The following is a 54669-nucleotide window of genomic DNA, read 5'->3' on the forward strand; positions in this document are numbered from 1 at the left end:
GCGACCTTCTCCAACGGCAAGAAGTACGACGCCGAGGTGGTGGGCCGCGCCCAGGGCTACGACGTGGCCGTACTCAGGCTCAAGAACGCCTCGGACGCGAAGCTGAACCCGCTGCCGCTCGGCGACTCGGAGAAGAAGGTCGCGGTCGGCGACGCCACGATCGCGATCGGCGCGCCCTTCGGCCTGGCCGGCACGGTCACGACGGGCATCATCAGCGCCAAGAACCGCCCCGTCGCCTCAGGTGACGGCGGCAGCAGCAACGCCTCGTACATGAGCGCCCTCCAGACGGATGCCTCGATCAACCCGGGTAACTCCGGCGGCCCGCTCCTCAACGCCGAGGGCGCGGTCATCGGCATCAACTCCGCCATTCAGTCGGCGGGCAACGGGCTCGGCGGCGAGGCGCAGCAGTCCGGCAGCATCGGCCTCGGCTTCGCCATCCCGATCAACCAGGCGAAGCGCGTCGCCGAGACCCTGATCAGGACCAGCGAGCCGGTCTACCCGGTGATCGGCGTCCAGGTGGACATGCGCGAACAGGGGGAGGGCGCCCGTATCTCCCAGACCGGGAACGGCGGCTCCGAGGCGGTCACCCCGGGCGGGCCGGCCGACAAGGCGGGCCTGAAGCCCGGTGACGTCATCACCAAGCTCGACGACACGGTCATCGACAGCGGCCCGACCCTGATCAGCACGATCTGGACCCACCAGCCGGGCGACCAGGTCAAGCTCACGTACGAGCGCGACGGCAAGACGTCAACGGTGGACGTCACCCTGGGCTCCCGCAAGGGCGACAGCTAACCGCTGGGCTGACCCTGTGTCGCCCCAGGTGGGCGACGCGGGGGGCCCGATGGCGACCTCGGTGATCGGGCAGGTGTGGAGCGACTCAAGGGCCTTCTCGGCGGTCTTGCGGTCTTGCGGTCTTGCGGTCGGCGGTGGAGCTGGTGGCGGTGTAGATCAAGCGGACCTGCTGGTAGACGTGCCAGGTGACCTCGACCTCGCTGTTCGGGTCGCCGAGCGGGAGCCACTGGTCCAGTCGTGTGCGTTGCCGGTCGGTGAGGTGCTCAATTCCGGTGAGCAGAGTGCGGCGGATCATCCGGTAGAGCGGGTCGCCCTTGTGCCCACGACGTCCGAGTGTGGCCGGCTGGACACGGCGTCGGACCTCGTCGAGTGCGTTGCCCCCGAGCTTGACGACGTGGAAGGCATCGAGCACCGCGACCGCGTCGGGCAGCTCGTCACGGATCGCGTTGCGGTACCCGCGGAACGGGTCCAGCGCGGCGCATTCGACCGACACGGTGACCTCGGCCCCTTGCTCCTTGAGCCAGTCGGCGTAGCCCGTGCCGGACCTGCCCTGCACGGCATCGAGCAGCCGCGCACAGAGACGCCGGTCGGGGCCGCGGGTGAGGTCGACCATCACCGTGACGGCCTTGTCCGCGGAGGAGATCCTGCTCGGGCGCCAGATGTGCTCGTCCACCCCGATGGCATGCACCCCCGATGGCCTTCACCCCCGATGCGCGCTTCTTGATGTCGATCGAGGTCTCGGCGTGCTTCTTGACCACGTTCCAGCAGGTGTGCCAGTTCACCCGAGCCGCCGCGCGATCGCCGACACCGTGGTGTCGTCGAGCCGCAGCAGACCGCAGCAGCGCGCGGATCCGACCGCCCGCTCCACCGCCAGGCTGGTGAGCTTGGCCCGCGGCGGCGCGAAGTCGTGCTCCTCGGTCCAGATCCCTCGACGACACGAGGGTTCGGGGCAGCGCCAGATCCGCTTGCGCCACCGCACCCCGCACTGGCGTGCCGAAGGACGGGACGTCGTGCAGGGCCTGGACGTGCCGGCCGTGGCCGACCGCGACCACCCCGCAGTCCGGACAGCCGGTCAGATCGGCGTCGGACTCGACGTCCAGCACCACCAGACCCCGTCCACCGCCAACGTCGGGATCGCGGGTGAGGCCGAGGACGAGGCTCATCCACGAGAGCCAAAAGAATGCGGACGGCGATGTCGAGAACCCGTGGCCGGCTCCGTCCCCGGGTGAACGCGACCACAATGGGTCGCACCAGCACCGAGGAGAAACACGATGGCCAAGTACTTGCTGCTGAAGCACTACCGCGGAGCCCCGGCTGCGGTGAACGACGTGCCCATGGACCAGTGGACGCCGGAGGAGATCTCGGCCCACGTGCAGTACATGCAGGACTTCGCGGCCCGGCTCGAGGGGACCGGCGAGTTCGTCGACGGTCAGGCGCTTGCCCCCGAGGGGACGTGGGTCCGGTACGACGGTGAGGGGCGCCCGCCGGTGACCGACGGGCCGTTCGCCGAGACCAAGGACCTCATCGCCGGCTGGATGGTGATCGACGTCGACAGCTACGAGCGTGCCGTCGAGCTGGCCGGAGAGCTGTCGGCCGCCCCTGGGGCGGGCGGCAAGCCGATCCACGAGTGGCTCGAAGTGCGCCCGTTCCTGGCCGCACAACCCACCATCACGGAGTGCCCTCATCGATGAACGAGGCCCTGCTCCGGAGCCTCACGCCGAGCGTGCTCGGGATCCTCGTCCGCCGCGGAGCCGACTTCGCGGCGGCCGAGGACGCCGTGCAGGACGCGCTGGTCGAGGCGGTCCGCGTCTGGCCGGCCGACCCGCCGCGGGATGCGAAGGGCTGGCTGGTCACCGTGGCCTGGCGCCGGTTCCTCGACGCGACCCGGGCGGACGCCGCCCGCCGCCGGCGTGAGGACCTCGTCGACGAGGAGCCGGTGCCCGGGACCGCGCCCGCGGTGGACGACACGCTCCAGCTCTACTTCCTGTGCGCCCACCCGTCACTGACGCCTTCGTCCGCGGTCGCGCTCACGCTGCGCGCCGTCGGCGGGCTGACCACCCGCCAGATCGCCCAGGCCTACCTGGTGCCCGAGGCGACCATGGCGCAGCGCATCAGCCGGGCCAAGCGCACCGTCTCCGGCGTGCGGTTCGACCAGCCCGGCGACGTCGCCACCGTGCTGCGCGTCCTCTACCTGGTCTTCAACGAGGGCTACTCCGGTGACGTCGACCTCGCCACCGAAGCCATCCGGCTCACCCGGCAGCTCGCGGCCGCGATCGACCACCCCGAGGTGGCGGGGCTGCTCGCCCTCATGCTGCTCCACCACGCCCGGCGCACGGCCCGCACCGCGCCCGACGGCAGCCTGGTGCCGCTCGCCGAGCAAGACCGCGGCCGGTGGGACACCAAGTCGATCGCCGAGGGCGTCGAGATCCTGCAGGCGGCCCTTGCCCGCGACCGGCTGGGCGAGTTCCAGGCCCAGGCCGCCATCGCTGCACTCCACGCTGACGCACCCACCGCCGAGGAGACTGACTGGGTGCAGATCGTCGAGTGGTACGACGAGCTCACGCGCCTGACCGACAGCCCGGTCGTCCGGCTCAACCGCGCGGTGGCCGTCGGCGAGGCCGACGGACCGCGCGCCGGCCTGGCGGCGCTCGCGGCGCTGGACGACACCTCCCCAAGCTCTTCGAGCAAGGGATACCCCATGCCCCGCCGCGCGGCGGTGGCTGCTTACCTCCACGAGCGCGACGGCGACCTGGCGACGGCGGCACGGCTGTACGCCGAGGCGGCCCAAAAGGCACCCAACCTCGCCGAGCGCGACCACCTGACGCGCCAGGCCGCCCGGCTCAACGCCCGCCGGTGTCGCTGACGGGTCGCGCTCGGATTCGCACAACCCTTGGCGCGGCCCCGGCTGCGGGCCCATGGCCAGAGCCGTCGCCTCAAAGTTAGGGTTCGGCCGCCGTCTCGTTACGCGAGCGCTCGTGACCGGATCGATTCCAACTGGAACACCTCCGGACAATGTCCGGGGCCGAGCACTCTCTCCCTGCCGCGCTTGCGGAGACGGGGACGTCCCTTTACTCAGTATGCGGGGAGTAATCCAGACTCCTGTTCCTTTCGGGCTCGAATTTCGGACAGCTGAGCGAATATTTTGGTTTTAAGTCCTTGGTTGTGCCATGCAAGTGAATTTGCCGCCTGCGCGTCTCGGCTGATCTGATTGTCCAGCTATAGGTAGCGGCGAGACCTGCGCCTTGTGGGGTGATCCATGGCGGTATGTCGGTACAAGAGAGTCATCAGCCTGGCCTCATAGGGATCTTCAGCGCGAAAAAATCACAGCGCCCGAGGAAAGGTGAGGGCATCACCGACTTACCGCAGTTGTTTGCCGCGAAATCAAACGCTCTAGCAGGGACAGGCGGAATGAGTACCTAATGGATCTTAGGGTGTCAATTGAGGCTCCGGATTCTATGGCGTGCCTGGAATCCCTAAGTGACTGGCTGCGGGGCGATCCTGACTTCGCAGGCCGGGTGCGCGTGAGCGGTCCCAGCCCTGGCCCGAATGAAATGGGGGGAATCGCCGATCACCTGATCATTGCCGTCGGGTCCAGCGGCACACTAATAGTCGGCCTTGCTGGTGCGCTAAAGGTATGGCTTTCCCATCCGCGAAGGTCCGATGTGCGGGTAAAGGTGCGCTGTGCAAACGGGCGAACCGTGGAGCTTGACGCCAAACGAGTCGCAGTGTCAGACGTCGAGAACATGTTTCGCTTGGCTCTGAACGGTGAGAATCCGGAGTAGTCATGCATCTGCCAGACCCCCGACGATCCCGGGCGCTCCTGATTGGTGCGAGCCAGTACGCCAACGCCGAATTGTTCGATCTCCCGGTAGTGCCCGATACCCTGTACGACTTGACGGCGGCTCTGACGGATCCGAAGCACGGAGTGATCTCCGAAGAGCACTGCACCGTGATCTGCGACGAGGGGGACGTGCGGCAGGTCGGCCGCGTCTTGCGATCCACCGTCGAAGCTGCGGAGGATCTGTTGCTCGTGTATTACACGGGCCACGGTTTGGTGGGTGGTAGGCGGCACGAATTATACCTGGCGCTCACCGAGAGTGAAGAGTCTGCGCCTGCGTTCAACTCCCTTGCCTATGACAACTTGCGCGACGCCGTCCTTGACAGTCCGGCGTCACTCAAGGTCATTGTCCTGGATTGCTGCTTCTCCGGGCGGGCCATCACTGGCTCGTTGGCGGATGCGTCGACGACGCTCCTCGGCCAGATCGAAGTGGACGGGTCTTACGTCCTCACTTCGGCCCCCCGCGACAAGGTTGCGCTGATTGTTGAGGGTGAAAAGCATACGGCGTTCACAGGCAGGCTGATCCGATTGCTTAATGAGGGCATCATCGGCGGGCCTGAACTGCTGACGATAGGCGACGTGTATCGATACTTGCTTGCATCGATGAAAGCGGAGTGCCTCCCGGTTCCGCAGAGCCTCGGAACAAAGACCGCCGAACTGCTTGTGCTGGGACGCAATCGAGCCTTTGGCGCCTCACCCGCTCCTGAGCCTCGGCGGGAGCAAAGGAGGGCAGCGGAACTTAGTGGCACGGTGCAGTTGGCAATCCCGCACTCAAGCAACCAGCGCCGCCACAGTGGGGGCATGCGGGCCCCCGGACGCACTGGTCCTGCCTCCTGGGCAATCATTCTTGCCCTGATACTGCCTGTAATAGCTGGCTTTATTCTTCGGTCCGACTCCATCAGTGCAGCGAGGTCTGAGGGAAACGCCGATAGTTCCTCTATTTCCGATTCCCCACGCGACTCTGCTCGGCCGGTGCAAGTGCAACCCTCCCCCAGCTCCTCATCGCCCACGGCGAGTATCGGCACTAGGGACCCCATGGCTAGCATTGGCGACCGTCCAGTCAACACTGCTGAAGTCATGGCTTTGCATCCATGCATCCAGACAGATCTATCACTGCGGGTGAAAAGTGCGGCGAACACCTACGGCCCGGACGTGTGGCCCGAGTTCCCACTGATGATCCAACACGATGGTGACGGCGCCTGCCGGGTCAACCTGGGGCGCACCTCATCAATAGTGACGATCAGTACCGCTGAGGACGAGCGAGTCTGGTCCTCAGGTGACTGTCCGCCAAGCAAGGAGGCCCGGTGGGTGGGGCTCACTAGCGAGGAAACCGTGACCGAAACCTTCAGATGGGAGCGCAAAAGAAGCGAACCCAAATGCGGCACTCCTAGCGGCAAGCTCGACGACGGTACGTACTTCGTGACGGCCAGCCTCGAAGGACTCACCGCTGAAACCGTCTTCCACCTGGGGAGAAATCTGGGGCCGAGTGACACAGGCGCAACCGGCGGCACCGGCGACGGCGACCTCAGCACAACTGTCGGCGGCACAACCACAGGCAGTGACGGCGAGACTGCGGACGGGGGCGCAGGGGCCGGTGGTGGAGACGGCAGCACCACCAACGGGGACTGCGGAGGCATCTTTGGAGGCAAAGCCAGCGAGCCTTGCCCGAGCTCCAGTCCCAGTTCAAATCCGAGCCCCAGCGAGTCGAGCGATAGCGGCGGCCTCTTCGGCGGCCCATCCGGCTAGACCAGCACCACTATCCTTCGTCCTTTCGCTGCTATGACGTGCGGAGATCTCGTTGGTAGCGTTCGCGGCCACATTGGTCCACTCAAGGTGACGCGATGCTGCTTTTTTGCCGGGGTCCGGTGTGGCCCGGAGGGGCCCAGTTCCGGAGTCTGTGGACCAGGAGTGGACCTACCGCCCGAGCGAGGGGCCCGCGGCCGGTAGGCTGTACCCGCTCCGCCGCAGGTAGGCGGGGCGAGGGAGGGTTGCCCGAGCGGCCTAAGGGAACGGTCTTGAAAACCGTCGTGGTGGCGACACCACCGTGGGTTCAAATCCCACACCCTCCGCAGATGCATGGCCCCTGACCAGGTAATTCGGTCGGGGGCCGTTCTCCTGTGCGCTGTCCGTCAGCCACCGTGGTTCCCTGTGGGTTCCCCGTTCATCGGGCACGGCAGGGGCACGGGCACCTTCTGATCCGCAGCTCTGTGTGGAACGGTCAGCGACGGTCATAGAGGTGGCGCGATAGTCCTGCGAGAGCGCTGATGGACGAGGCCGGGTGCTGCGGTTGCGGTACTTCGTTGCTGTACCGCAGCTTCGAGGACACCGATCACTTGCCATCGGTACCTGGGTACAGGTTTACCGTCGGAGATGTCCTCAGAGAGGGGACGCGATGACGGGAGTGAGCGCGATGACTGAACTGGATTGGGTACCGCAGTCGTGCACGCTGCCGACTGAGGAGCGGCCGTTGCGGCTTGCTGAGTGGGACGCCCTGTTCGCCACGCAGGTGACGGCGCCGTCGCTGGCCGAGCCACTGCGTGTACGCCTGGAGCTGCCCGCCGGAGCGGAGTGCGAGGAGCGGACCCGGGACCTCGTGGAGCGTGAGAACGGCTGCTGCTCCTTCTTCGAATTCACCGTCACTGACACCTCGAAGGCCGTGGTGCTGGACATCTCGGTTGGCCAGGCGCACGCGGCAGTGCTGCACGCTCTGGCGGCGCGAGCACGCGAGGCGGTTGCACCCCTGGGGCCACAGTGAGCGGCGTGGAGCTGCGCAGTGGACAGGTTGCCGATGCGGCCGGGGTGAACATCCAGACCCTGCGCTACTACGAGCGGCGTGGGCTGCTTCCCGCACCGGAGCGCAGCCCCGGTGGTCACCGCCTGTACGGGGGTGAGGCGGTGACCACGCTGCGGATCATCAAGGCTGCTCAGCGCCTGGGCTTCACGCTGGATGAGGTGGCCGAGCTGCTGGAGGCCGGACGCCACCGCCACGGCCGCCCGGTCGCGGGATTGCAGAAGCGTGCGGCGGCCAAGCTCGCCGAGGTCGACGCAAAGATCGCGGACCTGAACACGATCCGCACTGCGCTGGTCACGGCCGTTGAGGCTGGGTGCGATGACCTGACCGAGTGCGCCACGAATTCTTGTTGCCCGATCCCGTTCACCGACCTTGCCGAGGAGAACCGCCATGCCGGCCCCTGCTGCTGATCCGCGCCCGCCTCGGGCTACCAAGGCATTGGCGGGCCTGGCCGGGCTGGCCTGTGTGGCGTGCTGCCTGCTGCCGATTGCAATTACTGCGGGCGTCGTGGGCGCGGGGACCTCCGTGGTCGTGGGTTGGCTGCCGGCCCCCGGGGCCGTCCGGCTTCAGTCCGGCGCTATGAGATTCCCGCAGCGCAGCGCAGCTTGATCACGTAAGTGTCGATCACCCTGATGACCCGCCGACTCACCCGCCGCGCCAGCGCGCTCAGGATGAGCCGGCGCCCTCAGAAAATCAGCGCCTTCGTGACTGTGCATCCCAAGCGGTCAGGTCTCCGGCAGAGGTGGCCACCAGCTGTTATCCGGGGCTCACGCGCCCTCGCCAGCCGCCGGATTCGCGACCGCGCTGCTCGATGTACTCCTTGAAGCGCCGCATGTCGCCCTTGACGCGCCGGTCGATCACGCCGACCGCGGACGCGGTCTTCTCCGCCACCCCGGTCGGTTCGACGTCCATCACGATCTCCACGCGGGTGTGCGTGTCATCCAGGCGCTGGAAGTGGACCATGCCCATCTGCTTGGTGTCGCCGCTGGTGGTGCGCCAGGCGATCCGTTCGTCAGGGAGCTGGTCGACGATCTCGGTGTCGAATTCCCGCCGTATGCCACCGATCTTCGTGGTCCAGTGGTTATGGGTGTCGTCGAGCTGGGTCACCTCCTCGACCCCCTCCATGAAGTTCGGGAAGTCCTCGAACTGCGTCCACTGGTTGTAGGCGGTGTGGACCGGAACCTCGACCTCCACCGATTCCTTCACCGTGCTCATGACTGCACTTCCTTTCCGTGTCCATCGTGTCGGCAGCGGTTCTGCCGCACATGGTCGGCCAGGTGCGGCGGGTACCCCTGATTGCCCGGATTACGACCCGCGGGCCCTTCCCCGACCGCTCGAACAGCGAGAGAACCTGCGCCCCGGCAGCGGCCCTGCCGCACCGGGGCGCACCGGGGCGCACCGGTCAGCGGCTACCGCGCGTGGCGGTGGCCTGAGAGGTGTCAGTCAGAGCGACGCCAGAGGCCCCTCTGGCGGGCCCCGACGTCCGGTCGCACGGAGCGCCCATCTCTCCAGGTCAGAGCAGAGGTGACGTCCGAAAGCCGCTCGGTTTTTGAAAACTGTCGTGGTGGCGACACCACCGTGGGTTCAGCACGTGGTCGCGGATCCGCGGCCTGTCCCGTCGAACGGTCGTCGTGGCGATGACTCCGATCGGGCGCCGATCCCGCATCATGCATTCGACGGTCGCGACGCCGCCGATGAGTTCATCCGGCTCCCGAGGTCCAACTAGACGCAGAGGTCATCGACTACCTGTCCTGGAGGAGCATCATGAGGAAGATCACTGCCGGCCTGTTCATCTCGCTCGACGGGGTCGTCGAGGCGCCCGACCAGTGGCACTTCCCGTACTTCAACGACGAGATGGGCGCCGCCGTCGACGCGACCCTCGGCGCGGCCGACACTCTCCTCTTCGGTCGCAAGACCTACGACAGCTTCGCCGGGGCGTGGCCGGAGCGGGAGGCGGCCGGCGGCGAGGATGCCGGCTTCGCCAAGACGCTCGGCGACGCCCGCAAGATCGTCGTGTCGAACCAGGAGCTCGAGTTCACCTGGCGCAACTCCGAGCAACTCGAGGGCGACCTCGTGGACGCCGTTACCGCCTTGAAGAACGAGCCGGGCGGGAACATCGCCCTGAGCGGCTCGGTCTCGGTCGTTCGCCAACTGCTGGCCGCCGGCCTGCTGGACGAGTTGCATCTGCTGGTGCACCCGATCGCCGTTCGCAAGGGAATGCGGTTGTTCGACGAGGGCGAAACCCCGATCCCACTGAAACTGATCTCGTCCGAGACGTTCCGGACCGGCGTCCTGAACCTGGTCTACGCCCCGGCCCAGTCGACCGGCAGGGGCACCTACGACGACGCCAAGATCCACCTGCCCCAGCCCGAGCAGTAGCAACGTCGGCACCATGCTGGGAGCACGCGTTGCACGGCAGTTCCCTCGTGCCGGATGCGCGCCAAAACGGCAGGCGATCCGCTCCCACGAGCAGTGTCGAACGACCTCGCAGGTGTTCCGGAGTGTTGACGGCACCTCGGTGCTCGATAGCCGAGCAGCTCGGTGGGGTCAGCCGCGGCTGATCTCTGCACTGCCGCGCTGCTGGTCGCGCTCCAGATGCGCCGCGGACCCGGCTCGACGGCATAAGAGTAGGTGAGAGGGGGTGTCCGGAGTTTCCGGACACCCCCTCTATCTCGATCTCTGTCTCGAACTGTCCCGGAACGCCGAGGCCTCGCGCTGCGCTACGTACGGCCGGGCGACCGGTGGCCGGATCAGTGCCGTTGCCCGTCGGTTTCCGGGCCCCTGCTCCGGTCCGGTGTCCGGGTCAGTCCTGCTGGGCACCCGAGGGCAGGCTGCGCAGCTGCATCGTCGACGCCGTGCTGGTGCCGAAGCCGTAGTCCAGAAGCTTCGCGGCGTCGTTGTAGCGGTCCGTGCCGTTCAGGACAACGCCGATGAGGGTCTTGTCGCCGCGTGTGGCGGCGAAGACGAGGCAGGGGCCGGCGGTGGAGCCGGTGCCGGTCTTGATGCCGATGGCGCCGCTGTAGGAGCCGAGCAGCTTGTTGGTGTTGTACCAGGTGTACGTGCGCGTGCCGCCCGTGCTCGTCGTCGCGTAGCGCACGGTCTTCTGCGTCTTGACGACCGTACGGAACGTCGAGTACTTCATGGCGCTCCGACCGAGCTTGGCCAGGTCGCGCGGGGTGGTGTAGTTGTTCCCGGTCGTCGATATGCCGTCGAACGAGTCGAAGCGGGTGTTGGTCATGCCCAGGTCGGTGGCCTTCTTGTTCATCTTGCTGATGAACGACTGCACTCGCGCGGACCGGGTGGTACCGGTGCCGAAGGTGTCGGCGAGGGCGTACGCGGCGTCACAGCCCGAGGGCAGCATCAGCGCGTACAGCAGCTGGCGGACCGTCACGCGGTCGCCCGTCTTCAGGTCCGCGGTGCTCGCGCCGTTGGCGGCCACGTAGTCGCGGTAGGTCTGACTGACGGTGACCTTGCGGTCGAGGTCGAGATTGGTCTGGCTGAGGACCACACGGGCGGTCATGATCTTCGTCGTGCTGGCCATCGGCCGCTTGGTGTCGGCGTACTTGCTGTACCGCGTGGTGCCGGTCGCATTGTCCAGAAGGAAGGCGCCCTTGGCGCTCACCGTGGGCGCGGTGGCCGCCTGCGCGGGCGCGGCCATGGGGGAGATCGTCAGGACGGCACCCGCGGTAAGGACCACAGCCGCGGTCTTGCGCATGCGCGTGGTCGCGCCAGTCTTGCGTACGCCCGTCCCCTGCCGTACGCGTATGCCCTTGTTGAGGGTTATCAAGTCGAACGCTCCGATATCAGCCTGAAGCGGCGGAAAGACTTCAATCGCAGGCGCTGAAGTGCGCTGCTGCCTCACAGACGCAGGAGACGGGGCAATGGATGTACGGCTGCGGCGTGATTTTGGTCCCCATACGAGTCCCGGGCGTCGACTCGGAGTCGGGGGCAGGGCGTTCAGGAGGTCGTACTGCCGTCGACCTGGGCACGGAGGCTTCCGGTGCGCCCATGCGGCTGAGGACGTCCTGCCCCTCCTGCTAGGTTGGTGCCATCTCAGCCGGGGCCATACGGGACCGGCTGTCCGCACCCTGGGCGGCCCAGCGTAATAACTGGGGTATCCAGGAAGAGTCCGTGACCACGGTGGGCGACCGGCATCGTGCGGCGTGAGTTCGCGGGCTGGTCCCTTGCGGCGGAACAAGGGCCGCCCTGCCACAGGGTCAGCTACAGATTCCGCGCCCCGCTCCACCCCGCTCCACCCTGCTCCACCGGGGCTTCCTGGCCCCGAGCTGAATTTTCTGTGCCGGCGGGAAATCAGTTCGACCATGTTCGCACAGTGGTCGAACTGTTCCCGCCCCTTGCGAGACCGGTTCGATCGCTCCTCAGAGAGAGAATGTCGGACCGTTGGGCGACACCGTCATCCTCGCGATTCTGGCCATCGCCGGTGTGTGCACGATTCTGCTTTTCGCCGTCAAGGGCGTACTGGACCAGTTGCCCGGCATCTTCGAGTCCTGGCACCGTGCCCGCAGGGCCTGGCGCGGGGACGATGCTGACGACGGCGGCTCCAGCACGCAGTAGCCGCGTCGGGTGGGCCGCAGGCGACAACTCACCCCATCCGGACCGGTTCACCGGTCCGGATGCTCCCATGCGCTGTCGGCGGCTGCCTCGGGCAGAGCGGAGGATTGGCCGGAAGCTCCGGACCAACCTTCTGCGGGCGCCGAACCCGCGAGGCCGACCAGGCGGAGCGCCCCGTCAGGCGGCGAACATCTCAGGGCGACGAGGCCGACGATACGAGCGCTTCGAGTTTGTTGAGCGACTGAGTCCAGCCTTCGTCGTGGAGAGCGCGGCGCCGCTCCGTAGCGAAGTCGCCCTGAGTGACCACCAGTTCCGTCGACTCAGTGCCGAGTTCGCGCAGCGACAGGGTCACCACCGTCTCCTGGTCCTCGGGATCTGGATCCTCCCACCGGAACGTGTAGGACAGACGTTCTGGAGGGACGACTTCACGGAATTCCCCTGCCAGGTAGAACCGATCACCTTCGGGAGGCTGCATCCCAATCCGATAACCGCCCCCTGGCCGGAGGTCGATCTCCACACTCGGGATGGTGAATCCGTCAGGGCCCCACCACTTCGCTAGTTCCTGCGGTTCGGCCAGCGCACGGAATACGACCGAGGGCCGTGTGCCGAGCACGCGCCGCAGGCGCAACCTCAGCCCGCCATTCCGCGTCATCACGGACCTCCTGGATCAAGGTGTATCGGCATTTCCCATGTTAGGAAGGCGGCGGGAACTACAGGGCCCCAGACGCGCCTGCGAGCCCTCACCCTTCACCCCTTGGCCCTCAGCCCTCAGCCCTCGGCCCCAAGCCCTCAGCAAGAACCGTCCGCAGGCGAGTACACACGTCGGTCATGGCTGCCGCATCGGGCAGAAGCCCGGCATCGAACATGGCCATCTGCAGCGCAGGTCCGTAAGCGTCGTACCGGGCGAGATCGTCCTTGCGTGCAGGCTGCACGACGAAGTGGATGTGCCCTGGCACTGCGCCCGCATGGGACCAGAGACAGACGTAGACCTGCTCCGGCTCCATCGTCGTAGTGACCGCAGAGCTGACCTTCTGCAGCAGCGGGCCGAGCTCGCTGGATTCGTCTGCCGTCAGGTCGGCCACATGGATCACGTGCCTGATCGGCTTGACCACCAGCGTCCCGAGGCCCAGCGGACCCACGCAGTGCTCGACGACCCATCTACCGGTCTTCAAGATCGTCCCGCCCGGCAAGAACTCAGTACCGGCGATGAGCCCGCAAGCCATGCATGCCGGATCGGTACCCGGACCCTCGTCCAACGCTGCCACTCCTCAGCTCGGAAGCGGCCAGCGTTCCCTGTAGTGGCGAGGACATCAACCTTCCAGCCTCGGCCCGAGCCTCCGACGGGGTGTCCGGAAAATCCGGACACACCTGCTTCCCGTCACGCCGTCGCCAGCCGCAGGATCAGCGCGACCAGGGCGAGCAAGGCGAGCACGAGGGGGGCGGGGAGGTTCTTGGTGTCCTTGGCGCGGATGTGGAAGGTGCAGGCGGTGATGAAGTACAGGATCAGTCCGATCGCGGCGGCGATGCCGAGCGGGGCCCAGATGAGGCCGAGGAGCAGGCCTCCGGCCCCGGCGAGAAGGATGATCGCGAGGTAGTTGAGCTTGTCCTCCTGGACGCCCACCCGGGTGTAGGTCTGGACGACCCGCTCCTCGTGGCTGAGCTTGCCGGTGGCCGAGTACGTCAGGAGCGCGGCGAGGACGAGCGATATGAGGACGGTGGCAACAAACATGGTGCAGCTCCAACAGCTTGTTGACATTCAGGATGATACGTCCTGAATGGTCAGCTGCGGGGGTTTCCGCGGGAGCGGGGCTTGGCGCGGATGTGCATGCGTTCGCCCTGGCGTCCGAAGAGGCTGAGGATCTCGGCGGGGCCCTCTCCGGCGCTGCTGAACCAGTGGGGGAGGCGGGTGTCGAACTCGGCGGCCTCGCCCGGGGTCAGGACCAGATCGTGGTCGGCCAGGACGAGGCGCAGGCGCCCGGAGAGGACGTAGAGCCACTCGTAACCTTCGTGGGTCCGGAGGTCGGGTTCCTCGTCGCTGCGCCGGGGCGGGATGACCAGTTTGAAGGCCTGGAGCGGTCCGGGCGAGCGGGTCAGCGGGACCACGGTCCTGTCGCCGGCCCGGCGCGGGGCGAGGCGGACGCGGGGGTCGCCGACCTCGGGGGCGCCCACCAGTTCGTCCAGGGGTACGCGGTGCGCCTGGGCAATGGGCAGCAGAAGCTCCAGGCTGGGACGGCGCTGCCCGGACTCCAGCCGGGACAGGGTGCTCCTGGAGATCCCCGTGGTCTCCGACAGCGACGCCAGCGTGACGCCGCGCTGGGTACGGAGGCGCTTCAGTCGCGGGCCGACCCTGGCCAGGACGTCGCTGAGGGCGGGGACGGCCGCTGGGCCGGCCCCGGGGCCGGCCGTGAGGTCGGCGGCGGGGCTGGTGGAATGCGAGTGCTCCATGTCGGCCATTTCAAAACGCGCGTCCCGGAAATGGCAATAAAAGTTGTCGGAACCGGACCACAGCTGCAGCCTCCAGGGCGGAGTCTTCGCGAAGACAGCGGATAACAGGAGATGACGCCCGTGAGCCGGCACCAGCAGCCCGACGACCACAAGCAACCTGACCACCCCGACCACCACAACCACCCCGACCACCACAACCACCACGCCGACTCGATCGACTGGGAGGCCTTCGGCGACCAGCTCGAGCGGGACGGCGAGATTCATCTCCCGGCCCTGGAACAGGCGATGGCCTGGCTGCGGAGCCTCCTCCCGGACGAAGGCCACGCCCCCGCCGCCAACCACGCCCCCGCCCCTGCCCCCGAGGTCCGCCGCGTCCTCGACGTGGGGAGCGGCCCCGGTGTCGCCTCGGCCCTGCTCGCCCGGGTGTTCCCCGGTGCCGAGGTCGTCGCGGTCGACGGCGAGCCGGGCCTGCTCGAACGGGCCCGGGCGCGCGCCGCCCGCGAGGGGCTCGCCGACCGGGTCCGCACCCACCAGGCCGACCTGACGTACGGGATCTCCGGTCTCGGTACGGCCGACGTGATCTGGACCCGTCAGGTGATCCACCACCTCGGCGACCAGCAGGCCGCCCTGAGCGATCTCGGCGCGGCACTCCGGCCCGGAGGGCTGCTCGCGGTCGTCGAGCGCGGACTCACCGCGCGCTTCCTGCCCCGCGACATCGGCACCGGACGGCCCGGGCTCCAGGCCAGGATGGACGCGGCCGCGGAGGACTGGTTCGCCGAGATGCGCGCCGCCCTGCCCGGCCACACCCCGGCGGTCGAGGACTGGCCCGCAATGCTCGCCGGCGCCGGCCTCACCCCTGCCGGGACCCGCTCGTTCCTCGTCGACCTTCCGGCCCCCTTGGGCGTACGGCCGCGCGAGTACCTGCAGGCCCAACTCACTCGTGTGCTGGACAAGATGGGGGACCGCCTCGCGCACGACGACCTCGACGTGCTGAAGACGCTGACCGACCCCGAGTCGCCCTCCGGCATCCTCGGACGCCCCGACGCCTTCTACCTCGCCGCCATGACCGTCCACACCGCACGGAACAACCACTACCGTCCCGCCTGATCAGAGCCCCGCCGCCCCCGGCCCCGTGTGCCGCGCCGCCGAGGCGATGGTGGCGCGGGCCTCGCGTTCCGTGAGGCCGGTGTGGAGCGCCGCGTCGGTGAGGGCCGCGGCCAGGTCCCGCCCGAGCCCGGTCTCGTACGCCCGGCAAGCGGCCCAGAAGAGCCGGTCGTTCCGCTGCCCGGGCCGGGAGTCCCGCACGAACTGGACGAGCGCGGCGCCGCTCCGGCCATGCCCACCCGCGCCATGCCCACCCGCGCCATGCCCACCCGCGCCATGCCCACCCGCGCCATGCCCACCCGCGCCATGCCCGCCCGCGCCATGCCCGCCCGCGCCATGCCCGCCCGCGCCATGCCCACCCGCGCCATGCCCGCCCGCGCCATGCCCACCCGGGCCGTGCTCACCCGCGCCGCACGCGCTCGAGCCGTACGCGTACGGGCCCTGTTCGTCCTGCGCCTCCCGCCCGGGGCGCGCGGGAGGCGGGGTGAGCAGGCGTACGAGGGGGGCCGGGGCGGGCGCCGGTTCCGTGGGCCCGGGGGCTAGCCGGTAGACGCCGCGGATGCTGTACGAGCCGGGGCCGACGAGGTAGCCGCCGGTGCCCCGGACGTCGATGCCGGGGGCCAGACGGCCGGCCGAGTTCGGTACCGGCCTGCCGGGCGGGCCTGTCAGCCACAGGTGGCGGCCGCCGCTTGGCGTGAGGACGGTGACCGTGGGCGGAAGAATGAAACCGTGCTCGCCGGCGAGGCGTCTCAGTGCGGCGAGACTGTCCGTGCCGTTCTTGACGTCGAGGTCGAGGCCGATGAGGTGGTGCGGGGCGCGGCCGCAGGCGATGCCGTAGCCGGTGGCCCAGGGCGCGGCGGCGAACAACGCCAGGACCGCCGCAGGGTCGGTCGTCGCGTCGTGAATGCCGTGGCCCGCCCGGCCGCACTCGCCGGTACACCGTACGGGCTCGGGGTCCGCGTGGTGCGGGGAGCGCACGGCGGGCAGCTTGCCGCGGGTCAGCGGGATGACGGGGAGGCCGCGGGCCGCCGCGGCCAGGGCGTGGCGGCGGGCGTCGGCCGGGGGAACCCGGCCGTCGGGGGAACCCCGGCAGGAGGCCAGGGGATGCCGGAGGAGGCCATACCCCACATTTTCGTGCATGTGTTCGACTCCGGAAAGGGGTCCGGCCCCCTTCTTGCCCCGAAAGAGCCTCCGAGGGTGAAGTTGGCCGAAATGCGCCGGAAGGCCTCTGCTGCGTGACGGCGCCCCCCCGGGAGTGTCGTCCCGCAGCCGTTTCCGCGACCTTGACAGGCGGCCTGCACCTGACGGACAGTCAGAAACCCTGAACTACCTGAACTACCTGAATTACCGGAACTCGACGGCAGAACGGGGTGGGCGTGGACGAGGGGCTGTACGAGCGGCTCAAGGCGTACGAAGGGCGCCCCGCGGCGACCGGCGGAGAGGGGAAGGATCCCGTCAACGAGCCCATGATCCGGCACTGGTGCGAGGCGATGGGCGACACCAGCCCCGCCTACCCCGCCGTCGCGCCGCCGACGATGCTCCAGGCGTGGACGATGGGCGGGCTGTCCGGGCACATGGGGCGCACCGAGGCGTACGACGAGCTGCTCGGGCTCCTGGACGCGGCCGGGTTCACCTCGGTCGTGGCGACGGACTGCGAGCAGGAGTATCTGCGGCCGCTGCGCCCCGGCGACCGGATCAGCTTCGACGCGGTGATCGAGTCGGTGTCACCGCGGAAGACGACGAAGCTCGGCACGGGCCACTTCGTCACCACGCGCATGGACGTCCGCGCGGAGGGCGAGCCCGCGGGCATTCACCGCTTCCGCATCCTCAAGTACGCGCCCGCGACCAGGAACCCGCAGCAGCGGACCCAGCAGGAGAAAAGGCCACAGGAGGAAAGGCCGCAGGAGGAGCGGGGCCCATCGCCCGCCAGGCGCCCCCGGCCGGTCGTCAACCGCGACAACGCGGGCTTCTGGGAGGGCGTCGCGCGGCGCGAACTCCTCATCCAGCGCTGCACCCCCTGCGGGACCCTCCGCTTCCCCTGGCTCCCCGGCTGCAACAGCTGCGGCTCCGCGGACTGGGACACCGTACGCGCCTCCGGCTCCGGGACCGTCTACTCGTACGTCGTCATGCACCACCCGCCGTTCCCCGCGTTCGACCCTCCCTACGCGGTGGCGCTGGTCGAGCTGGCCGAGGGCGTGCGGATGATCAGCAACATCACCGGGGTGCCGTACGACAAGGTCCGGATCGGCATGCCGGTGGAGCTCGAATTCCTCAAGCCCGACGAGGAGTTGACGCTGCCCGTCTTCCGGGGAAGCGAGGGCTGAAGCGATGACTCACGCCGGCGAGGAACTGCCGCCGCTGCGCATTCCGGTCACCCGCACGCTCATCGTCGCCGGCGCGATTGCGTCCCGGGACTACCAGGACGTGCACCACGACGCCGAAGCGGCCAGGGCCAAGGGTTCCCCCGACATCTTCATGAACATCCTCACCACCAACGGCCTCGTCGGCCGCTACATCACCGACCACTTCGGGCCCGAGGCCCGGCTGCGCAAAGTGGCCATCCGGCTCGGCGTGCCCAACTACCCAGGCGACGAGATGGTGTTGACCGGCACGGTCACCGAAGTGTCCGGCCGGGTCGCCGAGGTGCGGGTGACCGGCGCCAACGACCTCGGCCACCACGTCACCGGCACGGTCACCGTCGAACTCCCGGAGTCGGCCCAGCAGTCGCCTGAGGAGAGTGCATGAGTGTCCGCAACCGCGACTCCCTGGGAGGCAAGGCGGCCATCGCCGGCATCGGCGCCACCGAGTTCTCCAAGGACTCGGGACGCAGTGAGCTGAAGCTGGCGGTCGAGGCCGTCCGCGCCGCGCTGGACGACGCCGGGCTGACCCCTGCCGACGTCGACGGCATGGTCACCTTCACCATGGACACCAGCCCCGAGATCACCGTCGCCCAGGCGGCCGGCATCGGCGAGCTGTCGTTCTTCTCCCGGGTCCACTACGGCGGCGGCGCGGCCTGCGCCACCGTCCAGCAGGCCGCCCTCGCCATCGCAACCGGGGTCGCCGACGTGGTCGTCTGCTACCGCGCGTTCAACGAGCGGTCCGGGCGCCGCTTCGGATCCGGGGTGCAGCACCGCGAGCCCTCGGCCGAGGGCGCCGCGCTCGGCTGGTCGCTTCCCTTCGGCCTGCTCACCCCCGCCTCCTGGGTCGCCATGGCGGCCCAGCGCTACCTCCACACGTACGGGCTGACCCCGGAGGCGTTCGGCCATGTCGCCGTCACCGGCCGCCGCCACGCCGCCGGCAACCCGGCCGCGTACTTCCACGGCAAGCCGATCACGCTCGACGACCACGCCGCGTCCCGCTGGATCGTCGAGCCCCTGCGCCTGCTGGACTGCTGCCAGGAGACGGATGGCGGGCAGGCGATCGTGGTGACCTCCGTCGAGCGGGCCCGCGACCTTCCGCACCCGGCCGCGGTCGTCACCGCCGCGGCGCAGGGCGCGGGCCGCGCCCAGGAGCAGATGACGAGCTTCTACCGCGGCGATCTCACCGGCCTGCCCGAGATGAGCGTCGTGGCGCGCCAGTTGTGGCGCAGCAGCGGCCTGCGGCCCACCGATGTCGACGTGGGGATCATCTACGACCACTTCACCCCGTTCGTGCTGATGCAGCTGGAGGAGTTCGGCTTCTGCCCGCCGGGCGAGGCGGCCGGGTTCGTCGCCGCGGGCGAGCTGCCGATCAACACACACGGCGGCCAGCTCGGCGAGGCGTATCTGCACGGCATGAACGGCATCGCCGAGGCCGTACGGCAGGTGCGCGGCAGCTCCGTGAACCAGGTGACGGGCGCTAGCACGGTCCTGGTGACGGCGGGAACCGGAGTTCCGACATCCGGGCTGCTGATTGGTGCATACGGCTGACTTCGCTCCCCCATGTCGCGTGTCTGACGACTCTTCAGGTTGCGGGGGCCGTTCACTCGCCCTATGGAACGACGAAAGAAGATCATTCAATATGTGATCGCGCTGCTGGCGGCCATGGCGGCCGTACTCGGCGGGCTGTTCGCCGGAACCGGCGCTGCCGCGAAGGACCCGGGGGACGGCGACCCGCGGTCGGCGGGCGCCGAGGTCTTCACCGGACTGGCCTTCGACACCTGCGAGGCCCCGTCCCTCGGTTCCATGAACGCCTGGCGGAAGTCCCACTACCGGGCTGTCGGGGTCTACTTCGGGGGCCGCGGCCGGGCCTGCAAGCAGCAGACCCACCTGGGCCCGCGCTGGATCAGGGAAGTGCACAGGTCGGGCTGGAACGTGCTGCCGCTCTACGTCGGCTCCCAGTCCCCGTGCGTGTTCAACGACGGCAAGAAGCACGTGCCCATCGAGGGGGATCCCTGGACCCGGGGCGTCGAGGAGGCGCGCGACGCCCTCGAGCGCGCGGCCGCACTCGGCATGCGCGAACGCAGCGCCCTCTACCTCGACGTCGAGGCGTACGACCAGCGCGACGCCGAGTGCGCGGAGCACACGCTCGCCTTCGTCCGCGCGTGGAGCCGTGAGGTGCGCCGCCAGGGCTACTTCGCCGGGTTCTACTCCAGCTCCACCTCGGGCGTGGAGCACATCGAGAGCGCCCGGCGGCGCGGGGTACGGGACCTCCCTGACATCCTCTGGTTCGCGCGCTGGAACGTTCCGCCTTCGCTGTACGAGGAGCAGGTGCTCGACCGAGCGGCATGGGGCCCGCACCGCCGCATCCACCAGTTCAAGGGCAACGTCGTGGAGGAATACGGCGGGGTGAAGATGAAGATCGACCCCAACCTGGTGGACGCGCCCGTCGCGGTCGTCGACCTGGACGAACCCCTCGACGATGGCAAGTCCCCCAAGAGCCCCGGCAAGAAGCCTGCCCAGAAGCCCGCCGGCACGGCCGCCAAGAACCCCGCCCAGACGGCCGCCAAGAACCCCGCCAAAAACCCCGCCAAGAACCCTGCCAAGAAGGCCGCCAAGAACGCCGCCAAGAACGCCTCCCAGGAGACCGCTAAGTGAGGTCCCGGCCGGGCGCCCGCCCTCGACCCTGATCCGGGCCTGCGTACGGACCCTGACCCAGGGCGGAGACCCCTCCACCTGTGGGAGGTGGGGCCCGCTGCGCCCGTACAACCTGAGGCTGACCCTTCATCGGGACCTCCGGGCGATCCGCGGTGACCCCCGGCGCTCCTAGCTTTGGGGCATGACCACGCCAGTCTGCTCCAGCGCATCCGCCGCAGCTTTCCCGTCCTTCTCGTCGTACATGCGAGCACGCGGTCCCGTCCTGCTGCGCACCGCCCGCTCGCTGACCGCGAACCCGTGCGACGCCGAGGACCTGCTGCAGACCGCGCTGACGAAGACGTACCTGGCTTGGGAGCGGATCGAGGACCACCGGGCCCTCGACGGGTACGTGCGACGGGCGCTGGTGAACACCCGCACCTCGCAGTGGCGCAAGCGCAAGGTCGACGAGTTCGCCTGCGACGAGCTGCCCGAGCCCGACGCCGCCCCCGCCCCGGACCCGGCCGAGCAGCAGGTGCTGCGCGATGCGATGTGGCGCGCGATACTCCGGCTGCCGGACCGGCAGCGGGCCATGGTCGTCCTCCGGTACTACGAGGACCTGAGCGAAGCCCAGACCGCGGAAGTGCTCGGCGTCTCGGTCGGCACGGTCAAGAGCGCCGTCTCCCGTGCGCTGTCCAAGCTCCGCGAGGACCCCGAGCTCAGCCGCGCCGCCTGATCCGGCGCAGCGGGTTCCGTAGGCCGTGTCGCGAAAACGTGGGCGAGGCCACACCCCGTACGTAGTGCGCGGGGTAGTGACATACCAGATGGTATGGAAGCAGAATCACGTCACTATTACCTTCGCGTAACCGCGCCCTCGGGAGGCCTCGGTGCAGAGCACGATGCAGGACGTACCGCTGACAGTCAGCCGCATCCTGCGGCACGGATCGACCGTCCACGCAGGCTCGTACGTGACGACGTGGACCGGAGAGGGCCAACCGGAGCGACGCAGCTTCGCCGAGATCGGCGCCCGCGCCGCGCAGCTGGCGCACGCTCTGCGCGACGAGCTCGGCGTGGTCGGCGACCAGCGCGTCGCCACCCTCATGTGGAACAACGGGGAGCACATGGAGGCGTACCTCGCCATCCCCTCCATGGGCGCGGTCCTGCACACCCTCAACCTCCGACTGCCCGCCGAGCAGCTCGCCTGGATCGTCAACCACGCCGCCGACCGGGTGATCATCGTCAACGGCACGCTGCTCCCGCTCCTCGCTCCGCTCCTGGAGCACATGAAGCCGGTCGAGCACGTGGTCGTGTCCGGCCCGGGCGACCGCTCCCTCCTCGAAGGGAGCGGGGTCCGCGTCCACGACTACGAGGAGCTGATCGCGGGCCGCCCCACCGACTTCGCCTGGCCGGAGCTCGACGAGCGTGAGGCCGCCGCCCTCTGTTACACCTCCGGAACCACCGGCGACCCCAAGGGCGTCCTCTACAGCCACCGCTCGATCTACCTGCACTGCATGCAGGTCAACAGCGCCGAGTCCTTCGCGACGACGCCCGCGGACACCGTGCTGGCCGTCGTCCCCATGTTCCACGTCAACGCCTGGGGGCTGCCGCACGCCGCCTTCATGGGCGGCACCGAGCTGCTCATGCCCGACCGCTTCCTGCAGCCCGAGCCGCTGGCCGAGATGATCGAGACCGTGCGGCCGACCCTGGCCGCCGCCGTTCCGACGATCTGGCAGGGGCTGCTCGGCGAGCTGGACGCCAAGCAGCGTGACGTGTCCAGCCTGCGGACCGTCGTCATCGGCGGGTCTGCCTGCCCGCCAGCGCTCATGAAGGCGTTCGAGGAGCGGTACGACATCCGGGTCGTGCACGCCTGGGGCATGACGGAGACCTCGCCGCTCGGCTCCGTCGCCCACCCGCCGGCCGGGCTCACCGCCGACGAGGAGTGGCCGTACCGCCTCACCCAGGGCCGCTTCCCCGCGTCCGTCGAAGCCCGGCTGGCGGGGCCGGGCGGCGAATTCCTGCCGTGGGACGGGGAGTCGGCGGGTGAGCTGGAGGTGCGGGGCCCGTGGATCGCGGGCGCGTACTACGGCGGGTCGGCCGGAGAGCCGCTCCGGCCTGCGGACAAGTTCAGCGAGGACGGCTGGCTGCGCACCGGCGACGTCGGCACCATCACCCCGGACGGCTTCCTCACCCTCACCGACCGGGCCAAGGACGTCATCAAGTCCGGCGGCGAGTGGATCTCCTCGGTCGAGCTCGAGAACCACCTGATGGGTCACCCGGAGATCGCCGAGGCGGCGGTCGTGGCCGTACCCGACGAGAAGTGGGGCGAACGGCCGCTGGCCACCGTCGTCCTGAAGGACGGCGCCGCTCCCGACTACGAGGCGCTCAAGGCGTACCTCGGGGAGCGGATCGCGCGCTGGCAGCTGCCCGAGCGGTGGGCCGTCATCCCGGCCGTGCCGAAGACCAGCGTCGGCAAGTTCGACAAGAAGGTGCTGCGCAGGCAGTACGCGGACGGGGAGCTGGACGTCACCGAGGTGTGAGAAGCGATGGGCAGGGCGGGGCGGTGGTCAGCGGTGGCCACCGCCCCGGCGCATGCGCGCGTGCAGGGGGTCGGCCCCGTGCACGCGCGCATGCCTGTGCCCGTGCATGCGCGCGTATCTGTGCCCGTGCACGCGCGCGTACCTGTGCCCGTGCACGCGCGCGTACCCCGGAGCCGCCTGTGTGGGGGCTGAGTCTCAGTTGGCGCCGATCTTCGCCAGCAGGTCCACGATCCGGTTCTGCACATCCGGGCTCGTCGAGCGCTCCGCGAGGAACAGGACCGTCTCGCCCGAGGTGAGCCGCGGCAGCTCGGCGGGGTCCATGTCGGCGGAGGTGTAGACGACCAGCGGGGTGCGGTTGAGCAGCCCGTTCGCCCGCAGCCAGTCGACGATCCCGGCGCGTCGGCGGCGCACCTGCATCAGGTCCATCACCACCAGGTTCGGCCGCATCTGGGCCGCGAGCGTCACGGCGTCCGCGTCCGATGCGGCCCGCGCGACCTGCATACCGCGCCGCTCGAGCGTGGCCGCGAGTGCACCCGCGATGGCGTCGTGCGTCTCGATCAGCAGCACGCGCGGCGGGTGTTGCTCGCTGTCGCGCGGAGCGAGTGCCTTCAGCAGTACGGCGGGGTCGGCGCCGTACGCCGCCTCCCGTGTCGCCTGCCCGAGCCCGGCCGTCACCAGCACCGGAACCTCGGCCGCCACCGCCGCCGTACGCAGCGACTGCAGCGCCGTCCTGGTGATCGGCCCGGTGAGCGGGTCGACGAACAGCGCCGCAGGGTAGGCCGCGATCTGCGCGTCCACTTCTTCGCGGGAGTGAACGATGACGGGGCGGTAGCCGCGGTCGCTCAGCGCCTGCTGGGTGGAGACGTCGGGCGCGGGCCAGACCAGCAGCCGCCGCGGATTGTCGAGCGGCTCCGGCGGCAGCTCGTCGTCCATCGGCGGGGCGGCCTGGGAGTCGGTGACGTCCACGGCGCCGTTCGGGCCATCCAGCGGCTCCGGGCCCTCGGAGCCCTCGTCCGGCGCGCCGATGGCGTACGCCCGGCCCTCCTGCGTGTCCAGCAACCGCGGGGGCTGCTGCGGTTGTTGCGGTTGCTGCGGCAGTTGCGGTTCACGCGGGCGTGCGGCGGGTTCGAGCGCGCCGGCGGGCGTCCGCTCGCCCTCCTCCTGCGGCGGGGCGGCGAGCTTGCGCCGCCTGCCGGATCCGGTGGGCGGCTGCGGCATCTGGGGGCGCTGCTGATCGGCGACCTGCTGCGCGAAGGGCACGCCCTGACCGAGCGTCCGCACGCTGATGGCCCGCGACTGACCGGCGGCAGGGCCCTCGGGAGCGGCGGCCGAGGGCTGCTGCTGCGGTTGGGGCTGCGGTCGCTGCGCGGGAGCCGGGGCGGGAGCAGGGGCCTCGGCGGGCAGGGGCTGTGCAGGGGGCAGGGGCTGTGCCGCGCGCGTGCCGTACGGCGGGGACTGAGGCTCGGGTTGGGCCGCTGTCCGGGGCTGCGACTGGGGCGCGGCCTGCTGCGGGGGAACCGGAGCCGCCGGACCCGCCGGGTCCACCGGCTCGGGCAGGGCCCCGGGCATGCCGGTTCCCTGGGGCGGGGTGCCGGGGCTCGCGGCGTCCTGGGCGGGAACTCCCTGCGACGGGGCCCCCTGGGCGGGGATGCCCTGCGGCGGGGCCCCCTGGGCGGGGATGCCCTGCGGCGGGGCCCCCTGGGCGGGGATGCCCTGCGGCGGGGCCCCCTGGGCGGGGATGCCCTGGGGGGCCCCCTGGGCGGGGATGCCCTGCGGCGGGGCCCCCTGGGCGGGGATGCCCTGCGGCGGTGTTGCCGGAGCCGGGACGCCCTGCGGGGGAGCGTCCTGGGCAGGGGTGCCCTGGGCTGGAGTGCTCTGGCCCGGGCCGCCTGCCATGTTCTGGGCCTGCTGCTCCTCGGCGGGATCCCGCCGTGCGCGGCGGCGGCCGGTGGGCACCGGGTGCGCCCGCGGCGGCGTGTGGTCGGCGTCGACGGCGGGCGGTGCCAGGTCGTGACGGCCCTGAGTGTCCGCGTCCCAGGCACCCGGCTGCCCGGCGCCGGCGGCCCCGGCCTTCTGGTCGGCCTCGGCGGGCGGCAACGCGAAAGCCCGGCGGCTCCCGCCCGTCCCGCCTCCTGCGGCCTGCTCCTCACCCGCTTCCGGTCCCGGTCCGGGTCCAGGAACAGCCCGATCGAGCCCGCCGTCGGCCAGTGCCCGACGCGCCCTCCGCCCCGCGGGCCTGCCTCCCGCCGGAGGCTGCGCCTGGTCGTCGCCCTCGGGCCCGTACGGCTGCGGCTGCTGCTGCGGCTCGGGACCGGCGAGTGCCGGCGGGGCGCCCTGGGAGGGCGGGGCGACCCGGCGTCCACGTCGGCCGGTCGGTTCGGCGGAACCGCCGTCCTGGGCGTACGGCTGTCCGGCAGCGGAGTCGTCGTACGGCCCCGGCCCGGGCCCCGGCACGTCGTCGTCGCCGCGAGCGGTGGGGCCGGGCGCTGCCCCGCCCCCGGGCGGGAGCGCGGCGGCGGACGACTGGGGTTCCGCGGGCGTGGCCTGCGCGGACGCCCCGGCCCGGCGGGCGCGGCGGCCTGTCGGCTCCGCGGGCACGCCCTGCCGCTCCGGGCCGGTGCCCTGCGGCGGTACGGGTGTGCCGGAGCCGTTCAGCGCTGCCGGACGCAGTTGTGACGGCACCGGGCTGAGGCCCTGCTGCCCCGGGCCCTGCCCCTGGTTGCCGGGGTTGGCCCAGCCCGTCTGCTGCCCGTTGTCCGCCGGCGCCCCGGGCAGGGCGGGCAGCGCGGAAGCCTGCGGCTCGGATCCCGTGCCCTGGGCCGGTACGGCGACCACGCCGTTTGCACCAGCGACGTACGAACCGTTCTGTGCGGCGCGGCCCGAGCCGTCCGTGTCCTGCTCCGGCCGCTCGTCTGCCGCGGTGGCCAGCGAGCCGTACGACTGGTCCTGCGAGCCGTACGACTGGTCCTGACCGCCCCCGCCGTGCCGGGCGCGGCGGCCCGTCCTCGGTCCTGCCGACCGCGCGGCGGCCTCCTGGCCCTCGCCCTCGGCGGGACTGGGCCGCCCGCGCCGCCGCCCGGTCGGCTTCGGGCCTTCCGGGACCTGCGTGGAGCCCGAAGCCTGCGAGGCGGCGCCGTTCGAGCTCTGTGCCGCGCTGTTCCACGTCTCGGGAACCTGCGATTCCACGGCCGGCAGGGCAGGGAGGGATCCGTCCCGGGCAGAGCCCTGCCCACCGGAGTCCGCTTCCGGATCGCGTGGATCGACGACCGGACCGGGTGCGGCCGCGGCTGCGTCGGCGAGGCTCTGCGAGCCGGTCGACTGCGCGGGGACCTGCCCGGCGGCGCCACCGAAACTCTCGCCCGCGTCAACGCCCGCGCCCGCGCGTAGACCCGAGCCCGTACTCGCACCGGCGTCCGCATCCACGCCGGAGTCTCCGCCGTCCTGCGCCGCGTCCAGCGCCTCCGCCGTGCCGCGCGCCCGCTCCGTCGGCACCGGCATCACGGTCGTCGCGTTGTCACGGTCCCGGCCGTCGGCGGGCGGCCGCTCCCCCGCCGTGCCACCCCCGGCGGCCAGCGGCACCTCGAGCACGTACGAGCTGCCGTTCGTCCCCGGCACCTCGTGCGTCTGCAGCACACCTCCGTGCCGCTCCACGATGCCGCGCACGATCGGCTCGTGCACGGGGTCGCCCCCGGCGTACGGCCCGCGCACCTCGATGCGTACGACCTCGCCGCGCTGTGCGGCCGCCACCACGATCGTCGAGTCGCCGGCGACGCCGCCGACCGGGGCCTTCCCTGTCGCGTCGACCCCGGCCACGTCCGCGATCAGGTGCGCGAGGGCCTGGGCCAGCCGCTTCGCGTCGACCTCGGCCTCGATCGGCGGCGCGTGGACCGCGAACTGCGCGCGCCCGGGACCGATGAGCTCGATCGCCCCCTCGACACCGGCCGCCACCACTCCGTCGAGCGAGACCGGCTCCCGGTCCAGCCGGTCGCGCCCGGAGTCCAGCCGCTGGTAGCTGAGCACGTTGTCGATGAGCGTGGTCATCCGGGCGTACCCGGCGGTCAGGTAGTGCAGGATCTGGTTGGCCTCGGGCCACAGCTGCCCGGCCGGGTCGGCGGCGAGCGTGCCCAGCTCCGAGCGCAGCTGGTCGAGCGGCCCGCGCAGGGCCTCGTCCAGCACGGCCAGCAGCTGCGCGTGCCGGGCGGACACGGCGTCGTACTTGCGCCGGTCGGTGAAGGTCATGACCGCGCCGACGAGCTGGTCCCCGTCCCGTACGGGCGCGGTGGTCAGGTCGACCGGCACCGCGCGGCCGTCCTTCGCCCACAGCACCTGGCCGCGGACGCGGTGCTTGCGACCGGAGCGGAGGCTGTCGGCGAGCGGCGACTCGTTGTACGGCAGCGGGGCGCCGTCGGGCCTGGAGTGGTGGATGAGCGGGTGCAGTTCCTTGCCGCCGAGGTCGCTGGCGCGGTAGCCGAGGATCTGCGCGGCCGACGGGTTGACGAGGACGACCTTGCCGTCCGTGTCGACGCCGACGACGCCCTCGGCCGCGGCGCGCAGGATCATCTCGGTCTGGCGCTGCTGGCGGGCCAGCTCGGCCTCGGTGTCCACGGTCCCCGACAGGTCCCGTACGACCAGCATCAACAGCTCGTCGCCCGTGTAGTGGTGCAGGGACGGGTCCGCGTACGGAGTGCGGCCGTCCTCCAGATTTGCGCTGGTCACCTCGACCGGGAACTCGGAGCCGTCGGTGCGCCGCGCGACCATCCTGGTCGGCTTGGTCCTGCCCTCGTCGTCGTCCGGCCGCCGCATCGAGCCGGGGATGCGCTTGGAGTCGAAGGACGGCAGGAGATCGAGGAGGCCGCGGCCGACGAGCGCGGTGCCGGGCGACTCGAACGTCTCGAGGGCGATGGTGTTGGCGTTGACGACCGTGCCGTTGCAGTTCACCAGCAACAGGGCGTCGGGGAGCGCGTCGAGTATGGCGGCAAGCCGAGCAGCGCCTCGGGATGGCCTGCTGCTCACGACGACCATTCCTCCCTGATCACTGCATCTTGCCGACAGCCCCGGCCATTCTGCCGCGCGTCCCGGGGCATGTCACTGGAGGGAGTCTACGGGCAGCCGTTGCGGCGGCAACGGCGGATGAGGGGAGGACGGGCGACGACTTTGTGCCACTCACCGCACATCCGACATAAGCCATTAGAGATGGCGAACGGGAAGGAAAGGTCCCCTTCCAGGGTCCGCTTCCAGGGTTCGCCGGGGGCCGCGCCGAGGTCAGGCGCCGGCCTCCGGCAGGACCGGCCTGAGCTTGTTCCAACGGGCGATCTCGCAGCCGTTCCTGCGGTCGAAGCGCGCGTCGACCGGGCGGCCCGCCCAGGTGCCGGTGATACGTGCCGTGGTCGGACCGCCGTACATCATCGTGCAGTTGGCGCGAGGCTCGACGGGCGCGAAGGGGTCCTCGCCCCACCGGGACATCTCGTCGAGCCGGTCGCAGGCGGCCCTGGCTTCGCGGTGCGTACCGCCCGTGGGGTGGCAGTCGAGGGTGTACCTCCCGTCGACCGCGCGGTTGCCGCTGTTGCTGATGGTGACGGTGAGCCGGTCCTCGCCTGCCGGGGCCAGGGTCAGGGGCGGCGGGAGCAACCGTCTGGTCACCTGCTCCGGGAGGGGTACGGGGTGTGGCATCGGTACCGCGGCGGCTCCGGCGGCCGGGGCGGCGGCCAGGGCGGCAGTGGACAGCGCGGTGACGGTGAGGCGGCGGAGCAGCATCGGGGACTCCTGGGGTACGGCTCACGGCTCGGAGCGAGAGCGGCTGGGGCGGCTGGGGCCGCTGACGCGAGCCCGTCATTACTAACGCTCCGCCCGGCGAGGCGTTGCGCAAGCCACCGGGGTCCCGGGGGGTGACCCCGGCCGGGGTTGGGGGCGAGGCCCGGTCCCGCGGCGTCCCCGACCCGGCGCGACCAGGAAGGGCTTTGCTCTGCTGCACGCGCGCCTAGTACCGTAGGCTGCGATTGGAGACAGCCCGTAGGGCTGTGCCATCATCTGCACACACCACATCGCGTTCGCGCGGGTGTGTATGGAGGCTTCGCCTAGTCTGGTCTATGGCGCCGCACTGCTAATGCGGTTTGGGGTAACCCCCCATCCCGGGTTCAAATCCCGGAGCCTCCGCTCGATCTCCTTGATCACCGAAGCCCCGGCTCCCGACGGCCGGGGCTTCAGCCGTTCTTGGCCGCGGTGAAGGCTGTTTTCGCAGGTCAGACAGAGGATTGTTAACGGATTTCGTCAGTGGCTGCGGGTCATGTAATGTTGTTCCCGCAACGCGGACCGGCCCGGAATGATCGCCGGAAACCCAAGCGCTCGTAGCTTAACGGATAGAGCATCTGACTACGGATCAGAAGGTTGCAGGTTCGAATCCTGCCGAGCGCGCATCAGCTCCCAGCTCAGAGGCCCCTTCCAGTGATGGAAGGGGCCTCTTGCGTTGGCCTTGACGGCGGCTGCTGCCGGGGAATCCCGTGCGGTGTGGATCATGTGGCCACGGGGACGCCGCTCGCGCCGATCATCGCAATCGGCGAGGGCGAGGCCGGTTGTCCGGGGTGTGCCCGATTCTGGAGACGTCCTGTGGGTCCATGGGACGTTGTCGGTGCACTGAGAGGACTTGTGGAAGCAGCGGGAGACGGCTGGCGGTGTACCGGGATCGCCTGGGGTCCGGAGGGTGCACGGCTCGGGTGGTGTCGCGCAGGGGCCGGGGCGGGGTCCAGGGACGTCGAGCGGGCGAGCGTGCCGGCTCCCGGCAGGCCGCTGGCGTTCGCCGTCGAGGGCGGACGCGTCTGCACGGGTGTGTCACGCGGCGGGCGCCGGACCGTGTGTCCGGTCGGGGCGGCCGTGCCGGCGCGGAGTACGAGCGGGCAGTGTGCGGAGTGCGCGCGGCTCGACCGGTCGCGCTCGGTGGCAGCCGACACCCGGGCCGACGACCCGCAGCCGTACTGCGTCTACCTCGCCTACTTCGGGCCCGGGCTGCTCAAGGTCGGAATCACCGCGGCCGGGCGTGGCGCGACGCGGCTGCTGGAGCAGGGCGCCGTGGCGTACAGCCTGCTGGGGCGGGGGCCGCTGATGGCGGCGCGGCGGGCCGAGGAGCTGCTCGGGGCCGCGCTGGGCGTGAAGGACCGCGTCCCGTACGGGGTGAAGCGGGCGGTGCGGGCCGTGCTGCCGCCGGTTGGGGAGAGGTTCGCGGAACTGGCCGCACTGCACGCGCGCGTGGCAGCACTGCCCGGCTGGCCCGAGTCCCTGGAACGGGAGCCGTGCGAACCGGTCGATCACACCGCCGCCTTCGACCTCGACCTGCTGGCCGCCCGGGTGTCCGGCGGGCGCCAGGGGGAGGTCACGGAGCTCGGTGACGGCGTGGTGGTGGCGGGTGAGCTACTGGGTGTGGCGGGACCCGACCTTCATCTCGGAACGGAGGACGGGGTGCTGGTGCTCGACGGGCGGCTCATGGCGGGATGGCGGCTGCGGGCTGCGGACCCGGGGCAGCGGACCACGGCGGCCCTACGGGATCTCGCCGTACGGCGGACGGCGGACGGAGAGGGCCAGGGCGTCCAGGACGGGCTTTTCTGACGCCTGTCAGTGGCCGGTGCGATGCTGGCGGTGCAGCACGCCCCCGGCCCGGCAGGAGCGCAGACGTGTCAGAACCGCAGATCACCCCCCTTCCCGAACCCCCTTACTACGCCGTCGTGTTCACCTCGGTGCGGACGGCGGGCGACAACGGCTACGGCGAGACCGCCGCCCGCATGGCGGAGCTCGTCAGGGACCAGCCGGGCTTCCTGGGGATGGACACCGCCCACGAGCCGGGCGGTATCGGCATCACCGTCGGCTATTTCAGGGACGAGGAGTCCATACGGGGCTGGCGGCAGCAGATCGAGCACGCCGCGGCCCGCAAGCGCGGGCGCGCGGAGTGGTACGAGAGCTTCGCGGTGCATGTGGCCAAGGTCGAGCGGAGCTACGCGTTCGAGCGTCCTGCGGCGATCGGCGAGGAGGGCTGAGGCGCAGCGTCGCTGATGCCGCGGCGGGGAGCAGCGGCTTCCAATCGCTCAACCGCAACCGCTCAACCGCTCAACCGCTCAACCGCTCAACCGCTCAACCGCTCAACCGCTCAATCGCTCAATCGCTCAATCGCTCAACGGCTCAGTCGGATAGAGGCAGCGCCTCGGCCAGGCGGCGCCACGCGTCGCGCGGCAGGTCCCGGGTGGGGTCGCCGGTCACCACCTGGATCGCGAGGTGGTCGGCGCCCGCGGCCAGATAGGCGCCGGCCTGCTCGGCGATCGCGTCGGCGTCACCGGTCGCGAACACCGCGTCGATCAGCCGGTCGCTGCCGCCGTCGCGGAAGTCGCCCTCGGTGAAGCCCAGCCGCAGCAGGTTGTTGGTGTAGTTGGGCATCGGGAGGTAGAAGCCGAGGTAGTCGCGGGCGGTGCGGCGGGCGCTGTCGGGGTCCGGGTCGAGGACGACCTTGAGCTCCGGGGCGAGCAGCGCGTGGTCGCCGAGGACTTCACGGGCCTTTGCGGTGTGCTCGACAGTCACGAGGTACGGGTGCGCGCCCGCCGCACGGACCCGGGACAGCTCCAGCATGTTCGGACCGAGTGCGGCCAGCACCCGCCCTTCGGCCGGTACCGGCTCGGGGGCGGCGTCAAGCGCGGACAGGTACTCCTTCATCGCCGAGTACGGGCGCCCGTACCGCTCGGACAGGTGGCCGTGGCTCACGCCCAGGCCCAGGGCGAAGCGGCCGGGGTGGGCGCGCTCCAGCCCGGCGCGCTGCGCGGCGACATCCGCCGCCGTGTGCTGCCAGATGCTGAGGATGCCCGTGGCCACGGTGATACGGGAGGTCGCCTCGAGGAGCGGCACCGCGTGCGCGACGCCCGGGTTGCGGCCGATCCAGATCGTCCCGTAGCCCAGGCCGTCCAACTCGGCGGCGGCATCCGCGATTTCGCCGGGGCGTGCCGGATCCTCCGTCTTGAGGGCGCTGCTCCACACGCCGATCCGCCCGAACCGTCCAAGGGTGCGCTCAGTGGTCATGATCCGCGCAACCGGAGACTCTGTCCGGTTATTCCGGGCCCGCAGACGCCAGCCGAGGAGACGGCCCGCCCGTCCCGCGTTTTCTCAGGCAATTCACAGGCTGGGCAAAGGGAGCTCTCAGCCAGCGGCCCGAAGGTCGGGAGCATGACCACGACCTCGCCCAACGAGCGTCCCGCACTGCACCGGCCGGACGGCAGCCCCGTCCGCGTACTCGTCGTGGACGACGAGACCGCCCTCGCCGACCTGCTCTCCATGGCCCTGCGCTACGAGGGGTGGAAGGTGCGCAGCGCCGGGGACGGGGCCGAAGCCCTGCGCACCGCCCGGGACTTCCGCCCGGACGCGGTCGTGCTCGACATCATGCTGCCCGACCTGGACGGGCTCGCCGTGCTCGGGCGGCTGCGCCGCGAGATCCCCGACGTACCGGTGCTGTTCCTCACCGCCAAGGACGCGGTGGAGGACCGGATCGCCGGGCTCACGGCGGGCGGCGACGACTACGTGACCAAGCCGTTCAGCCTGGAGGAGGTCGTCGCGCGGCTGCGCGGGCTGCTGCGGCGCGCCGGTGCGCAGGCCGCCCGGGCGGAGTCGCAGTTGGTCGTGGGCGACCTGGTGCTCGACGAGGACAGCCACGAGGTGGAGCGGGCGGGGGAGCCGATCCACCTCACGGCGACCGAGTTCGAGCTGCTGCGCTACCTCATGCGCAACCCGCGCCGGGTGCTCAGCAAGGCGCAGATCCTGGACCGGGTCTGGAGCTACGACTTCGGCGGGCAGGCCAATGTCGTCGAGCTCTACATCTCGTATCTGCGGCGGAAGATCGACGCCGGGCGGACGCCGATGATCCACACTCGGCGGGGGGCCGGATATCTGATCAAGCCGGGGAATTGAGCCGTGCACATTCCGCCGCAGCCCGCGTACGCCCCCGGCCACCGCGAGCCGCCCCACGCCCCGCCCGCGCACGCCCCCGTCCGCCGGAAGCGGCGCCGCTTCACCGAGCGGCGCCGCTGGTCGCTGCGCACCCGGCTCGTCGTGTCGTCCGTCGCCCTGATCGCCGTGGTCTGCGCGATCATCGGCAGCGTCACCACGATCACGCTGCGCTCCTACCTCGTAGGACAGCTGGACGGCCAGCTGCGCGGGGTCGCCGAGCGCGCCCTCCGCCCGCCCCCGCGGGCCGTGAACGACGACCGGCTGGGCTTCATCCTGGGTCCCGGGCAGCCCCCGGGCACCATCGGTGCCGAGCTGATCGGCGGCGAGGTCAGGTCGGCGGAACGGAGCACCGACCGGGGTGAGTCGGAGGCGCTGACCTCTCAGCAGGCCGATGCCATCGAGTCGTCCGCCGCGGACGGGAGTCCGCAGACCGTCGACATCCCGGGTATCGGCAGCTACCGGCTGCAGGCCGTCCCCGATCACGACACGGACGGCGGCAGCCGCGTCGTCGGCCTTCCGCTGCGCGGCGTGCAGGACACGGTCGACACGCTGGTCGTGGCCGAGCTGTGCGTGGCCGCTGCCGGACTCGCTGCCGCCTGCCTGGCCGGTACGGCGATGATCCGCATCGCCCTGCGCCCGCTGCGCCGGGTTGCCGCGACCGCGACCCGTGTCTCCGAACTCCGCCTGGACCGCGGCGAGGTGGCGCTCCACGAGCGCGTGCCCGAGCGGGACACCGATCCGCACACGGAAGTGGGGCAGGTGGGCGCTGCGCTCAACAGGCTGCTCGGACACGTCGGTTCTGCACTCGCGGCCCGCCAGGCGAGCGAGACGCAGGTCCGGCAGTTCGTCGCGGACGCCAGCCACGAGCTGCGGACCCCGCTGGCCTCGATACGCGGTTACGCCGAACTCACGCGCCGGGCCCACGAAGAGACGGGCCCGGACACTCGGTACGCGCTCGGCCGCATCGAGTCCGAGGCAGGCCGGATGACCACCCTCGTCGAGGATCTGCTGCTGCTCGCCCGGCTCGACGCGGGTCGGCCGCTCAGCCTCGCCGAGACGGATCTGTCCCCGCTGGTGGCGGACGCGGTGAGCGACGCCCACGCGGCCGGTCCGGCACACCGCTGGCGGCTGGAGCTCCCCGACGAGGCCGCACTCGTACGCGGTGACCCGGAGCGGCTGCACCAGGTGCTGGTCAATTTGCTGGCCAACGCCCGTACGCACACGCCCGCCGGGACGACCGTCACCGCGCGCGTGCTGCGGGTCGGCGGTCGCTCTGTCGGGGGACCAGGCACCGGCGAGGTGCTGCTGGAGATCGCCGACGACGGGCCCGGCATCCCGCCCGCGCTGCTGCCGCACGTCTTCGAGCGCTTCGCGCGCGGGGACGCCTCACGCGCGCGTGCGGCCGGAAGTACGGGTCTGGGTCTGGCCATTGTGCAGGCGGTGGTGAGCGCGCACGGAGGGCGCGTGGAGGTGACGAGCGCGCCCGGCCGTACGGTCTTCGCCGTCCACCTGCCTCCGGCCGACGCGGGCCATGCGCCGGTGCCGGGTCCGGCTCCGGTGCCCGTTCCGCAAGCGCACCCGCAGCAGGACCGGCCGCACCCAGAGCCGCACCCGCACCCAGAGCCGCACCCGCACCCGCTTCTGCAGCCGCACCCGCTTCCGCAGCCGCACCCTCACCCGTACTCACAGGCAGCGCACAGGCGGATCACACAGGCGTGACAGCGCGGCCGCCGAGTGTCGGGGCATGCGAACCGATACCCCGCCGGGCACTCTGCCCGCACGCGCACACCTATCGGCGGTTCAGCGCTGGGAAGGCCGCCGCGGAGAGCCCGTGCTCGACGTCGTCATCCCCGTCCACAACGAGGAGGCGGACCTCGAGCCCTGCGTCCGCCGCCTCCACAGCCACCTCACCCGCACCTTCCCGTACGCCTTCCGGATCACCATCGCCGACAACGCGAGCACCGACCGTACGCCCGAGGTGGCGGCGTGGCTCGACAACTGGATCGACGAGGTCACGGCCGTACGGCTGGAGGAGAAGGGCCGCGGGCGGGCGCTGCGCACCGTCTGGTCGATGTCGCACGCGCCCGTGCTCGCCTACATGGACGTCGACCTGTCCACGGACCTCAACGCGCTGCTGCCGCTCGTCGCCCCGCTGATATCCGGCCACTCCGACCTGGCGATCGGCTCACGCCTCGCCCGCAGCTCCCGCGTCGTCCGCGGCCCCAAGCGGGAGTTCATCTCGCGCGGCTACAACCTCATCCTCCGGGGCAGCCTGGCGGCCCGCTTCAGCGACGCGCAGTGCGGGTTCAAGGCCATCCGGCAGGACGTGGCGCAGCGGCTCCTGCCGATGATCGAGGACCCGGGGTGGTTCTTCGACACCGAGATGCTGGTGCTGGCGGAGCGGGCCGGGCTGCGGATCCACGAGGTGCCGGTCGACTGGGTGGACGACCCGGACAGCCGGGTGGACATCGTCCGCACAGCCGTCGACGACCTGAAGGGCGTCTGGCGGGTGGCACGCGCGCTGGGTACGGGCGCGCTGCCGCTCGCGCGCCTGCGCCGCCCCTTCGGCGACGACCCGCGCGACCGCGAGCTGCGCGATGTGCCGCAGGGGCTCGCGCGTCAGCTGCTCGGCTTCTGCGCGGTCGGCGCGCTGAGCACCCTCGGCTATCTCGCGCTGTACTCGCTGCTGCGGTTCGGCACCGGGCCGCAGGCCGCCAACGCGCTGGCGCTGCTGCTGTCCGCCATCGGCAACACGGCTGCCAACCGGCGGTTCACCTTCGGCGTACGGGGGCGGGAGCGGGTCGTACGGCACCAGGCCCAGGGCCTGCTGGTCTTCGCTATCGGCCTGGCCCTGACCAGCGGTTCGCTCGCGGCCCTCCACCTCGCGGGCGGCGGCAGCCCGTCGCACGGCGCGGAACTCTCGGTGCTCGTCGCTGCGAACCTGGCCGCGACGGTGCTGCGCTTCCTGCTCCTGCGGGCCTGGGTCTTCCCGGCCCAGCGGGATGACCTCGCCGGGCGGGCGGGGGCGGCGGGCGCGGCCGGCCCGTGGCCGGGCGCTCAGCCGGACGCGCCCGCGCACGGGGGCCATGCGGGCCCCGCTGCCCCCGTGTTCGGTGCGCCCGGCGCCGACCGGTGCACGACCGAGCGCCTCCGTGCGGCGGACTCGGCGGCCCGGCCGGGCCCGGTGGACCCGGCGACTCCTGGGGACCCGATGGCCGCTGCGGAGCCGGCAGATCCCAACGGCTACGACGACAACGGCTACGACGACAACGGCTACGACGACTTCAGGAGCGCCCGATGACCACGCCCCGCAGCCACCAGTACCCGATGAACGGCGGTTCGCCGCCCTCACCGGCGTACGCCCCGCCCGCGGCAAGGGCTGGCGCGGGCGGGCAGGGCACCGCCCAGCCGGGCTGCCGCGCCCACCCCGCGGACCCCCGATGGGCGCGCCCCGCGCTCCTCGTTCTCCTGCTGGCGACGGCGGTGCTCTACCTGTGGAATCTGAGCTCGTCCGGCTACGCCAACTCCTTCTACTCGGCAGCGGTCCAGGCAGGCAGCGAGAGCTGGAAGGCCTTCTTCTTCGGGTCGTCCGACGCGGCGAACTCCATCACCGTGGACAAGCCGCCGGCCGCCCTCTGGCCCATGGCCCTGTCCGTCCGGATCTTCGGGCTCAACTCGTGGGCGATCCTCGTCCCCGAGGCACTGATGGGCCTCGCGACCGTCGGCGTCCTGTACGCGGCCGTGAAGCGCCGCTTCAGCCCGGCCGCCGGGCTGATCGCGGGCGGGGTTCTCGCGTTCACGCCCGTCGCCGCGCTGATGTTCCGCTTCAACAACCCGGACGCTCTCCTCGCCCTCCTCATGACGGTCACCGTCTACTGCGTGCTGCGCGCACTGGAGGCCGGGCGGACGAAATGGCTGGTGTGGGCCGGAGTCGCGGTCGGCTTCGCCTTCCTCGTCAAGACGCTGCAGGCGTTTGTGATCCTGCCGCCGCTCGCGCTGCTGTACGCGGTGTGCGCGCCCGTGCCCGTACGGAAACGGATCGGCCAACTCGCCCTCGCCGGGCTCGCGATGGTCGTCACCGGCGGCTGGTGGATCGCCATCGTCGAGCTGTGGCCCGCGTCCTCCCGCCCCTACATCGGCGGCTCGCAGAACAACAGCTTCCTGGAGCTGACCTTCGGCTACAACGGCCTCGGCCGGATCAACGGCGAGGAGACCGGCAGCGTGGGCGGACGCGTCGGTCCCGGGGGTCCCGGCGGTCCCGTCGGTGCCGGAGGCGGCGGAGGCGGCGGCCGCTGGGGCGAGACCGGCATCTGGCGCATGTTCAACGAGTCGGTCGGCGGCCAGATCTCCTGGCTGCTGCCCGCCGCGCTGGTCCTGCTCGTCGCGGGCGTCGTCCTGACCTGGCGTAACCGTCGTACGGACGAACGGCACGCGGCCTTCCTCGCCTGGGGCGGCGCGCTGCTGATCACGGTCGCGGTCTTCAGCTTCATGGCAGGGATCTTCCACGAGTACTACACCGTCGCCCTCGCCCCGTACATCGCGGCGCTCGTCGGCATGGGAGCCGCGGCGCTGTGGGAGCGGCGCGCGAACCCCGCCGCCTCGGCGGCGCTGGGCGGGGCGGTCGCGGTCACGGCGGTCTGGTCGTACGTCCTGCTGGGGCGGAACCCGGACTGGCTGCCGTGGCTGCGCTGGGCAGTGCTCGTCGCGGGACTCGCGGCGGCGGCCGGACTCGCGCTCGCGGGCCGTAGGAACCGCCGACTGGCGTCGGGGGCCGCGGGGTTGGGGCTCGCGGCCTCGCTGGCGGCGCCGCTCGCGTACACGCTGAGCACCGTCGACAGCGCGCACTCCGGCTCGATCGTGATGGCGGGGCCGCGGGTCGCGGGCGGCGTGGGGGGACCCGGGGGACCGGGCCGTCGCCTGGGAGTCGGCATGCAGCCGCCGGGCCGGCAGGGCCAGAACAACCAGCAGGGCCAGGGCAACCAGGGCAACCAGGGCAACCAGGGCAACCAGGGCAACCAGCGGGGCGGCGGCTTCCCCGGAGGACCGCAGGGTGGTCCGCCCGCCATGGGCCAGGGGAGCCCCCAGAGGAACTTCCCTCAGGGCGGCGGATTCCCCGGCGCCGAAGGCGGCGCGCGAGGCGGCGGGATGGGCGGGCTGCTGGGCGGCCAGGACGTGAGCGGCGAGGTCGCCACGAAGCTCCAGCGGGGCGCCGGTGACTACACCTGGATCGCCGCCGCCATCGGCTCGCAGAACGCCGCGAGCTACCAACTGGCCACCAAGAATCCGGTGATGCCCATCGGCGGCTTCAACGGCAGCGACCCGTCCCCGACCCTCGCGCAGTTCAAGGAGTACGTGAAGCAGGGGAAGATCCACTACTTCCTTGCCAGCGGCGGCATGACAGGCGGCCCCCGGGCCGGCGACTCCGGCTCCCGCTCCATCACCACCTGGGTGGAGGACAACTTCACCAAGGTCACCGTGGACGGCACGACCCTCTACGACCTGACCGAACCGACCGACTGATCAGCTCCACCGAGCAGCTCTGCTGGCCGGCTCCACTGACCAGCTCACATGACCAGCGGCATGACGCGGATCAACTCCCGCGCCGCACCAGCAGGTCGGCCACGAGAGGGCGGTGGTCCGAGGCGAGAGTCCCGGCCACCGCCGCGTCGCGTACCCGGATCCCGTCCGACACCGTCACGTAGTCGATCCGCTTCAGCGGGTCCTTGGCCGGGTAGGTCAGCCCGCCGTCCCGCGGCGCCGCGTCCGTCAGCCGCTCCCACAGCGGCGCCAGCTCCGCCGCCTCCGGCTCCGCGTTGAAGTCCCCGACCAGCACCTGCCGCGGGCAGCGGCCGCGCCGGTCGCAGTCCTCGGCCATGATCCTCCGCGTGTCGGCGACCTGTGCCCGCCGTACCGCCGGATCGGTGCGGTAGTCCAAGTGCGTCGCGTAGACGTGCACGTTCACCCCGTGCGCCCGTACGACGGCCTCGCCGAAGCCGGGGGCGGGCGCGGGAACCGGGTTCGGGTCCTGCGTCGACAGCCGGGTGATCTCGTGGTTCGTGGTGCTCAGGATGGAGAAACGGGACAGCATCGCCACGCCGTACTCGCGCCGGGGCGCGCCCGGCGCCGGCGGGTCCAGGCTGTAGATGGGCGCGAAGTAGATCCGCATGCCCAGCGACCGGGCCAGCTCGCGCGCGAGGTCGCGCCACTCGCTGCGCTCACCCCAGTGGACGTCGACCTCCTGCAGGCCGATGACATCGGCGTCGAGTGCGCGGATCGCCTGCGCCGTGCGCTGTATGTCGAAGACCTGGTCGTATCCGGCACCCGCGTGAATGTTGTACGTGGCCACGCGGAGCGGTGCATACCGGCCGTCGACGGGCGGCTCGCGCACATCGGCGGCGTGCGCCGCGGGCGGCGCGGTCATCGCACTCAACACCCCTGCGGCAAGCAGCAGTTGAGCGATACGACGGCGCACTGGCATCCCGGCTGGCATCCCGGCCTCCTTGATCGCTTCGGTGTCGACGACCGTATCGAAGGCCCTGACCAAAATCTCGCTGTACGGCGTAAAAGGTCGCGCTCGCCATGCCTTCCCGATGGCCACCGGTCATGAGCGCGAACCCGCCGGAGGAGGGCGGGCGCGAGTGGGGGGCGGGGCGGTGCGGGCACGGGGCGCGGGGGGCTGCGCTGAACTCCCGGTTCGCCGCGCTCGTTTCCCTCACTGGAGGGGCAGCTCGCTGCCCGTCGCGCTCACCGCCGTGCTGCTGTGCACGGCTGAGCGGGCAGACTCACCTGGGAAGCCGACATAGCATCGATGCGGGCGGACGGACCGGAATATTCTGGTCCGCTTGTCTGTACGAGCTGGAGGAGGGTGCGCCATGGCAGGTGCCGACCGCGGAGCGGGCCGCGCGAGGACCAGTGTGTGGCTGGAGGGCCGCCCGGCGCCCAGACGCAGGAGCGAGCAGCCCGAGGGACTGGACCGCGACAAGATCGTCGCGGCGACCGTACGGCTGCTCGACTCCGAAGGGCTCGCGAAGTTCTCGATGCGTCGGCTGGCCGCCGAGCTCGGCGTCACGGCCATGTCGGTCTACTGGTACGTCGACACCAAGGACGATCTGCTCGAGCTCGCCCTCGACGCCGTCACGGGCGAGCTCGCGCTGCCGGAGGAGAGCGAGGGCGACTGGCGGGGCCAGCTTTGCCAACTGGCCTCGGAGTACCGGAAGTTGCTGGTCACCCACCCCTGGGTGGCCCGGCTCGTGGGCGAGTACCTGAATGTCGGGCCGAGCGCCATGGCCTTCGCGAACGCGGCGCAGCGTGTGCTGCGCAGCAGCGGGCTCTCCCCCGAGCAGCTGCCCGGCGCGGCGTCCCTCGTCTTCCAGTTCGCCTACGGCTTCAGCACCATCGAGGGCCGGTTCGCCGCCCGCTGCCGTGAGGCGGGCATCAGCCAGGACGACTTCTTCCGGAAGGTGACGGACACCGTCGAGGAGCGGCCGGAGTTCGAGGGGTCCAGGGATCTGATGGAGGCGCGGGGCGGCGCGTCGGTCGAGGAGATGCGCAGGCGCGACTGGGACTTCGCACTGAGCTGCGCGATCGCGGGCATCGAGGCCATGAGGGACCGCGTGGCCGAGCGCTGAGCACGGGGGAGCGCTGAGCACGGGGGAGCGCTGAGCGGCGCGAGGCAGTACGGAGCAGACCGTCAGCTCTGTACTGTCCGTCGCTCTCCGCCGCTGTCCATCCCAGTCAGTCCTGGGGCGCCAGGCGTGCCGGGAAGCCGCCCGTGGCGATCGGACCCCAGCGCTCCGGGGTGATGCGGATCAGCGACTTTCCCTGCCTGATCATCGCGGCCCGGTACTCGTCCCAGTCCGGGTGCTCGCCCGCGATGTTGCGGTAGTACTCGACCAGCGGCTCGACCGACTCCGGTGGGTCGATCACCTCCGCAGTCCCGTCGATCTGCACCCACGGTCCGTTCCACTCGTCCGACAGGACGATCAGGCTCGCTCGCGGGTCGCGCCGCGCGTTGCGGCTCTTGGCTCGCTCGGGGTACGTGGACACCACCAACCGGCCGGAGTCGTCGATTCCACAGGTCAGCGGGGAGCCCTGGGGGCGGCCGTCGGCGCGGGTCGTCAGCAGGATGGCGCGGTGCCTGGGTCGTACGAACTCCAGCAGCCCTTCGAGGTCCACCGTCGTGTTGGTCGCGATGTTCGGAGCCATGACCGCAGCCTACGACCGGATCACACCTCCGGCAGGCGGATTCCGGTGCCGCAACGACCTGGTGCGGCATCGTTCGACGGTCGCGCGGAACGCAGCCGACATCCTCTGTCACTCGCCGGGATGGGTGAGTTCGATGTCGCAGCCGTCCGGGCCGTCGCCGGTCACCACCACCGGTGTTGCGACCGGCGGATAGCCGCTCGCGATGACCGTGTAGTCGCCTGCACCGAGGTCGCCGAAGGCGTACGCCCCGTCCTCCCCGGTCGTGGACGTGGCCACCACGTTCCCGGTGGCGTCGGTCAGCGTCACGCGCGCGTGCGCCAGCGGACGGCGTCCGGAACCGGCCCGTACGGTGCCCTGCACCACCGCGCCCGACTTCAGCTCGACTCCCGCTGCGCCATGGGCGACGGGCTCCGGCCGAGCAGCCGCGCTGTCCGCACCAGCCGTCACATCTGCCCTACCCGGGGCAGCCGTGCCCGCGCCGGCGCGGGCGCCCCTCTCCCCGCCGGAGGCGAGCTTCGTCTTCAGCGGTACCTCCTTGATGAGGAGCACCGTCACCAGCGCGACCACCGCGATCGGTGCCGCGTAGAGGTAGATGTCCGCGATGCCGTGCCCGTACGCGCTCTCGACGACCGTGCGGATCGGGGCGGGCAGCTTGTCCATGTCGGGGATCGCGCTGCCGGTGCCGCCGCCCGCGGAACCGTCGGAACCACCGCCCGCGGCGCCGCCCTTCGCGCTGCCCAGCCCGGCCATCCCGTCCCGCACGTAGTCCGTGATCCGGTGGGCGAGCACGGCACCGAGCGCCGAGACGCCCACCGCGCCGCCGAGCGAGCGGAAGAAGGTGACGACCGAGCTGGCCGCACCGAGGTCCTGCGGAGCCACCTGGTTCTGGGTGGCCAGGACCAGGTTCTGCATCATCATGCCGATGCCGAGGCCCAGGAGCGCCATGAAGATCGCGATGTGCCAGTACGCGGTGTCGTACCGCATCGTGCCCAGCAGGCCCAGGCCCGCGGCCACCAGCACCGCGCCCGAGACCAGCCACGCTTTCCAGCGGCCCGTCCTGGTGATGGCCTGCCCGGAGACCGTCGAGGAGACGAACAGCCCCGCGATCATCGGGATGGTCATCACCCCGGACATCGTCGGCGACTCGTCGCGCGCCAGCTGGAAGTACTGGCTCAGGAAGACGGTCGCGCCGAACATCGCGACACCGACGAAGAGGCTCGCGAGCGAGGCGAGCGTGATCGTCCTGTTCCGGAAGAGCCGCAGCGGGATGATCGGCTCGCTCGCCTTCGCCTCGACGAGGATGAAGATCAGGCCGAGTGCGACCGAGCCGCCGACCATCGCGTAGGACTGCCAGGACAGCCACTCGTACGCGTCCCCGGCCAGCGTGACCCAGACCAGCAGCAGGGAGACCGCGGCCGTCACGAAGAAGGCGCCCGTCCAGTCGACCTTGGCCTCACGCTTCACCACGGGGAGCTTGAGCGTCTTCTGCAGCACGATCAGCGCGATGACGGCGAAGGGCACGCCGACGTAGAAGCACCAGCGCCAGCCGAGCCAGGAGGTGTCGGTGATGACGCCGCCGAGCAGCGGGCCGCCGACGGTCGCGATGGCGAAGGTCGCGCCGAGGTAGCCGCTGTAGCGGCCGCGCTCGCGCGGGGAGATCATCGCGGCCATCACGATCTGGGCGAGCGCGGACAGGCCGCCGACGCCGACGCCCTGGAAGACCCGGAAGGTGATCAGCGTCTCGGGGCTCTGCGCCAGGCCCGCGCCCGCGGACGCCAGGACGTAGATGATCAGCGCCAGCTGAACCAGCGTCTTCTTGCTGGTCAGATCGGCCAGCTTGCCCCAGAGCGGGGTGGTCGCGGTCATGGCGAGCAGCGAGGCCGTCACCACCCAGGTGTACGCGCTCTGCCCGCCGCCCAGATCGGAGATGATCTCCGGGAGCGCGTTGGACACGATCGTCGACGACAGGATCGCGACGAACATGCCGAGCAGCAGCCCGGAGAGCGCCTCCATGATCTGCCGATGGGTCATGGGCGCGGGGTGCCCGGTGTGCGTGCCGGCGGCTGCCGTGTCTCCTCGCACACCGGCTGGTGTGGTCGTTGCCATGCTCTTCCTTCTCTTGGCGCCGCTCTGCGCGCCGCTGTTCAGGTCGCTGCTCACGTCACCGTTCAGGTCGCTGTTCACGTCGCTCGTCATGTCGTCACGCGGGTTCGGGAGTTGACGCGGTCGTACGGGACGGCCGGCAGTCGCCGAAGCCGTCCCGCAGCCGGGCCAGCAGGGAGTTCAGCTGTCCGACGTCCTCGTCGGACCAGTCGCCGAGCGCCTCGGCGAGTGCGGCCACATAGCGGTCGGAGACGTCCCGCAGGACCTTCTCGCCGCCGGCGGTGAGCCGGAGCAGCCGGGACCGCTTGTCGAGTGGGTCCGGCTGCCGGTCGATCCAGCCGCGCTCCGCCAGGTGCGCGACATGCCTGCTGGTCACCGACATGTCGATGGCCAGCAGCTCGGCGAGCCTGCTCATCCGCATCTCGCCGTGGCGGTGCAGCAGCGTCAGTACGGCGGCGGAACCCGCCTGGCACTCGTGCGGAAGATTGCGGGCGAGACCGCGCTTGACGGCGCCGAAGGCGCTGAGCTGCCGGGCCAGTTCCTCGTACTGACTCTGCGCTGCCATGGGGCACTCCTGGACTTGTTTCTCCCCGACACCAAGTTGCTTAGAGCAACCATACATACTGTTGGTTGCTGAAGGCAAATTAATGAGAGGGAGCAGGCGCGGGCCTGAGGGTTGGGGCGGAACCGCCGGTTCGCTAGGGTCCTGGGCCATGACGAACAACCCGCACGCCCCCGAGGGCAATTACGATCCGGCCGGCAGCACCCAGATGTTCCGCGCCTTCGTCGACGAGGCCCAGCCACGGCGGCAGGCCAGCCCGGCCCAGACGACCGGTCCGCGCCTCGGTGTGGCCTTCGGCGTCCTCGTCGTGGTCGCGATCGTCGCCGCGGTCGCGTGGCTCGCACTGAGCTGACCCCGATCGCGTCCGCTCGCGCCGAGCTGACCCCGATCACTCACTGATGCGTGCGGAGCACTTGCCCGCCGCGTACGGAGTGTGCGCGGGTCACTTCCAGTCGACGTCGACATCCTGGGTCTCGATGTGCATGCCCAGTGGGACCCGCCACTCGTCCACGCACACGGGCCAGGTCTCTTCCGTGTGCTCCCCGCCCTCGATCGGGACGGGCAGCTTCTGGGCCGACTCGATGGTCGCCCAGTCGATCCCGAGCGCGCCGATGATGTGGGTCGCGAAGGTGACCGTGCCGGACTTCACCGGCTTGTCCCCGGTGTTCCGCAGCTCAAGCGTCACCTTCTCGCACCAGCGCTTGTCCGTGGGCGTGCGCTCGACGGGGCCGACGGAGAGCGCGGCAGGGCTCTGAGGCCCGGGTTCCGGATCGGGGGAGCCGGGGCCCGGATCCGCGGGCCCCTCGTCCGTAGCGCCCCCGCCGCCGGATCCGCCGCTGCCCGCGGACGTTCCGCTTCCGCCCCCGGGCTCCGCAGTGCCATCCGCGCCGGACGCGCTCCCGCCGGGCGACCCGTCTCCCTCGCCGGCCGCAGCCGACGCGCCCGCGCCATCGGGCGCGTCCGATCCCTCCGCCGGCTCCGGCCTTCCGCTCCCGCCCGGTTCGCCGCCGCTGCCAAGTGACCCGTCGAGCGAAATCAGCGACACGTCACCCTCGGGCGGCGCGGCTTTCGCCGAAGGCCCCTCACTGCTGGGCCCGACCGCGCCGACCGCCACGTACCCGTCGTCTCCGCCGCTGCCGCATCCGGCGAGCAGCGCCCCCAGACAGAGCACGGCCGCCGAGGAGGCGATCACCGCCCCCCGGCGGCCGTCGAGCCGTACGAGATGCCGTACGGGAAGTCGTACGTGCTGCCGTACGGGAAGCCGTGTGCCTCGCGTCGTCCGTCGCATCGGCCCAGTGTGGCTGACGGTATGTCAGCTGTGAAGCGGCTGGGTCCGGTCGGCGGCTCGGGCCGCGGGCACGGGCTCGGGCTCAGTCTGCGATGAGGCCCTCCCGCAGCTGCGCGAGCGTACGCGTGAGCAGCCGGGAGACGTGCATCTGCGAGATGCCGACCTCCTCGCCGATCTGCGACTGCGTCATGTTCGCGAAGAACCGGAGCATGATGATCTGCCGTTCCCTGGGCGGGAGTTTGGCCAGCAGCGGCTTCAGCGACTCGCGGTACTCCACGCCCTCGAGCGCCGAGTCCTCGTAGCCGAGCCGGTCGGCCAGCGAGCCCTCGCCTCCGTCGTCCTCGGGCGAAGGGGAGTCCAGCGAGCTCGCCGTGTACGCATTGCCGACCGCGAGCCCGTCGACCACGTCCTCCTCCGACACGCCCAGGCAGGCGGCGAGTTCGGGGACGGTGGGCGAGCGGTCCAGCTGCTGCGCGAGCTCGTCGCTGGCCTTCGTCAGCGCCAGCCGGAGCTCCTGAAGTCTGCGCGGCACCCGCACCGACCAACTCGTGTCCCGGAAGAACCGCTTGATCTCGCCGACGACGGTCGGCATCGCGAACGTCGGGAATTCCACGCCCCGTTCGCAGTCGAACCGGTCGATCGCCTTGATCAGGCCGATCGTGCCGACCTGGACGATGTCCTCCATCGGCTCGTTGCGGCTGCGGAAGCGGGCCGCCGCGTAGCGCACGAGGGGGAGGTTGAGCTCGATCAGGGTGTCGCGGACGTAGGCGCGCTCCGGGCTGTCCCCCTCGAGCGTGGCGAGCCGCAGGAACAGGGAGCGGGAGAGGGTGCGGGTGTTGATGGCGTCGCAGTCTTCGGGCACGGTCGGTGCCTCATTGGTGAGCACCTTCGAGCTGCCCAGGTCTACGGACATGCCACCCCCTTGAGGTCGCGGACGGGTCGCAGCGCCCTCGATCGGCGAGTGACGCAGCCTCCAACGTGAATACCGGAGGCGGCGCTGCGGCAAACGCGCTTCCTGCAGAATGTCACATGTCGGCAACACGCTGTAGCGCCAAGTCGACATATCAGTGCTGGAAAGGTACCTCGTACCGGTTACGTCTCGATCCGATTTGCGGATCTCAGCCGGGCGAAGCTCCGGGACAGCAGACGGGACACATGCATCTGCGAAACGCCCAGTTCCGCACTGATCTGTGACTGCGTCAGATTGTTGTAGTAGCGCAGCAGCAGGATCCGCTGCTCGCGCTCGGGCAGCTGGACGAGCAGATGGCGTACGAGGTCGCGGTGTTCGACGCCGGCCAGCGCCGGGTCCTCGTAGCCGAGCCGGTCGAGCAGCCCCGGCAGCCCGTCCCCCTCCTGGGCCGCCTCGAGCGAGGTCGCGTGATAGGAACGGCCGGCCTCGATGCAGGCGAGCACATCCTCCTCGGCGATTTTCAGCCGCTCGGCGATCTCGGCCGTCGTAGGCGTACGGCCGTTCTGCACCGTCAGATCCTCGGTGGCGCCGTTCACCTGGACCCACAGCTCGTGCAGCCTGCGCGGCACGTGCACAGTCCGTACGTTGTCCCTGAAGTAACGTTTGATCTCGCCGACCACGGTGGGCATCGCGAAGGTCGGGAACTGCACCCCGCGCTCCGGGTCGAACCGGTCGATCGCATTGATGAGCCCGATCGTGCCGACCTGGACCACGTCCTCCATCGGCTCGTTGCGGCTGCGGAAGCGGGCCGCGGCGTAGCGCACCAGCGGCAGGTTCGCCTCGATGAGCGCCGCTCGCACGCGCGCGTGCTCCGGCGTGCCCGGCTCGAGCCCCGACAGCTCCTTGAAGAGCACTTGGGTCAGCGCCCGGGTGTCCGCGCCTCTGCTCTCGCGGGTTTTTCCGGCGCCTTCGCCCTGGGGCGGCGTCGCTTCGGACGCGGTACGGGCCGACGCGGTCATGCCACCCCTTCAGATCTCTCGGTCCACTCATCCGGCAAAAGCGGTCATAGCATCACAAGACATGTGCACTGTGTGCAAGCACCGTATATACCCGTGTTGGCGGCAAGTTGGGGCCATTTGCAACATGCGAAAAGGCCCCTGCCAAGGAGGCGAGGGGCCCGGAAACCCGTACGGGTCAGAACTCGTAGTCGGCGACTACCCAGGTGGCGAATTCCCGCCACTGCGCGACGCCCGCCTGGTGCGCGGGGTGCTCCAGGTACCGCTGCAGGGCGGCCCTGTCGGCGACGGCCGAGTTGATGGCGAAGTCGTAGGCGATCGGTCGCTCCGAGATGTTCCAGGCGCACTCCCAGAACTCCAGCTCGGGGATCAGTCCGCCGAGCTCCTGGAAGGCCTTCACCCCGGCGGCCACCCGCGGGTCGTCGCGCCCGACGCCCTCGTTGAGCTTGAAGAGAACCAGGTGGCGGATCATGCGGACACTCCTCGGGACGACGCGCGGCCGGTCAGCTCACCAGCGCGGTCATGAACGCGCCGACACCCTTCGCGGCGCTCGATATGCCCTCGAACCCTATCTGGACCAGATCCGCGGCCCGGTCCGGGGACGTGATGATCGTGTACAGCACGAAGACGATGACCATGTAGAGCGCGATCTTCTTCGTTTGCGCCATGCCGTGCTGCCTCCCCTGCCGCAGTGTCCCTGCCGCCTGTCCGCCGACGGTCGCGTGAGTCTATCCACACATACGGTCGAAGCGGCGAGCCGCCGCGTCCCGCTTCCTCCGCGCGCGGCCCACCCGCCGTCCGCCCCTCGACCCGCCCTCGATCCGACTTATATGGACCAAGGCCCCGGTAATCGGGGCCCTTTGGGCCGCGTCCGCCACCGCACGCGCGCGAGGTGCCGACGCACGCGCGCGAGGAACGCCGCTTCCCCGAGCCAGACGTGAGGAAGGCCCCCGCCGGAGATCCGCCGGGGGCCTTTCCTTGGAGCGGTAGCGGTGGGATTTGAACCCACGGAGGAGTTGCCCCCTCACACGCTTTCGAGGCGTGCTCCTTAGGCCGCTCGGACACGCTACCGAGAGAGAGCTTAGCGGACGGGCGGCCGTGCTCCGAAATCGGTATCGATCCGCCCGGTCCGGCGGAAGAAGCCCGTGAGCAGCTCCGAGCACTCCTCGGCCAGCACCCCGTTGATGACCTCCGGCCGGTGGTTGAGCCGCCGGTCCCGTACGACGTCCCACAGCGAGCCGACTGCGCCCGCCTTTTCGTCGGCGGCGCCGTAGACCACCCGCTCGACCCGGGACAGCACGCCGGCGCCCGCGCACATCGTGCACGGCTCCAGGGTCACCACGAGCGTGCAGCCGGACAGCCGCCACGACCCGACGGCCCGCGCCGCCTCGCGCAGGGCGAGGACCTCGGCGTGCGCCGTCGGGTCGCCGGTCGCCTCGCGCTCGTTGTGACCGCGCCCGAGCACCCCGCCGTCCGGACCGAGGACGACGGCGCCGACCGGCACGTCCCCGGTCTCCGGGGCCCGTACGGCCTCGGCCAGGGCCAGCCGCATCGGCGCGTGCCAGGGGTCGCGCAGGGGATCGGGCCGTACGGGGGTCGAGGGGGTCATGGGGACAGTGTCGGTCACGGGTGGGCCAGCGGCGTGCTCCGGGCCGGACGAGGCGGTACGGCCGGGGTGCGGGACGGGCCGCCGGGGTGCGGGCCGCCGGGTGCGGGCCGCCGGCGCAGGCACGTCAGCGGACCGCCTCCAGGACCTCCCCGCACCCCAGCACATCGGCGATCTCGCTGAGCGCGTCACCGTCCAGGGCCATCAGCTCCTTGCTCGTCATCCCCAGGTCTTCGAGGATCTCCGAGTCGCCGATCGGGCCCGGCGGCACGGCGTCATCGGCGGCCGCGGGCTCGTCATCGTCGTCCTCTGGCTCGCCGTCCTCCGTGCCGTCGAGGTCCACCAGGCTGTCGAGGTCCTCTTCCGGCTCGCGGCCGAGCAGCTCGTCCGTGAGCAGAATCTCGCCGTACGAGCTGCGGGCCGCGGCCGCCGCATCCGAGATGTAGATGCGGGGGTCCTCCTCGCCGTCCACCCGGACGACGCCGAACCACGCGTCCTCCTGCTCGATGAAGGCGAGCACCGTGTCGTCGTCGACCGATGCCTCCCGCGCCAGATCCGTCAGATCGGCGAGGGTCTCCACATCGTCGAGCTCTGTGTCGCTCGCTTCCCACCCGTCTTCGGTGCGCGCGAGCAGTGCGGCGAAGTACACCGTGACTCTCCCACTGGTCATAGGCGTTTGCCGGGTCCGGCGGGGCCAGGGGCTTTTCTCCCTCTGGGCCCGCCCACTCGGAATCGTGGCAGAAACGAAGCCATCGCGAGAGGTCTTCCGCTGTGCGTCGTGCACCAGTCCTGCAACCGGACGGCGATCCGGCGGCTGCCCGGGCTACCAGCGGAAGGTCCTCATCCGCATCTGCTGGCGCATCCGGGCCGCTCGGGCCCGCCGCGGCTGCACCCGTTCACGCAGTGCTTTGGCCTCGTTGAGTTCTCGAAGGAATTGGGCGCGTCGGCGGCGCCTCTCCGCGTCGCTCTCCACCAGCGCGGGGTCCGCCGGCGCGGGCTCGCCACTGGGCCGGTTCCGGTCCGGCACGGGTGCCACACCTCCCCAAGCTGGGTCCTTTCGTCCCCCGACCGTGCGGGCGCTGCTGCCCCGTACGGGCGTACGTGCCCACTTTCCCCCGAACAGGTGGTTTGATGCCAGTGCAGCCACAGACTGCGCGGGGGTGATGGGGCGTATGGGGCGCGGCCCTGCTCGGCTACTGTCAATGCCATGCGGACCCACGTCGTCGACCACCCGCTGGTGGCGCACAAACTCACCACGCTGCGCGACCAGCGAACCGACTCCCCCACCTTCCGGCGGCTGGCCGACGAGCTGGTCACCCTGCTCGCGTACGAGGCGACCCGCGAGGTGCGCACCGAGCAGGTCGACATCGAAACTCCCCTGACGACGACGACCGGTGTGCGGCTGGCCCGCCCGCGCCCCCTGGTGGTGCCGATCCTCCGGGCAGGTCTGGGCATGCTCGACGGCATGGTCCGGCTGCTGCCGACGGCAGAGGTCGGCTTCCTCGGCATGATCCGGGACGAGGAGACACTCCAGGCGTCCACGTACGCGACGCGGATGCCGGAGGATCTCTCGGGCCGCCAGGTGTACGTGCTGGACCCGATGCTGGCGACCGGCGGCACGCTCGTCGCGGCGATCAACGAGCTGATCTCGCGCGGCGCGGACGATGTCACGGCGATCTGCCTGCTGGCCGCTCCGGAGGGTGTGGAGGTCATGGAGCGCGAGCTGGAGGGCACGCCGGTCACGGTGGTCACGGCGGCGGTGGACGAGCGCCTCAACGACCACGGGTACATCGTCCCCGGCCTCGGCGACGCGGGTGACCGCATGTACGGGACGGCCGACTAGCCGGCCGCAGCCGGTGAACCGCGGCCGATGAGCCGCGGAAGACCGACCGCGGCCGTTGGCTCGTACGGACGCCACCCGCGCGGCCGTCATCCGGTCAGCGGGCAGGCCCGGCGCGGACGCCTCGGGGCGGGGCCCGTAGGGCGCGGACCGGTCAGCACTTCGCGGACGCCGAGGGCGCCGGGGAGGGGTTGGTCAGAGAGACCAGCGCCTGGTCCGCGGCCTGCTTCTCGGCGAGGGCCTTGAAGCCGTCACCGATGATCAGGTCGACGTCCGCGCCGGTGCGCTTGTCCGCCTCCGTCTCGGTCCCGGGAAGCTGCGTGCCCAGCACCTTGAACGGCCCTTCGGTGGCGTTCGGTGCGCCGAGCAGTATCCCGGTGCCCTTGACCTTCTTGTCGTATGCGACCGGGGCGTTGCCGACCTTGCCGATCTTGAAGCCGCGCTTTTTGAGCTCGTCCGCGGTCTGCTTGGCCAGGCCGGTGCGCTGCGTCGCGTTGTAGACGTTCACGGTGATCTCGCCGGGCTTCGGCAGCGGCCTGGCCTGTGCGCTCGGGCGGCTCTCCGGCTTGTCGCAGCCCGCTGCCTTGCCCGCCGCGCGGGCCTTGCCACCGCCGCCGGTGAACACGTCGATGAGCTGCAGCGTCCCCCAGCCGGCCATCCCGACGGCGGCTGCCGCCCCGATCACGGCGACCGCGATCCGGCGGCGGTTACGGGGCCGGCGCATACGCGGGTACCTGTCACCCGTGATGCGGTACTTACCGCCCATGCCGGGGGGAGTCAGCATGCTCATGAAGCGCAGCGTAATGCGGGTCGGCCGCTCTGCCTACTAGATGATCAACGCGTGGCGCAGAGGCCAACCCAAAAGGGGCAATATGTCGATATTGGGGCGGAAGTATCCCGCTGTCCGGTCCGTGACGGGCCGGGTGGCGTCAGCCCAGCTCAAGCACCCGCGCGTGCAGCACTTGGCGCTGCTGGAGCGCCGCCCGTACTGCCCGGTGCAGCCCGTCCTCCAGATAGAGGTCGCCCTGCCACTTCACGACATGGGCGAAGAGGTCCCCGTAGAACGTCGAGTCCTCGGCGAGGAGCGTCTCGAGATCCAACTGCTGCTTGGTGGTGACCAACTGGTCGAGGCGTACCGGGCGTGGAGCGACATCCGCCCACTGGCGGGTGCTCTCCCGGCCGTGGTCGGGGTACGGCCGCCCGTTTCCGATGCGCTTGAAGATCACACGGAAAGCCTACCGGTCCTGACGCTCCGGGCGCAGCCGTGGCGCAGGAGTGGAAAGGCGGCGAAGTGGATCAAACCGGGAGCGAGTCGGGAGCAAGTCGGGAGCGAATCGGGCGAGTCAGGAGTGGAAGCGACGGCTCCGCCGGAACCACCGGCACGGAGGGCTCGGCGCCTGCGGGAGGGGTCCGGTCGGGGTGCGGGCGGCTCGGCCGGGTTCGGCCGGGTTCGGCCGGGTCACGCGGTGACGGGGTCGTACGGCCCGTGGTCGTCGTGCAGCCCGCCGCCGCTGCCCGCGTCGCCTTCGGTCGGCACGCTTCGCACCGGCTCGCTCAGCGAGCCGAGGTCGTACGCGTACGTGCCGACGGCATCCGCGATCACGTCGACGTTGGTGTCGAAGGCCGCCATGGCGATGTTGGACAGGTCGTCGCAGGCCGCGTGGTAGCAGGCGTCGTACGGGGTGCCCGCGGTGCCGCCGAACTTCGTCGCCTGGGCCTCGGTCTTGATGCCCTCGGCGCCGGTGAACGTGCCGCCCGACGGGATGCCCACCGCAATGAACGGCCCGTAGTCCGAGCGGCCGGTGAAGTCCGTGCCCTCGTGCGGCTTGCCCTGGCGGTCGAGAAAGCCGTTGATCCGCTTCTCGAGCTGGGCAGAGCCCTCGGGGCCCGGGCCCGCGCCCCTGCCGTCCGAGTCGTCGCCGTCGTACACGAACTGGCCGTGGTTCGGCGACGCGATCATGTCGAAGTTGAGGTAGAGCGCGATCTGCTTCCTCTGCTGCTCGCTCAGTCGCGCCACATAGTCCGCGGAGCCGACCAGGCCCAGCTCCTCTGCCGACCACCACGCGAAGCGGATCGTGTTCGCCGGCTTCTGGCCCGTCCTCGCCAGCTCCAGCGCCACCTCCAGCAGCCCCGCCGAGCCCGAGCCGTTGTCGTTGATGCCGGGGCCCGCGGCGACGGAGTCGAGGTGGGAGCCGAGCATCACCGTACGGGCCGGGTCGCCGCCGCGGGTCTCCGCGATGACATTGCGGGTGGTCCGCTTCTCCCGCAGCTCGCGGATGTCGAGCGAGACCGTGACCTCGGCTTTCGCGGACTCGGCGGCGAGCGCCCGGCCGTCCTGCCGCGTGATTCCGCCGGTGGGTATCCTCCCGGCGGCCGGGTCGCCGATCGTTCCGGTCAGCGCGCCCTCGGCGTTGTTGTAGACGATCGCGCCGACCGCGCCGGCGTCGGCCGCGGTGGCCTGCTTCTGGGCGAAGGGGCAGCCGCCGCGCTGGATCAGTGCGATCTTCCCGGTGAAGGACGCCGCGGCGTAGTCACCGGCCTCGCACCCCGGCGTCGCGTCCACCGGCACGGCCGCGACCGGTGCCTTGATGCCGCCTTCGGGGGCGCTCTTGGTGTACGTCATCGCCTTGATGGCGATGTCCCGCGGGCTGGGCGTGAGGACCGAGAGCTTCTCGGCGAGCGTCTCGGTGTAGGTGAACTCGAAGGCGTCGTACGACACCTGGTATCCGGCCTGCTGCAGCTGCCGGTACACGTACGCCGCCGATGCGTCGTGCCCGAGCGTGCCGGCGGCCCGGCTGCCTCCGCCGGAGTCGGCGATGGCCTGGAATCTCTTCAGGTGTCTGTGCGCGTCCTCGGCGGATGATCTCGCCACGAGGGTGCGGGCGAGCTTCTCCGCCGTCGCTGTCTTATCCGGCCGCTCTGCTGCGCTGTCGCCGTGGCGGGCGGCGGCGGGCGAGGCGGTGGCCATGAGCAGCGGTGCGGTGAGCGCGGCGGCTGCCAGCGCGGCTATCGCGCGGCGGGGGTGGCGTACGTCCACGGGAGTCCTTCCGGCAGGCGGGTGGGGCGGGGCTGGTCCGAGTGGGCTCACTGGGAACGTATGTGGCACAGGCCACTTGTGCCTCTTGGGCCACACGGGACCTGCTTCCAGCACCGGAGCAGGTGCAGGGGCTCGGGCAGCTCTCCGGGCTTGGCCGCGCCGGTGTCCGGTGGTGCCGTGGGCGGCTCAGAGGAGGGCGTGCCCGCGGCGCAGCGATGCGGCCGCGGGCGAGGCGGAGCAGGCGGCCGCGGCCGACGAGGTTGTGCAGGACCTTGTGGTGGTCAGGCGGACTTTGCGGCGACGAGGAGCACGTAGCCGATGATGCCGTCGGCCACTGCTGCACGGGCTGCGTCGAGCACGCGCGGGGCGGTGTCCAGGTCCAGGCCCGCGGCGGTGAGGCGGTCGGGGGGAGCCGCTCAGCGTCCCCGGTCGTGAAGACGGCCCGGTCGGCGAGCCCTGATGGCTGGGCCGTCCCTTGGGCGAGGGGGTGTTGGCGGCGGAGTAGTCCACGCCGTCGACCCGTACCTCGTACGTGCCGGCCAGCAACATCACGACCGCCGCCTCGCCCTCGGACTCGACGAAGACGTCCAGCATTCGCGCACACTGCTCGTGGGTGATGGCGTAGCCACCCCCAGACTCCGTCCGGGGGTGCCCCCAGGCTGGTATCCGGAGTCGCCGAAGCAGATCGGGCAGCCCAGGTTGCAGCCGGTGTTGACCTCGATGACGTCCAGGCAGGCGTGCTGCTTGTGCTCCCGGGCAGAGCCCGCAGTCCGCGGGGCAGCCGTCCTTCGCCTCGGTCTGGAACGTCAGGGGGATCGTCCCGGGCTTGTTGAAGCGGGCCGAGGACACGTACTCCTGCGCGTCCCCGTACACCAGAGCCTCGAACTCCGCGTGATCGCGGCAGCGTATTCGCAGAACCGGTCCCGCTTTCGACCCGGCGGTCGGCGCGCGGATGGGTCGGCCGAGCGGGCCGTCTCGTCAACCGTCATTGCTTCTCCGTTTCCGCGACGTCGTGGGGGTTCCCGTTGCCGTTCCCATGGCCTTTCCCGTCGCCGCTGCCGCT

General features: G+C 70.9%; 53 protein-coding genes and 4 tRNA genes (2 of these 57 running past the window's edge). 28 read left to right on the forward strand and 29 right to left on the reverse strand.

The annotated features are described in order from the left end of the window. On the forward strand, positions 1-792 hold the 3' portion of the coding sequence (locus tag ACTWQC_RS15695) for a trypsin-like peptidase domain-containing protein (protein WP_443316295.1). The gene continues 939 nt to the left of window position 1, outside the view; 792 of the gene's 1731 nt are visible here — the last part of the coding sequence; the start codon falls outside the window, past its left edge; the stop codon is at positions 790-792. An 85-nt stretch (positions 793-877) separates the two neighbouring features. Here the strand turns inward: ACTWQC_RS15695 and ACTWQC_RS15700 are convergent, their stop codons facing one another. Both ACTWQC_RS15700 and ACTWQC_RS15705 read right to left on the reverse strand, forming a co-directional pair. Next, positions 878-1465 carry an ISL3 family transposase gene (locus tag ACTWQC_RS15700; RefSeq protein ID WP_443316296.1) on the reverse strand — a complete coding sequence of 196 codons (588 nt, stop codon included), beginning with the start codon at positions 1463-1465 and terminating at the stop codon, positions 878-880. A 105-nt stretch (positions 1466-1570) separates the two neighbouring features. After that, a complete protein-coding gene (locus tag ACTWQC_RS15705) occupies positions 1571-1771 on the reverse strand; it encodes a hypothetical protein (protein ID WP_443316297.1) in 201 nt (66 codons plus the stop codon). A 292-nt stretch (positions 1772-2063) separates the two neighbouring features. Here ACTWQC_RS15705 and ACTWQC_RS15710 point away from each other — a divergent pair, with 292 nt between their 5' ends. The 7 genes from ACTWQC_RS15710 (at position 2064) to ACTWQC_RS15740 (ending at position 7831) form a co-directional block, all read left to right on the forward strand. Beyond that, complete coding sequence (locus ACTWQC_RS15710) at positions 2064-2483, forward strand: YciI family protein (protein WP_443316298.1); 420 nt, start codon at positions 2064-2066, stop codon at positions 2481-2483. Then, on the forward strand, positions 2480-3655 hold the full coding sequence (locus ACTWQC_RS15715) for an RNA polymerase sigma factor (RefSeq protein ID WP_443316299.1): 1176 nt from the start codon (positions 2480-2482) through the stop codon (positions 3653-3655). The genes ACTWQC_RS15710 and ACTWQC_RS15715 overlap by 4 nt, the downstream gene beginning before the upstream one ends. A gap of 592 nt (positions 3656-4247) precedes the next feature. Then, positions 4248-4574 carry an effector-associated constant component EACC1 gene (locus tag ACTWQC_RS15720; protein WP_443316403.1) on the forward strand — a complete coding sequence of 109 codons (327 nt, stop codon included), beginning with the start codon at positions 4248-4250 and terminating at the stop codon, positions 4572-4574. Positions 4575-4576: 2 nt separating this feature from the next. Further along, positions 4577-6376, forward strand: coding sequence for a caspase family protein (locus ACTWQC_RS15725; protein ID WP_443316300.1), 1800 nt, complete (start codon positions 4577-4579; stop codon positions 6374-6376). A gap of 236 nt (positions 6377-6612) precedes the next feature. Continuing rightward, positions 6613-6699, forward strand: a tRNA-Ser gene (locus ACTWQC_RS15730). A 341-nt stretch (positions 6700-7040) separates the two neighbouring features. Further along, positions 7041-7385 carry a hypothetical protein gene (locus tag ACTWQC_RS15735; protein ID WP_443316301.1) on the forward strand — a complete coding sequence of 115 codons (345 nt, stop codon included), beginning with the start codon at positions 7041-7043 and terminating at the stop codon, positions 7383-7385. Positions 7386-7390: 5 nt separating this feature from the next. After that, positions 7391-7831 (forward strand): MerR family transcriptional regulator, encoded by a 441-nt coding sequence (locus tag ACTWQC_RS15740; protein ID WP_443316302.1) that lies wholly within the window; start codon positions 7391-7393, stop codon positions 7829-7831. A gap of 346 nt (positions 7832-8177) precedes the next feature. Here the strand turns inward: ACTWQC_RS15740 and ACTWQC_RS15745 are convergent, their stop codons facing one another. Further along, a complete protein-coding gene (locus ACTWQC_RS15745) occupies positions 8178-8636 on the reverse strand; it encodes an SRPBCC family protein (RefSeq protein ID WP_443316303.1) in 459 nt (152 codons plus the stop codon). A gap of 549 nt (positions 8637-9185) precedes the next feature. Here ACTWQC_RS15745 and ACTWQC_RS15750 point away from each other — a divergent pair. Then, positions 9186-9800 (forward strand): dihydrofolate reductase family protein, encoded by a 615-nt coding sequence (locus tag ACTWQC_RS15750; RefSeq protein WP_443316304.1) that lies wholly within the window; start codon positions 9186-9188, stop codon positions 9798-9800. Positions 9801-10224: 424 nt separating this feature from the next. Here the strand turns inward: ACTWQC_RS15750 and ACTWQC_RS15755 are convergent, their stop codons facing one another. Next, positions 10225-11136 (reverse strand): D-alanyl-D-alanine carboxypeptidase family protein, encoded by a 912-nt coding sequence (locus ACTWQC_RS15755; protein WP_443316404.1) that lies wholly within the window; start codon positions 11134-11136, stop codon positions 10225-10227. 686 nt (positions 11137-11822) lie between these two features. Between ACTWQC_RS15755 and ACTWQC_RS15760 the strand changes: the two genes are divergently transcribed. Then, positions 11823-11996, forward strand: a complete 174-nt coding sequence (locus ACTWQC_RS15760; protein WP_443316305.1) for a hypothetical protein — start codon at positions 11823-11825, stop codon at positions 11994-11996. A gap of 190 nt (positions 11997-12186) precedes the next feature. On the opposite strand, the gene ACTWQC_RS15765 is transcribed toward ACTWQC_RS15760, so the two are convergent. The 4 genes from ACTWQC_RS15765 to ACTWQC_RS15780 all read right to left on the reverse strand — a co-directional run bounded on the left by ACTWQC_RS15765 (position 12187) and on the right by ACTWQC_RS15780 (position 14447). After that, entirely contained in the window at positions 12187-12645 is a 459-nt protein-coding gene (locus tag ACTWQC_RS15765) for an SRPBCC family protein (protein ID WP_443316306.1), read from the reverse strand. Positions 12646-12754: 109 nt separating this feature from the next. After that, the gene (locus tag ACTWQC_RS15770) at positions 12755-13249 is read right to left on the reverse strand and encodes an HIT family protein (protein ID WP_443316307.1); all 495 of its coding nucleotides are present in this window, start codon (positions 13247-13249) and stop codon (positions 12755-12757) included. A 122-nt stretch (positions 13250-13371) separates the two neighbouring features. Beyond that, positions 13372-13722: a DoxX family protein gene (locus ACTWQC_RS15775; protein WP_443316308.1), complete on the reverse strand. Its 351-nt coding sequence runs from the start codon at positions 13720-13722 to the stop codon at positions 13372-13374. Between the two features lie 50 nt (positions 13723-13772). Next, entirely contained in the window at positions 13773-14447 is a 675-nt protein-coding gene (locus tag ACTWQC_RS15780; RefSeq protein WP_443316309.1) for a helix-turn-helix domain-containing protein, read from the reverse strand. Positions 14448-14549: 102 nt separating this feature from the next. Between ACTWQC_RS15780 and ACTWQC_RS15785 the strand changes: the two genes are divergently transcribed. Further along, positions 14550-15545, forward strand: coding sequence for a class I SAM-dependent methyltransferase (locus ACTWQC_RS15785; protein WP_443316310.1), 996 nt, complete (start codon positions 14550-14552; stop codon positions 15543-15545). Here ACTWQC_RS15785 and ACTWQC_RS15790 read toward each other — a convergent pair whose 3' ends face one another. After that, positions 15546-16682 carry a bifunctional DNA primase/polymerase gene (locus ACTWQC_RS15790; RefSeq protein WP_443316311.1) on the reverse strand — a complete coding sequence of 379 codons (1137 nt, stop codon included), beginning with the start codon at positions 16680-16682 and terminating at the stop codon, positions 15546-15548. It abuts the gene before it with no gap. A gap of 236 nt (positions 16683-16918) precedes the next feature. On the opposite strand from ACTWQC_RS15790, the gene ACTWQC_RS15795 reads away from it, so the two are divergent. The 6 genes from ACTWQC_RS15795 to ACTWQC_RS15820 all read left to right on the forward strand — a co-directional run bounded on the left by ACTWQC_RS15795 (position 16919) and on the right by ACTWQC_RS15820 (position 23070). Continuing rightward, positions 16919-17866: a bifunctional MaoC family dehydratase N-terminal/OB-fold nucleic acid binding domain-containing protein gene (locus ACTWQC_RS15795; protein ID WP_443316312.1), complete on the forward strand. Its 948-nt coding sequence runs from the start codon at positions 16919-16921 to the stop codon at positions 17864-17866. A 4-nt stretch (positions 17867-17870) separates the two neighbouring features. Beyond that, a complete protein-coding gene (locus tag ACTWQC_RS15800) occupies positions 17871-18287 on the forward strand; it encodes a MaoC family dehydratase (protein ID WP_443316313.1) in 417 nt (138 codons plus the stop codon). Then, positions 18284-19450: a lipid-transfer protein gene (locus ACTWQC_RS15805; RefSeq protein WP_443316314.1), complete on the forward strand. Its 1167-nt coding sequence runs from the start codon at positions 18284-18286 to the stop codon at positions 19448-19450. The genes ACTWQC_RS15800 and ACTWQC_RS15805 overlap by 4 nt, the downstream gene beginning before the upstream one ends. Before the next feature lie 63 nt (positions 19451-19513). Next, entirely contained in the window at positions 19514-20557 is a 1044-nt protein-coding gene (locus ACTWQC_RS15810; RefSeq protein WP_443316315.1) for a DUF1906 domain-containing protein, read from the forward strand. Positions 20558-20738: 181 nt separating this feature from the next. Further along, positions 20739-21269 carry a SigE family RNA polymerase sigma factor gene (locus tag ACTWQC_RS15815; protein WP_443316316.1) on the forward strand — a complete coding sequence of 177 codons (531 nt, stop codon included), beginning with the start codon at positions 20739-20741 and terminating at the stop codon, positions 21267-21269. Positions 21270-21420: 151 nt separating this feature from the next. Continuing rightward, positions 21421-23070, forward strand: a complete 1650-nt coding sequence (locus ACTWQC_RS15820; RefSeq protein WP_443316317.1) for a long-chain fatty acid--CoA ligase — start codon at positions 21421-21423, stop codon at positions 23068-23070. A gap of 195 nt (positions 23071-23265) precedes the next feature. Here ACTWQC_RS15820 and ACTWQC_RS15825 read toward each other — a convergent pair whose 3' ends face one another. Both ACTWQC_RS15825 and ACTWQC_RS15830 read right to left on the reverse strand, forming a co-directional pair. Further along, positions 23266-28083, reverse strand: a complete 4818-nt coding sequence (locus ACTWQC_RS15825) for a PAS domain-containing protein (RefSeq protein ID WP_443316318.1) — start codon at positions 28081-28083, stop codon at positions 23266-23268. Between the two features lie 249 nt (positions 28084-28332). Beyond that, entirely contained in the window at positions 28333-28824 is a 492-nt protein-coding gene (locus tag ACTWQC_RS15830; RefSeq protein ID WP_443316319.1) for an SSI family serine proteinase inhibitor, read from the reverse strand. Positions 28825-29133: 309 nt separating this feature from the next. On the opposite strand from ACTWQC_RS15830, the gene ACTWQC_RS15835 reads away from it, so the two are divergent. From ACTWQC_RS15835 to ACTWQC_RS15850, 4 genes are all read left to right on the forward strand, one after another. Continuing rightward, positions 29134-29223, forward strand: a tRNA-Ser gene (locus tag ACTWQC_RS15835). A gap of 185 nt (positions 29224-29408) precedes the next feature. Next, positions 29409-29481: transfer RNA gene (locus ACTWQC_RS15840), tRNA-Arg, on the forward strand. 33 nt (positions 29482-29514) lie between these two features. Then, positions 29515-30666, forward strand: a complete 1152-nt coding sequence (locus ACTWQC_RS15845) for a DUF2797 domain-containing protein (RefSeq protein WP_443316320.1) — start codon at positions 29515-29517, stop codon at positions 30664-30666. Between the two features lie 65 nt (positions 30667-30731). Next, positions 30732-31091: an antibiotic biosynthesis monooxygenase family protein gene (locus ACTWQC_RS15850; protein WP_443316321.1), complete on the forward strand. Its 360-nt coding sequence runs from the start codon at positions 30732-30734 to the stop codon at positions 31089-31091. 142 nt (positions 31092-31233) lie between these two features. On the opposite strand, the gene ACTWQC_RS15855 is transcribed toward ACTWQC_RS15850, so the two are convergent. Then, positions 31234-32118, reverse strand: a complete 885-nt coding sequence (locus ACTWQC_RS15855) for an LLM class F420-dependent oxidoreductase (RefSeq protein WP_443316322.1) — start codon at positions 32116-32118, stop codon at positions 31234-31236. A gap of 144 nt (positions 32119-32262) precedes the next feature. Here ACTWQC_RS15855 and ACTWQC_RS15860 point away from each other — a divergent pair, with 144 nt between their 5' ends. The 4 genes from ACTWQC_RS15860 to ACTWQC_RS15875 all read left to right on the forward strand — a co-directional run bounded on the left by ACTWQC_RS15860 (position 32263) and on the right by ACTWQC_RS15875 (position 38559). Beyond that, on the forward strand, positions 32263-33000 hold the full coding sequence (locus ACTWQC_RS15860; RefSeq protein ID WP_443316323.1) for a response regulator transcription factor: 738 nt from the start codon (positions 32263-32265) through the stop codon (positions 32998-33000). 123 nt (positions 33001-33123) lie between these two features. Next, positions 33124-34758, forward strand: a complete 1635-nt coding sequence (locus ACTWQC_RS15865; protein WP_443316405.1) for a sensor histidine kinase — start codon at positions 33124-33126, stop codon at positions 34756-34758. A 25-nt stretch (positions 34759-34783) separates the two neighbouring features. Then, positions 34784-36340: a glycosyltransferase gene (locus ACTWQC_RS15870; protein ID WP_443316324.1), complete on the forward strand. Its 1557-nt coding sequence runs from the start codon at positions 34784-34786 to the stop codon at positions 36338-36340. Beyond that, positions 36337-38559, forward strand: a complete 2223-nt coding sequence (locus tag ACTWQC_RS15875; RefSeq protein ID WP_443316325.1) for an ArnT family glycosyltransferase — start codon at positions 36337-36339, stop codon at positions 38557-38559. The genes ACTWQC_RS15870 and ACTWQC_RS15875 overlap by 4 nt, the downstream gene beginning before the upstream one ends. Before the next feature lie 70 nt (positions 38560-38629). On the opposite strand, the gene ACTWQC_RS15880 is transcribed toward ACTWQC_RS15875, so the two are convergent. Next, entirely contained in the window at positions 38630-39517 is an 888-nt protein-coding gene (locus ACTWQC_RS15880; protein WP_443316406.1) for an endonuclease/exonuclease/phosphatase family protein, read from the reverse strand. A 394-nt stretch (positions 39518-39911) separates the two neighbouring features. Between ACTWQC_RS15880 and ACTWQC_RS15885 the strand changes: the two genes are divergently transcribed. Further along, positions 39912-40667, forward strand: coding sequence for a TetR/AcrR family transcriptional regulator (locus tag ACTWQC_RS15885; RefSeq protein ID WP_443316326.1), 756 nt, complete (start codon positions 39912-39914; stop codon positions 40665-40667). Positions 40668-40773: 106 nt separating this feature from the next. On the opposite strand, the gene ACTWQC_RS15890 is transcribed toward ACTWQC_RS15885, so the two are convergent. The 3 genes from ACTWQC_RS15890 to ACTWQC_RS15900 form a co-directional block, all read right to left on the reverse strand. Beyond that, on the reverse strand, positions 40774-41244 hold the full coding sequence (locus ACTWQC_RS15890; RefSeq protein WP_443316327.1) for a PPOX class F420-dependent oxidoreductase: 471 nt from the start codon (positions 41242-41244) through the stop codon (positions 40774-40776). 108 nt (positions 41245-41352) lie between these two features. Further along, positions 41353-43350, reverse strand: a complete 1998-nt coding sequence (locus ACTWQC_RS15895; protein ID WP_443316407.1) for an MFS transporter — start codon at positions 43348-43350, stop codon at positions 41353-41355. 94 nt (positions 43351-43444) lie between these two features. Beyond that, on the reverse strand, positions 43445-43912 hold the full coding sequence (locus ACTWQC_RS15900; RefSeq protein WP_443316328.1) for a MarR family winged helix-turn-helix transcriptional regulator: 468 nt from the start codon (positions 43910-43912) through the stop codon (positions 43445-43447). Positions 43913-44060: 148 nt separating this feature from the next. Between ACTWQC_RS15900 and ACTWQC_RS15905 the strand changes: the two genes are divergently transcribed. Then, positions 44061-44261, forward strand: a complete 201-nt coding sequence (locus ACTWQC_RS15905; RefSeq protein ID WP_443316329.1) for a hypothetical protein — start codon at positions 44061-44063, stop codon at positions 44259-44261. 90 nt (positions 44262-44351) lie between these two features. Here the strand turns inward: ACTWQC_RS15905 and ACTWQC_RS15910 are convergent, their stop codons facing one another. The 9 genes from ACTWQC_RS15910 to ACTWQC_RS15950 form a co-directional block, all read right to left on the reverse strand. Further along, positions 44352-45197 carry a hypothetical protein gene (locus ACTWQC_RS15910; protein ID WP_443316330.1) on the reverse strand — a complete coding sequence of 282 codons (846 nt, stop codon included), beginning with the start codon at positions 45195-45197 and terminating at the stop codon, positions 44352-44354. 82 nt (positions 45198-45279) lie between these two features. Beyond that, a complete protein-coding gene (locus ACTWQC_RS15915; RefSeq protein ID WP_443316331.1) occupies positions 45280-46110 on the reverse strand; it encodes an RNA polymerase sigma factor SigF in 831 nt (276 codons plus the stop codon). Between the two features lie 179 nt (positions 46111-46289). Beyond that, positions 46290-47126: an RNA polymerase sigma factor SigF gene (locus ACTWQC_RS15920; protein WP_443316332.1), complete on the reverse strand. Its 837-nt coding sequence runs from the start codon at positions 47124-47126 to the stop codon at positions 46290-46292. 175 nt (positions 47127-47301) lie between these two features. Beyond that, the gene (locus tag ACTWQC_RS15925; RefSeq protein WP_443316333.1) at positions 47302-47595 is read right to left on the reverse strand and encodes a Dabb family protein; all 294 of its coding nucleotides are present in this window, start codon (positions 47593-47595) and stop codon (positions 47302-47304) included. A gap of 31 nt (positions 47596-47626) precedes the next feature. Continuing rightward, positions 47627-47791: a hypothetical protein gene (locus ACTWQC_RS15930; protein WP_443316334.1), complete on the reverse strand. Its 165-nt coding sequence runs from the start codon at positions 47789-47791 to the stop codon at positions 47627-47629. Between the two features lie 316 nt (positions 47792-48107). Continuing rightward, positions 48108-48194 (reverse strand) — tRNA-Ser (locus ACTWQC_RS15935). A 10-nt stretch (positions 48195-48204) separates the two neighbouring features. Beyond that, the gene (tadA, locus tag ACTWQC_RS15940) at positions 48205-48732 is read right to left on the reverse strand and encodes a tRNA adenosine(34) deaminase TadA (RefSeq protein WP_443316335.1); all 528 of its coding nucleotides are present in this window, start codon (positions 48730-48732) and stop codon (positions 48205-48207) included. Between the two features lie 124 nt (positions 48733-48856). Beyond that, positions 48857-49399 carry a tRNA adenosine deaminase-associated protein gene (locus tag ACTWQC_RS15945; protein ID WP_443316336.1) on the reverse strand — a complete coding sequence of 181 codons (543 nt, stop codon included), beginning with the start codon at positions 49397-49399 and terminating at the stop codon, positions 48857-48859. A 153-nt stretch (positions 49400-49552) separates the two neighbouring features. Then, positions 49553-49756 (reverse strand): hypothetical protein, encoded by a 204-nt coding sequence (locus ACTWQC_RS15950; RefSeq protein WP_443316337.1) that lies wholly within the window; start codon positions 49754-49756, stop codon positions 49553-49555. 180 nt (positions 49757-49936) lie between these two features. Between ACTWQC_RS15950 and upp the strand changes: the two genes are divergently transcribed. Next, entirely contained in the window at positions 49937-50572 is a 636-nt protein-coding gene (gene upp, locus ACTWQC_RS15955) for a uracil phosphoribosyltransferase (protein ID WP_443316338.1), read from the forward strand. Positions 50573-50723: 151 nt separating this feature from the next. Here upp and ACTWQC_RS15960 read toward each other — a convergent pair whose 3' ends face one another. The 4 genes from ACTWQC_RS15960 to ACTWQC_RS15975 all read right to left on the reverse strand — a co-directional run. Continuing rightward, positions 50724-51359 (reverse strand): LytR C-terminal domain-containing protein, encoded by a 636-nt coding sequence (locus ACTWQC_RS15960; RefSeq protein WP_443316339.1) that lies wholly within the window; start codon positions 51357-51359, stop codon positions 50724-50726. A 139-nt stretch (positions 51360-51498) separates the two neighbouring features. Further along, complete coding sequence (locus ACTWQC_RS15965) at positions 51499-51795, reverse strand: type II toxin-antitoxin system VapB family antitoxin (protein WP_003986294.1); 297 nt, start codon at positions 51793-51795, stop codon at positions 51499-51501. Positions 51796-52028: 233 nt separating this feature from the next. Beyond that, positions 52029-53537 (reverse strand): M20/M25/M40 family metallo-hydrolase, encoded by a 1509-nt coding sequence (locus ACTWQC_RS15970; RefSeq protein ID WP_443316408.1) that lies wholly within the window; start codon positions 53535-53537, stop codon positions 52029-52031. A 1047-nt stretch (positions 53538-54584) separates the two neighbouring features. Further along, positions 54585-54669, reverse strand: the final stretch of a protein-coding gene (locus ACTWQC_RS15975; RefSeq protein WP_443316340.1) for a MauE/DoxX family redox-associated membrane protein. The gene runs 425 nt beyond the window's last position; the window shows 85 of its 510 coding nt (coding positions 426-510); its start codon lies beyond the right edge, outside the window; its stop codon occupies positions 54585-54587.

The organism is Streptomyces sp. 8N616 (assembly GCF_052246385.1).
GTDB lineage: Bacteria > Actinomycetota > Actinomycetes > Streptomycetales > Streptomycetaceae > Streptomyces.

What these genes read in the sequence shown, in the direction of transcription:
- ACTWQC_RS15710 (WP_443316298.1), top strand. Translation starts at nt 2,064, where the DNA reads ATGGCCAAGTACTTGCTGCTGAAGCACTACCGCGGAGCCCCGGCTGCG.
- ACTWQC_RS15715 (WP_443316299.1), top strand. Translation starts at nt 2,480, where the DNA reads ATGAACGAGGCCCTGCTCCGGAGCCTCACGCCGAGCGTGCTCGGGATC.
- ACTWQC_RS15720 (WP_443316403.1), top strand. Translation starts at nt 4,248, where the DNA reads ATGGCGTGCCTGGAATCCCTAAGTGACTGGCTGCGGGGCGATCCTGAC.
- ACTWQC_RS15725 (WP_443316300.1), top strand. Translation starts at nt 4,577, where the DNA reads ATGCATCTGCCAGACCCCCGACGATCCCGGGCGCTCCTGATTGGTGCG.
- ACTWQC_RS15735 (WP_443316301.1), top strand. Translation starts at nt 7,041, where the DNA reads ATGACTGAACTGGATTGGGTACCGCAGTCGTGCACGCTGCCGACTGAG.
- ACTWQC_RS15745 (WP_443316303.1), bottom strand. Translation starts at nt 8,636, where the DNA reads ATGAGCACGGTGAAGGAATCGGTGGAGGTCGAGGTTCCGGTCCACACC.
- ACTWQC_RS15750 (WP_443316304.1), top strand. Translation starts at nt 9,186, where the DNA reads ATGAGGAAGATCACTGCCGGCCTGTTCATCTCGCTCGACGGGGTCGTC.
- ACTWQC_RS15755 (WP_443316404.1), bottom strand. Translation starts at nt 11,136, where the DNA reads ATGCGCAAGACCGCGGCTGTGGTCCTTACCGCGGGTGCCGTCCTGACG.
- ACTWQC_RS15765 (WP_443316306.1), bottom strand. Translation starts at nt 12,645, where the DNA reads ATGACGCGGAATGGCGGGCTGAGGTTGCGCCTGCGGCGCGTGCTCGGC.
- ACTWQC_RS15775 (WP_443316308.1), bottom strand. Translation starts at nt 13,722, where the DNA reads ATGTTTGTTGCCACCGTCCTCATATCGCTCGTCCTCGCCGCGCTCCTG.
- ACTWQC_RS15780 (WP_443316309.1), bottom strand. Translation starts at nt 14,447, where the DNA reads ATGGCCGACATGGAGCACTCGCATTCCACCAGCCCCGCCGCCGACCTC.
- ACTWQC_RS15785 (WP_443316310.1), top strand. Translation starts at nt 14,550, where the DNA reads ATGACGCCCGTGAGCCGGCACCAGCAGCCCGACGACCACAAGCAACCT.
- ACTWQC_RS15790 (WP_443316311.1), bottom strand. Translation starts at nt 16,682, where the DNA reads ATGCACGAAAATGTGGGGTATGGCCTCCTCCGGCATCCCCTGGCCTCC.
- ACTWQC_RS15800 (WP_443316313.1), top strand. Translation starts at nt 17,871, where the DNA reads ATGACTCACGCCGGCGAGGAACTGCCGCCGCTGCGCATTCCGGTCACC.
- ACTWQC_RS15805 (WP_443316314.1), top strand. Translation starts at nt 18,284, where the DNA reads ATGAGTGTCCGCAACCGCGACTCCCTGGGAGGCAAGGCGGCCATCGCC.
- ACTWQC_RS15810 (WP_443316315.1), top strand. Translation starts at nt 19,514, where the DNA reads ATGGAACGACGAAAGAAGATCATTCAATATGTGATCGCGCTGCTGGCG.
- ACTWQC_RS15815 (WP_443316316.1), top strand. Translation starts at nt 20,739, where the DNA reads ATGACCACGCCAGTCTGCTCCAGCGCATCCGCCGCAGCTTTCCCGTCC.
- ACTWQC_RS15830 (WP_443316319.1), bottom strand. Translation starts at nt 28,824, where the DNA reads ATGCTGCTCCGCCGCCTCACCGTCACCGCGCTGTCCACTGCCGCCCTG.
- ACTWQC_RS15845 (WP_443316320.1), top strand. Translation starts at nt 29,515, where the DNA reads ATGGAAGGGGCCTCTTGCGTTGGCCTTGACGGCGGCTGCTGCCGGGGA.
- ACTWQC_RS15855 (WP_443316322.1), bottom strand. Translation starts at nt 32,118, where the DNA reads ATGACCACTGAGCGCACCCTTGGACGGTTCGGGCGGATCGGCGTGTGG.
- ACTWQC_RS15860 (WP_443316323.1), top strand. Translation starts at nt 32,263, where the DNA reads ATGACCACGACCTCGCCCAACGAGCGTCCCGCACTGCACCGGCCGGAC.
- ACTWQC_RS15870 (WP_443316324.1), top strand. Translation starts at nt 34,784, where the DNA reads ATGCGAACCGATACCCCGCCGGGCACTCTGCCCGCACGCGCACACCTA.
- ACTWQC_RS15875 (WP_443316325.1), top strand. Translation starts at nt 36,337, where the DNA reads ATGACCACGCCCCGCAGCCACCAGTACCCGATGAACGGCGGTTCGCCG.
- ACTWQC_RS15880 (WP_443316406.1), bottom strand. Translation starts at nt 39,517, where the DNA reads ATGCCAGTGCGCCGTCGTATCGCTCAACTGCTGCTTGCCGCAGGGGTG.
- ACTWQC_RS15885 (WP_443316326.1), top strand. Translation starts at nt 39,912, where the DNA reads ATGGCAGGTGCCGACCGCGGAGCGGGCCGCGCGAGGACCAGTGTGTGG.
- ACTWQC_RS15890 (WP_443316327.1), bottom strand. Translation starts at nt 41,244, where the DNA reads ATGGCTCCGAACATCGCGACCAACACGACGGTGGACCTCGAAGGGCTG.
- ACTWQC_RS15895 (WP_443316407.1), bottom strand. Translation starts at nt 43,350, where the DNA reads ATGGCAACGACCACACCAGCCGGTGTGCGAGGAGACACGGCAGCCGCC.
- ACTWQC_RS15900 (WP_443316328.1), bottom strand. Translation starts at nt 43,912, where the DNA reads ATGGCAGCGCAGAGTCAGTACGAGGAACTGGCCCGGCAGCTCAGCGCC.
- ACTWQC_RS15905 (WP_443316329.1), top strand. Translation starts at nt 44,061, where the DNA reads ATGACGAACAACCCGCACGCCCCCGAGGGCAATTACGATCCGGCCGGC.
- ACTWQC_RS15910 (WP_443316330.1), bottom strand. Translation starts at nt 45,197, where the DNA reads ATGCGACGGACGACGCGAGGCACACGGCTTCCCGTACGGCAGCACGTA.
- ACTWQC_RS15915 (WP_443316331.1), bottom strand. Translation starts at nt 46,110, where the DNA reads ATGTCCGTAGACCTGGGCAGCTCGAAGGTGCTCACCAATGAGGCACCG.
- ACTWQC_RS15920 (WP_443316332.1), bottom strand. Translation starts at nt 47,126, where the DNA reads ATGACCGCGTCGGCCCGTACCGCGTCCGAAGCGACGCCGCCCCAGGGC.
- ACTWQC_RS15925 (WP_443316333.1), bottom strand. Translation starts at nt 47,595, where the DNA reads ATGATCCGCCACCTGGTTCTCTTCAAGCTCAACGAGGGCGTCGGGCGC.
- ACTWQC_RS15930 (WP_443316334.1), bottom strand. Translation starts at nt 47,791, where the DNA reads ATGGCGCAAACGAAGAAGATCGCGCTCTACATGGTCATCGTCTTCGTG.
- tadA (WP_443316335.1), bottom strand. Translation starts at nt 48,732, where the DNA reads ATGACCCCCTCGACCCCCGTACGGCCCGATCCCCTGCGCGACCCCTGG.
- ACTWQC_RS15945 (WP_443316336.1), bottom strand. Translation starts at nt 49,399, where the DNA reads ATGACCAGTGGGAGAGTCACGGTGTACTTCGCCGCACTGCTCGCGCGC.
- upp (WP_443316338.1), top strand. Translation starts at nt 49,937, where the DNA reads ATGCGGACCCACGTCGTCGACCACCCGCTGGTGGCGCACAAACTCACC.
- ACTWQC_RS15960 (WP_443316339.1), bottom strand. Translation starts at nt 51,359, where the DNA reads ATGAGCATGCTGACTCCCCCCGGCATGGGCGGTAAGTACCGCATCACG.
- ACTWQC_RS15970 (WP_443316408.1), bottom strand. Translation starts at nt 53,537, where the DNA reads ATGGCCACCGCCTCGCCCGCCGCCGCCCGCCACGGCGACAGCGCAGCA.